Origin of the sequence: Streptomyces sp. NRRL S-455 (assembly GCF_000717875.1) — a bacterium.
Classification (GTDB): domain Bacteria; phylum Actinomycetota; class Actinomycetes; order Streptomycetales; family Streptomycetaceae; genus Streptomyces.
This window is the reverse complement of the sequence record NZ_JOCT01000007.1, coordinates 56,691-112,244: the sequence shown is the minus strand read 5'-3', so window position 1 is coordinate 112,244 and position 55,554 is coordinate 56,691. Positions and strand designations below refer to the sequence as shown.

The 55,554-nt window shown below is 71.7% G+C and carries 54 protein-coding genes (2 of these 54 running past the window's edge); 23 read left to right on the top strand and 31 right to left on the bottom strand.

From position 1 onward, the window contains the following. Window positions 1–867: the 5' portion of an LLM class flavin-dependent oxidoreductase gene (locus IE97_RS0112060; protein WP_078603187.1), read on the bottom strand. It extends 252 nt beyond the left edge of the window; only the first 867 of its 1,119 coding nucleotides appear in the window; it begins with the start codon at window positions 865–867; its stop codon lies beyond the left edge, outside the window. Between the two features lie 96 nt (window positions 868–963). Then, window positions 964–1,734, bottom strand: coding sequence for an SDR family NAD(P)-dependent oxidoreductase (locus IE97_RS0112055; protein ID WP_030236545.1), 771 nt, complete (start codon window positions 1,732–1,734; stop codon window positions 964–966). Window positions 1,735–1,900: 166 nt separating this feature from the next. On the opposite strand from IE97_RS0112055, the gene IE97_RS0112050 reads away from it, so the two are divergent. Next, complete coding sequence (locus IE97_RS0112050) at window positions 1,901–2,644, top strand: hypothetical protein (protein WP_030236544.1); 744 nt, start codon at window positions 1,901–1,903, stop codon at window positions 2,642–2,644. A gap of 49 nt (window positions 2,645–2,693) precedes the next feature. Next, complete coding sequence (locus tag IE97_RS0112045) at window positions 2,694–3,485, top strand: hypothetical protein (protein ID WP_030236543.1); 792 nt, start codon at window positions 2,694–2,696, stop codon at window positions 3,483–3,485. A 19-nt stretch (window positions 3,486–3,504) separates the two neighbouring features. On the opposite strand, the gene IE97_RS0112040 is transcribed toward IE97_RS0112045, so the two are convergent. From IE97_RS0112040 to IE97_RS0112010, 7 genes are all read right to left on the bottom strand, one after another. Then, a complete protein-coding gene (locus IE97_RS0112040) occupies window positions 3,505–4,143 on the bottom strand; it encodes a response regulator transcription factor (protein ID WP_030236542.1) in 639 nt (212 codons plus the stop codon). A gap of 102 nt (window positions 4,144–4,245) precedes the next feature. Further along, window positions 4,246–5,151 (bottom strand): LLM class F420-dependent oxidoreductase, encoded by a 906-nt coding sequence (locus tag IE97_RS0112035; protein ID WP_030898739.1) that lies wholly within the window; start codon window positions 5,149–5,151, stop codon window positions 4,246–4,248. Window positions 5,152–5,165: 14 nt separating this feature from the next. After that, a complete protein-coding gene (locus IE97_RS0112030) occupies window positions 5,166–6,407 on the bottom strand; it encodes an amidohydrolase family protein (protein ID WP_030236537.1) in 1,242 nt (413 codons plus the stop codon). A gap of 195 nt (window positions 6,408–6,602) precedes the next feature. Next, window positions 6,603–6,779, bottom strand: coding sequence for a hypothetical protein (locus IE97_RS42470; protein WP_199807082.1), 177 nt, complete (start codon window positions 6,777–6,779; stop codon window positions 6,603–6,605). A gap of 216 nt (window positions 6,780–6,995) precedes the next feature. Then, on the bottom strand, window positions 6,996–10,034 hold the full coding sequence (locus tag IE97_RS0112020; protein ID WP_030236535.1) for an AfsR/SARP family transcriptional regulator: 3,039 nt from the start codon (window positions 10,032–10,034) through the stop codon (window positions 6,996–6,998). A gap of 161 nt (window positions 10,035–10,195) precedes the next feature. Beyond that, the gene (locus tag IE97_RS0112015) at window positions 10,196–10,591 is read right to left on the bottom strand and encodes a hypothetical protein (RefSeq protein WP_030236533.1); all 396 of its coding nucleotides are present in this window, start codon (window positions 10,589–10,591) and stop codon (window positions 10,196–10,198) included. Next, complete coding sequence (locus tag IE97_RS0112010; protein ID WP_037834573.1) at window positions 10,591–10,869, bottom strand: hypothetical protein; 279 nt, start codon at window positions 10,867–10,869, stop codon at window positions 10,591–10,593. The genes IE97_RS0112015 and IE97_RS0112010 overlap by 1 nt, the downstream gene beginning before the upstream one ends. 127 nt (window positions 10,870–10,996) lie before the next feature. Between IE97_RS0112010 and IE97_RS0112005 the strand changes: the two genes are divergently transcribed. Then, window positions 10,997–11,920, top strand: coding sequence for an SMP-30/gluconolactonase/LRE family protein (locus tag IE97_RS0112005; RefSeq protein ID WP_030236521.1), 924 nt, complete (start codon window positions 10,997–10,999; stop codon window positions 11,918–11,920). Here the strand turns inward: IE97_RS0112005 and IE97_RS0112000 are convergent. Further along, a complete protein-coding gene (locus IE97_RS0112000; RefSeq protein WP_030236518.1) occupies window positions 11,910–13,520 on the bottom strand; it encodes a FadD3 family acyl-CoA ligase in 1,611 nt (536 codons plus the stop codon). The two genes, IE97_RS0112005 and IE97_RS0112000, sit on opposite strands and share 11 nt — an antisense overlap. A 107-nt stretch (window positions 13,521–13,627) precedes the next feature. Between IE97_RS0112000 and IE97_RS0111995 the strand changes: the two genes are divergently transcribed. From IE97_RS0111995 to IE97_RS0111980, 4 genes are read left to right on the top strand one after another with little or no spacing between them, the layout of a single operon-like run. After that, window positions 13,628–14,797, top strand: a complete 1,170-nt coding sequence (locus IE97_RS0111995) for a lipid-transfer protein (protein WP_030236515.1) — start codon at window positions 13,628–13,630, stop codon at window positions 14,795–14,797. 10 nt (window positions 14,798–14,807) lie between these two features. Next, window positions 14,808–15,221, top strand: a complete 414-nt coding sequence (locus tag IE97_RS0111990; protein ID WP_030236512.1) for a Zn-ribbon domain-containing OB-fold protein — start codon at window positions 14,808–14,810, stop codon at window positions 15,219–15,221. Then, window positions 15,218–16,003 (top strand): enoyl-CoA hydratase/isomerase family protein, encoded by a 786-nt coding sequence (locus IE97_RS0111985; RefSeq protein WP_030236509.1) that lies wholly within the window; start codon window positions 15,218–15,220, stop codon window positions 16,001–16,003. The genes IE97_RS0111990 and IE97_RS0111985 overlap by 4 nt, the downstream gene beginning before the upstream one ends. A 49-nt stretch (window positions 16,004–16,052) precedes the next feature. Further along, window positions 16,053–17,003 (top strand): alpha/beta fold hydrolase, encoded by a 951-nt coding sequence (locus IE97_RS0111980; RefSeq protein WP_030236505.1) that lies wholly within the window; start codon window positions 16,053–16,055, stop codon window positions 17,001–17,003. Window positions 17,004–17,236: 233 nt separating this feature from the next. On the opposite strand, the gene IE97_RS0111975 is transcribed toward IE97_RS0111980, so the two are convergent. Together IE97_RS0111975 and IE97_RS0111970 are read right to left on the bottom strand one after the other, a co-directional pair. Beyond that, window positions 17,237–19,672 carry a PQQ-binding-like beta-propeller repeat protein gene (locus IE97_RS0111975; RefSeq protein ID WP_030236501.1) on the bottom strand — a complete coding sequence of 812 codons (2,436 nt, stop codon included), beginning with the start codon at window positions 19,670–19,672 and terminating at the stop codon, window positions 17,237–17,239. 215 nt (window positions 19,673–19,887) lie between these two features. Continuing rightward, window positions 19,888–20,610 (bottom strand): VOC family protein, encoded by a 723-nt coding sequence (locus IE97_RS0111970; protein WP_030236497.1) that lies wholly within the window; start codon window positions 20,608–20,610, stop codon window positions 19,888–19,890. A gap of 122 nt (window positions 20,611–20,732) precedes the next feature. Between IE97_RS0111970 and IE97_RS0111965 the strand changes: the two genes are divergently transcribed. Next, on the top strand, window positions 20,733–21,380 hold the full coding sequence (locus tag IE97_RS0111965; RefSeq protein ID WP_234310735.1) for a TetR family transcriptional regulator: 648 nt from the start codon (window positions 20,733–20,735) through the stop codon (window positions 21,378–21,380). Between the two features lie 80 nt (window positions 21,381–21,460). Here the strand turns inward: IE97_RS0111965 and IE97_RS0111960 are convergent, their stop codons facing one another. Both IE97_RS0111960 and IE97_RS0111955 read right to left on the bottom strand, forming a co-directional pair. Further along, window positions 21,461–21,931 (bottom strand): nitroreductase family deazaflavin-dependent oxidoreductase, encoded by a 471-nt coding sequence (locus IE97_RS0111960; protein WP_030236490.1) that lies wholly within the window; start codon window positions 21,929–21,931, stop codon window positions 21,461–21,463. Further along, window positions 21,928–23,118, bottom strand: coding sequence for an acyl-CoA dehydrogenase family protein (locus IE97_RS0111955; protein ID WP_030236485.1), 1,191 nt, complete (start codon window positions 23,116–23,118; stop codon window positions 21,928–21,930). The genes IE97_RS0111960 and IE97_RS0111955 overlap by 4 nt, the downstream gene beginning before the upstream one ends. 113 nt (window positions 23,119–23,231) lie before the next feature. Between IE97_RS0111955 and IE97_RS0111950 the strand changes: the two genes are divergently transcribed. The 3 genes from IE97_RS0111950 to IE97_RS0111940 all read left to right on the top strand — a co-directional run bounded on the left by IE97_RS0111950 (window position 23,232) and on the right by IE97_RS0111940 (window position 25,616). Then, complete coding sequence (locus IE97_RS0111950) at window positions 23,232–24,404, top strand: thiolase C-terminal domain-containing protein (RefSeq protein WP_030236482.1); 1,173 nt, start codon at window positions 23,232–23,234, stop codon at window positions 24,402–24,404. A gap of 96 nt (window positions 24,405–24,500) precedes the next feature. Then, window positions 24,501–24,926 carry a pyridoxamine 5'-phosphate oxidase family protein gene (locus IE97_RS0111945; protein ID WP_030236477.1) on the top strand — a complete coding sequence of 142 codons (426 nt, stop codon included), beginning with the start codon at window positions 24,501–24,503 and terminating at the stop codon, window positions 24,924–24,926. A gap of 24 nt (window positions 24,927–24,950) precedes the next feature. Further along, entirely contained in the window at window positions 24,951–25,616 is a 666-nt protein-coding gene (locus IE97_RS0111940; protein WP_030236474.1) for a pyridoxine/pyridoxamine 5'-phosphate oxidase, read from the top strand. Window positions 25,617–25,635: 19 nt separating this feature from the next. Here IE97_RS0111940 and IE97_RS0111935 read toward each other — a convergent pair whose 3' ends face one another. Next, entirely contained in the window at window positions 25,636–26,316 is a 681-nt protein-coding gene (locus IE97_RS0111935; RefSeq protein ID WP_030236471.1) for a hypothetical protein, read from the bottom strand. Between the two features lie 33 nt (window positions 26,317–26,349). On the opposite strand from IE97_RS0111935, the gene IE97_RS0111930 reads away from it, so the two are divergent. Then, window positions 26,350–27,510, top strand: a complete 1,161-nt coding sequence (locus IE97_RS0111930; RefSeq protein WP_030236468.1) for a hypothetical protein — start codon at window positions 26,350–26,352, stop codon at window positions 27,508–27,510. A 12-nt stretch (window positions 27,511–27,522) separates the two neighbouring features. On the opposite strand, the gene IE97_RS0111925 is transcribed toward IE97_RS0111930, so the two are convergent. From IE97_RS0111925 to IE97_RS0111910, 4 genes are read right to left on the bottom strand one after another with little or no spacing between them, the layout of a single operon-like run. Further along, entirely contained in the window at window positions 27,523–28,380 is an 858-nt protein-coding gene (locus IE97_RS0111925) for a GNAT family N-acetyltransferase (protein WP_030236464.1), read from the bottom strand. A 40-nt stretch (window positions 28,381–28,420) separates the two neighbouring features. After that, window positions 28,421–29,041: a GNAT family N-acetyltransferase gene (locus tag IE97_RS0111920; RefSeq protein WP_030236460.1), complete on the bottom strand. Its 621-nt coding sequence runs from the start codon at window positions 29,039–29,041 to the stop codon at window positions 28,421–28,423. Between the two features lie 46 nt (window positions 29,042–29,087). Next, window positions 29,088–29,489 (bottom strand): Zn-ribbon domain-containing OB-fold protein, encoded by a 402-nt coding sequence (locus IE97_RS0111915; protein ID WP_030236456.1) that lies wholly within the window; start codon window positions 29,487–29,489, stop codon window positions 29,088–29,090. After that, on the bottom strand, window positions 29,489–29,938 hold the full coding sequence (locus IE97_RS0111910) for a hypothetical protein (protein WP_030236453.1): 450 nt from the start codon (window positions 29,936–29,938) through the stop codon (window positions 29,489–29,491). The genes IE97_RS0111915 and IE97_RS0111910 overlap by 1 nt, the downstream gene beginning before the upstream one ends. A gap of 156 nt (window positions 29,939–30,094) precedes the next feature. Between IE97_RS0111910 and IE97_RS0111905 the strand changes: the two genes are divergently transcribed. The 6 genes from IE97_RS0111905 (at window position 30,095) to IE97_RS0111880 (ending at window position 37,134) form a co-directional block, all read left to right on the top strand. Continuing rightward, entirely contained in the window at window positions 30,095–31,321 is a 1,227-nt protein-coding gene (locus IE97_RS0111905; protein WP_030236448.1) for a flavin-containing monooxygenase, read from the top strand. 87 nt (window positions 31,322–31,408) lie between these two features. Continuing rightward, window positions 31,409–32,704, top strand: a complete 1,296-nt coding sequence (locus IE97_RS0111900; RefSeq protein WP_030236445.1) for a KAP family P-loop NTPase fold protein — start codon at window positions 31,409–31,411, stop codon at window positions 32,702–32,704. A gap of 207 nt (window positions 32,705–32,911) precedes the next feature. Continuing rightward, window positions 32,912–35,137 carry an acetate--CoA ligase family protein gene (locus IE97_RS0111895; protein ID WP_030236442.1) on the top strand — a complete coding sequence of 742 codons (2,226 nt, stop codon included), beginning with the start codon at window positions 32,912–32,914 and terminating at the stop codon, window positions 35,135–35,137. Further along, window positions 35,137–35,928, top strand: coding sequence for an enoyl-CoA hydratase/isomerase family protein (locus IE97_RS0111890; RefSeq protein WP_030236437.1), 792 nt, complete (start codon window positions 35,137–35,139; stop codon window positions 35,926–35,928). The genes IE97_RS0111895 and IE97_RS0111890 overlap by 1 nt, the downstream gene beginning before the upstream one ends. A gap of 42 nt (window positions 35,929–35,970) precedes the next feature. Further along, window positions 35,971–36,588: a flavin reductase family protein gene (locus IE97_RS0111885; RefSeq protein WP_078603191.1), complete on the top strand. Its 618-nt coding sequence runs from the start codon at window positions 35,971–35,973 to the stop codon at window positions 36,586–36,588. A gap of 111 nt (window positions 36,589–36,699) precedes the next feature. Further along, window positions 36,700–37,134, top strand: a complete 435-nt coding sequence (locus tag IE97_RS0111880) for a hypothetical protein (RefSeq protein ID WP_030236431.1) — start codon at window positions 36,700–36,702, stop codon at window positions 37,132–37,134. Here IE97_RS0111880 and IE97_RS0111875 read toward each other — a convergent pair. Continuing rightward, window positions 37,070–38,395, bottom strand: coding sequence for an MFS transporter (locus tag IE97_RS0111875; protein WP_030236417.1), 1,326 nt, complete (start codon window positions 38,393–38,395; stop codon window positions 37,070–37,072). The genes IE97_RS0111880 and IE97_RS0111875 overlap by 65 nt on opposite strands. Before the next feature lie 71 nt (window positions 38,396–38,466). On the opposite strand from IE97_RS0111875, the gene IE97_RS0111870 reads away from it, so the two are divergent. Beyond that, complete coding sequence (locus tag IE97_RS0111870) at window positions 38,467–39,492, top strand: GlxA family transcriptional regulator (protein ID WP_030236413.1); 1,026 nt, start codon at window positions 38,467–38,469, stop codon at window positions 39,490–39,492. Between the two features lie 60 nt (window positions 39,493–39,552). Here the strand turns inward: IE97_RS0111870 and IE97_RS0111865 are convergent, their stop codons facing one another. The 3 genes from IE97_RS0111865 to IE97_RS0111855 all read right to left on the bottom strand — a co-directional run bounded on the left by IE97_RS0111865 (window position 39,553) and on the right by IE97_RS0111855 (window position 42,775). Beyond that, entirely contained in the window at window positions 39,553–40,602 is a 1,050-nt protein-coding gene (locus tag IE97_RS0111865) for a Zn-dependent alcohol dehydrogenase (protein WP_030236409.1), read from the bottom strand. Continuing rightward, window positions 40,602–41,750 (bottom strand): acyl-CoA dehydrogenase family protein, encoded by a 1,149-nt coding sequence (locus tag IE97_RS0111860; protein ID WP_037844238.1) that lies wholly within the window; start codon window positions 41,748–41,750, stop codon window positions 40,602–40,604. Before IE97_RS0111860 ends, IE97_RS0111865 begins: the two co-directional genes overlap by 1 nt. Before the next feature lie 110 nt (window positions 41,751–41,860). After that, window positions 41,861–42,775 carry an SDR family NAD(P)-dependent oxidoreductase gene (locus tag IE97_RS0111855; protein WP_030236402.1) on the bottom strand — a complete coding sequence of 305 codons (915 nt, stop codon included), beginning with the start codon at window positions 42,773–42,775 and terminating at the stop codon, window positions 41,861–41,863. Window positions 42,776–42,881: 106 nt separating this feature from the next. Between IE97_RS0111855 and IE97_RS0111850 the strand changes: the two genes are divergently transcribed. Then, window positions 42,882–43,808 carry a cyclase family protein gene (locus IE97_RS0111850; protein WP_030236398.1) on the top strand — a complete coding sequence of 309 codons (927 nt, stop codon included), beginning with the start codon at window positions 42,882–42,884 and terminating at the stop codon, window positions 43,806–43,808. A 1,247-nt stretch (window positions 43,809–45,055) separates the two neighbouring features. On the opposite strand, the gene IE97_RS0111845 is transcribed toward IE97_RS0111850, so the two are convergent. The 4 genes from IE97_RS0111845 to IE97_RS0111830 all read right to left on the bottom strand — a co-directional run bounded on the left by IE97_RS0111845 (window position 45,056) and on the right by IE97_RS0111830 (window position 49,220). Then, window positions 45,056–45,535, bottom strand: coding sequence for an ATP-binding protein (locus IE97_RS0111845; RefSeq protein ID WP_030236391.1), 480 nt, complete (start codon window positions 45,533–45,535; stop codon window positions 45,056–45,058). 443 nt (window positions 45,536–45,978) lie between these two features. Further along, window positions 45,979–46,884: an acyl-CoA dehydrogenase family protein gene (locus IE97_RS0111840; RefSeq protein ID WP_030236386.1), complete on the bottom strand. Its 906-nt coding sequence runs from the start codon at window positions 46,882–46,884 to the stop codon at window positions 45,979–45,981. Window positions 46,885–46,890: 6 nt separating this feature from the next. Continuing rightward, the gene (locus IE97_RS0111835) at window positions 46,891–48,024 is read right to left on the bottom strand and encodes an acyl-CoA dehydrogenase family protein (protein ID WP_030236382.1); all 1,134 of its coding nucleotides are present in this window, start codon (window positions 48,022–48,024) and stop codon (window positions 46,891–46,893) included. After that, window positions 48,024–49,220 (bottom strand): amidohydrolase family protein, encoded by a 1,197-nt coding sequence (locus IE97_RS0111830; RefSeq protein WP_030236378.1) that lies wholly within the window; start codon window positions 49,218–49,220, stop codon window positions 48,024–48,026. The genes IE97_RS0111835 and IE97_RS0111830 overlap by 1 nt, the downstream gene beginning before the upstream one ends. Before the next feature lie 89 nt (window positions 49,221–49,309). Between IE97_RS0111830 and IE97_RS0111825 the strand changes: the two genes are divergently transcribed. Beyond that, window positions 49,310–50,812 (top strand): class I adenylate-forming enzyme family protein, encoded by a 1,503-nt coding sequence (locus IE97_RS0111825; protein WP_030236375.1) that lies wholly within the window; start codon window positions 49,310–49,312, stop codon window positions 50,810–50,812. Between the two features lie 2 nt (window positions 50,813–50,814). On the opposite strand, the gene IE97_RS0111820 is transcribed toward IE97_RS0111825, so the two are convergent. After that, window positions 50,815–51,327 (bottom strand): EF-hand domain-containing protein, encoded by a 513-nt coding sequence (locus IE97_RS0111820; protein ID WP_030236371.1) that lies wholly within the window; start codon window positions 51,325–51,327, stop codon window positions 50,815–50,817. Between the two features lie 167 nt (window positions 51,328–51,494). After that, window positions 51,495–51,869: an STAS domain-containing protein gene (locus tag IE97_RS0111815; RefSeq protein WP_030236368.1), complete on the bottom strand. Its 375-nt coding sequence runs from the start codon at window positions 51,867–51,869 to the stop codon at window positions 51,495–51,497. A gap of 334 nt (window positions 51,870–52,203) precedes the next feature. On the opposite strand from IE97_RS0111815, the gene IE97_RS0111810 reads away from it, so the two are divergent. Together IE97_RS0111810 and IE97_RS0111805 are read left to right on the top strand one after the other, a co-directional pair. Beyond that, complete coding sequence (locus IE97_RS0111810; RefSeq protein WP_030236365.1) at window positions 52,204–52,785, top strand: sigma-70 family RNA polymerase sigma factor; 582 nt, start codon at window positions 52,204–52,206, stop codon at window positions 52,783–52,785. A gap of 287 nt (window positions 52,786–53,072) precedes the next feature. Beyond that, entirely contained in the window at window positions 53,073–54,368 is a 1,296-nt protein-coding gene (locus tag IE97_RS0111805) for a maleylpyruvate isomerase N-terminal domain-containing protein (protein ID WP_030236360.1), read from the top strand. Window positions 54,369–54,464: 96 nt separating this feature from the next. Here IE97_RS0111805 and purU read toward each other — a convergent pair whose 3' ends face one another. Together purU and IE97_RS0111795 are read right to left on the bottom strand one after the other, a co-directional pair. Beyond that, window positions 54,465–55,346 (bottom strand): formyltetrahydrofolate deformylase, encoded by an 882-nt coding sequence (gene purU / locus IE97_RS0111800; protein ID WP_030236355.1) that lies wholly within the window; start codon window positions 55,344–55,346, stop codon window positions 54,465–54,467. 46 nt (window positions 55,347–55,392) lie between these two features. After that, window positions 55,393–55,554 carry the 3' end of an SCO4402 family protein gene (locus IE97_RS0111795; RefSeq protein WP_030236352.1) on the bottom strand. 339 nt of this gene lie beyond the right edge of the window, so the window shows 162 of its 501 coding nt (coding positions 340–501); its start codon lies beyond the right edge, outside the window; it ends in the stop codon at window positions 55,393–55,395.

The window sequence follows — 55,554 nt, the reverse complement described above, 5'->3', positions numbered from 1 at the left end:
CAGCGTCTCCGGCCACACCGGGAACCCGTCGGGCCGGGGGAACGTGTCGTGGTAGCGGAACACCAGCGACGGCAGGTAGTGCAACTGGCCGTTCGCCGCGATCCGCACCGCCTCCTCGTGCGTGGGCGCGCAGATCGCCGTGGTCGTCACCATCACGTTGTCGTTCACGAAGTCCCCGACGGGCTCCGCGTCGACGATCGCCGTCTTGTACTGCTCCAGCACCCACTCCATGTCGGAGACCTTCTGCACGCTGAAGCCGAGGACGCCGAGCCCCTTCCTCGCGGCCATGGCGTACGACGGTGGTGACCCGGCCGCGTACCACATCGCCGGGTGCGACCCGCCGTACGGCTTCGGCAGGACCTTCCTCGGCGGCAGCGACCAGTGCTTGCCCTGGAAGCCGGCGTACTCGTCCTGGAGCCACATCTTGGGGAACTCGGCGATGGTCTCTTCCCAGAGCTCCTTGGTGTGGTTCATGTCGGTGATGCCCGGCAGGAACCCGAGGATCTCGTGGGACCCCGCCCCCCGGCCGCTGCCGAACTCGAACCGTCCCTCGCTGAGGTGGTCGAGCATGGCGACCTTCTCGGCGACCTTCACCGGGTGGTTGACCGGTGCGAGCGGGTTGAAGATGCCGGAGCCCAGGTGGATCCGCTCGGTGGCGTGTGCCAGGTATCCGAGGAAGACGTCGTTGGCGGAGAGGTGCGAGTACTCCTCCAGAAAGTGGTGCTCGGAGGCCCAGGCGTACTTGAAGCCCGACTTGTCGGCCTGGACGACGTACTCGGTCTCCTCCATCAGCGCCTTGTGCTCGGCGAGCGGGTCGGTCTCGGCCCGTTTGCCCACGTATCCCTGTACGAAGACCCCGAATTCCAAGGAGGTTCACCGCCCCGAGATTATTTCTGACGGTTCGTCAGATGCCTGGTCCGACTGTTCCACCGGCCCCCATGACCGTCAATAGCTGATAGAGCGTCAGATGACGCTGACCCCCGCCAGCCACCCTCCGTCGATCACGAACGGCTGCCCCGTGATGTACGACGACTCCTCCGAGGTCAGGAACAGGGCGAGCCGGGCCACCTCCTCCGGCTGCCCGGCCCGCCCCAGCGGCACGAGCTTGCGGTAGAGCCGGTCGAGCCCTCTCGCCGCCTCCTCCTGGTCGGCGCCCGGATCCAGCCGCGCCGGGTTGGACATCGCGGTGTCGATGGCGCCCGGGCAGACGGCGTTGACGCGGATCCCCCGCCCGGCCAGCTCCAGGGCGGCGACCCGGGTCAGGCCGACCACGGCGTGTTTGGTCGCCGCGTACGCACCCACCGCCGCCATCCCGGTCAGGCCCGTGTACGAGGCCGTGTTGACGATCGTGCCGCCGTCGGACATCCCCGGGGCGACGGCCCTGATGCCGAGGAAGCATCCCACCTGGTTGACCCGCACGACCTGCATGAACTCGTCGAGGGGTGTGTCGAGGAGGGTGTTGAAGCGCAGGATGCCGGCGTTGTTGACGAGCCCGTCGACACGGCCGTACACGTCCTCGGCCGTGGCGACGGCGGCCCGCCAGTCGTCCTCCCGGCCGACGTCGAGATGGACGTACTTCGCGCCGATCTCCTTCGCCAGGGCCTCGCCCTGGTCGTCGAGGACGTCCGCGACGACCACCCGGGCACCCTCGGCCGCGAACAGCCGCGCCTCCTGCTCACCCTGGCCGCGCGCGGCGCCGGTGACGATGACGACCCGTCCGTCGAGCTTGCCCATAACGGCCCCCTTCACGGGTGGACTCGGTGGGCTCCGCATCGTAGCGAGATAACTGACGATACGTCAGATGCAAGCTTCGGGCGTTGCTGAGGCGAATCTCACGTGACCGGCAAGTAGGGATGTTTGACCCTGTCGGGGCCGGTCAGGACCGTCCAGGATCTGGCGCATGGCCAAGAGAAAACTCAAGAACAGGAAGATCAGGATCATCGCGGTCGGATCGGCTCTCGTGACCGGCGGAGCCGTGGCCACGGTACTGCTGCCGTCGGCGAACGCCGCCGACGAGAAGACGCCCGAGCAGATCATGACGATGTGCCAGCGGGCGAAGGTACTCAACGGCAAGCAGCAGTCCATCTTCGACTTCGGCGGCCACCCGGTCGCCGGACCGAGTTTCGAGTCGGACCACTGCGAGTTCGTCGAGACGGGCTTCGAGACCTTCGACGGACCGGCCGAGAAGGCCTCCATCGACTTCCCCAACTGTGAGCCCAACGCCACCGAACCGGCCAAGGTGTCGATCACCTGGTCGGCGACGACGGCGCAGGGCCAGGGCAAGTACACCGTCACCCAGCAGGGCGGCGGCGGAGGACTCTTCGGGGCCCTGAGCGGCTCCTGGCTCAAGCACAAGGGCACCCTCGACCTCACCCTGAAGTCGGCGACCGCCGGTGACACGGAACAGCGGGACGTACCGGTCGGCAAGGTGCTCCACATGGAGTTCACGCCGAAGATGCAGCGCATGACGGGCGAATGGCGGGTGCGGATCGACGCCCGCGAGGCGACGACCACCACCAACGCCACACCGGAGCAGAACTTCACGGCACCGGAGGTCGTCGAGGGGCCGGTCGTGCTGCCGGGCGCGGCAGGCGCTCCCGGTGTCGTGGACGGCACCTCCAAGGCCGTACTGACCGACTGCTGAAACCCACACACCCCTCTTCCCCCACCCCCTTCCCCCACAGGAGAACCCCATGACACGCGCCGGCCGCAAGAGAAGCCACCGGAGCAGGAAGAAGCGCATCACCCTCGCCCTGGCCCCGGTGGCGGCCGTCGCGGTGGCCGTACCGCTGATGAACCCGGCGGGTGCCGCCACCCCCTCCGAAGTGAGCGCCGACTGTTCGGCGGACTCCGACAAGCTGGAGAACTGCGAGTTCGTCGACGTCCAGTTCAAACGGGACAGCCTCGGGCCGAACCAGCGGGTCTCCGCGGTGTCCGACAACTGCGGATCGACGAGCACCGCCTCGAAGACCTTCGAGGTGAGCACGTCCGTCACCAGGGTCGTCCAGCTGGAGGACGGCTTCACGGCCGCCGCCGACACGAAACTCGGCAACTCCTTCTTCGAGATCGGCCTGAAGTTCAACACCTCGGAAATCAACATCACACGTGACGACAAGACGACCGCCCTGGCGTTCAGCAGGACCGACACCGTGCAGGCGGACAGCATCGCCTTCTTCATGTGGTCCGCGAAGCGCACCGACGTGAGCGGGTTCCTGCGGGCCACGTACAAGGAGCCGCAGGACGGCCAGAAGGTGTTCTTCTCGCCGAGTGAGGGCGGCAGGGGTGTGCACGTCTTCTATCCGCAGATCCTCAAGAACGGCACCCCCGACGGGCGCCTGTGGCTGCGCAACGTGAAGTGCGGGACGCCGGAGGCCGCGGGGCTGCTGAACTCCACGCGCGCCCTCAGGTCCGAACCGGGCTTCGGTGAGGGCGGCGAGAACGTCACCGACGTCGACATCCCCCTCTCGGAGATACCGGCGCCGTAGCCGGTCGCACCGGAGGTTCTCAGACGCGAAGCACGGGCGCGGCTCCCAGCCACCTCAGGACCGCGTCCGTGCTGCCGCGTGCGTCCAGCTTGGCGTAGATGTTGCTGAGGTTGTTGCGCACGGTCTTCTCGCTCAGCCGTAACCGCAGCCCGATCTCCTGCGCGCCCAGCCCGGTCGACAGCAGTTCCATGATCTGCCGCTCACGCGGCGAGAGCAGGCCCCGCAGCCTCTCCGTCGCGGCGTCCGGAACGGCCGCCCGCAGCGCCCCCTCGCGCAGGGCCGCGCAGGCCGCCGGGGAGAGGTAGGTGTGCCCGACGGTGGAACCGACGACGGCCGAGGAGAGCATGCAGGTGCAGTAGTCGCCCTCGACCAGATACCCGGCACCCCCTCGGAACACCTCCACGACGGTCTCGGCGTCCCGGTACGGTGCGACCACGATCACCGGGACACCACCCGCCCTCAACTCCCGCAACTCCTCGAGCGGTTCCCCGCAGCGCAGGATCACGACGTCCACTCCCTCCGGCACCCGGAAGGGCGGTGGTGGGGGCAGGCTCACCACCCGCTCGACGTACGGGTCGTCCGGGGCGGGCCAGTCGGGATGCGGCCAGCGGCCTTCCGGGCAGGCGAGAGCGACGGTGAGTTTCCGGGAAGTGCGCACGTCATTGTGTCCTTCCGCCGAAGCCGTACGTATCCGTACGTGTCCGTACGTCCGTACGTACGGGGCCCGACGGGCATATGTTCAAGCTTTCAAGGAATACGCTTACGGCAGCAGCGGCGCGACCTCCGCCCCGAACTCCCCTATCTGCTCGACCAGTTCACCCCGACTGCGGCTGCGGAACCGCACCTGCACCTGATCCACCCCCATCGCACGGTACGCCCGCAGCGACTCGGCGATCACCTCGGGCGGCCCGCTGACCGTCCGACGCCCCACGTCCCAGCGCGGCGCCCCGACGTACAGGGGCTCGGCGATGGCGCCGAGGACGAACGGCCCCTCGATCCCGGCCTCTTCCCGCACCCGCCGTATCCGCTCGATCTGTCCCGGCAGCCGGTCCCTCGGATCCCCCTGCGGCAGCCACCCGTCGCCCTTGATCGCGGCCCGTCGTACGGCGGCGGGCGAGGACCCCCCGACCCACACCGGGACGCGCTCCTGCGCCGGGCGGGGCCGCTGCCCGAGCCCCTCGAAGTCGTACAGCTTGCCGTGGTGCTCCGGGAACTCCTCCGCCCCGAGGGCGGCACGCAGGGCGTCGACCGACTCGTCCAGCACGGCCCCGCGCCGCTCGAAGTCCACCCCCAGCACCTCGAACTCCTCCCGGACGTGTCCGGCCCCGACGCCGAGGACCAGCCGGCCGCCGCTGAGGTGATCGAGGGTGGCGTACTGCTTGGCGGTGAGCAGCGGGTGCCGGAGCCCGACCACGGCGACGTGGCTGAGCAGCCGGACGCGTTCGGTGGCCGCCGCGAGGAAGGAGAGGGTGGCGACGGGGTCGTACCAGACCGTGCTCATCGCGGACGCGAGCCGGCGGGGAATCCCCACGTGATCGCAACCGGCGACATAGTCGAACCCGGCCCGGTCGGCGGCGCGGGCGACGGCGAGGAGGTCCTCCGCTCCCGCCGCGGCCTCCCACGGTTCGGCGTAGAGGGTGCTCTGCGACTGGACGGGAAGCTGCATCCCGTACAGCAGGCTCACCGCGCGCCCCCGCCCGGCCACAACCCCTCGTCGGTCAGCCCCAGCAGCTCGATCGCGTTCCGCCGCACGATCCGCTCCACCACGTCCGCCTCCAGGTGCCCCATCTGCGCCTCGCCGACCTCGCGGGACTTGGGCCAGGTGGAGTCGGAGTGGGGGTAGTCGGTCTCGTAGAGGACGTTGTCCAGGCCGATCGCGTCGAGGTTGCGCAGCCCGAAGGCGTCGTCGAAGAAGCAGCCGTAGACGTGCTCGGCGAAGAGCTCGGACGGCGGCCGGTGCACCTTGTCGGCGACACCGCCCCAGGCCCGGTTCTCCTCCCACACCACGTCGGCCCGCTCCTTGATGTAGGGGATCCAGCCGATCTGCCCCTCCGCGTACATCACCTTGAGGTTCGGGAACTGCTCGAACTTGCCGCTCATCAGCCAGTCGACCATCGAGAAGCAGCAGTTGGCGAAGGTGATCGTTGAGCCGACGGCGGGCGGGGCGTCGGCGGAGGTGGACGGCATACGGCTGCTGCTGCCGATGTGCATGGCGATGACCGTCCCCGTCTCGTCGCACGCCCGGAGGAACGGATCCCAGCCGTCACCGTGGATGGAGGGCAGCCCCAGGTACGGCGGTATCTCGGAGAAGGCGACGGCCCGCACCCCCCGCGCCGCGTTCCGCCGCACCTCCTCGGCCGCCAGCTCGGCGTCCCAGAGGGGGATGAGGGTCAGGGGTATGAGCCGCCCCCGCGCGCTGGGCCCGCACCACTCCTCCACCATCCAGTCGTTGTAGGCCCGCACGCACAGCAGGCCCAGCTCGTGGTCCTTGGCCTCGGTGAAGGTCTGGCCGCAGAAACGCGGGAAGGTCGGGAAGCAGACGGCCGACTGGACGTGGTTGACGTCCATGTCGGCGAGCCGCGCCGGAACGTCGTACGACCCCGGCCGCATCTGCTCGTACGTGATGACCTCGAGCTTGATCTCGTCCCTGCTGTACCCCACGGCCGTGTCGAGCCGGGTCAGCGGCCGCCGCAGCTCCTCGTAGACCCACCAGTCACCGACGGGCCCGTCGTCCCCGGGCTCCCCCATCACGGGCCGGAAACGCCCTCCGAGGAACGTCATCTCCTTGACGGGCGCCCGGACGATACGCGGCCCGGCCTCCCGGTACTTCCCCGGAAGCCGGTCCTGCCAGACGTCCGCGGGCTCCACGGTGTGGTCGTCCACGGAGATGATCAGCGGAAACGTGCTCTCGTGGGTGTCCATACGGTTCACGGTAGCGCTGATCTGACGGGGCGTCAGCTATTGTCGCGTGAGGTGCGAACCGGCATGGGAGAAGCCGGCGCAGGAGAACCGGTGTCCGGGTGCGGACGCACATCGGCCGCGACGGCTCCCCCTCCGCGCCGTCGCGGCCGAACCCCGTGTGTAGTGGCTTGCTTCACCGGGCTTGCTTCACCGGAATCACCTGGTCGGCTTGAACGGCTCCGACGTGGCGTGCAGGTCCTTCGTCTCCAGCGGCTCGTCCGTGGCGTGCAGGTCCTGCTTCTTGACGGCGCCCTCGTCCGTGGCGTGCAGGTCCTCGGTCCCCAGCGGCTCGTCGGTCGCGTGCAGGTCCTGCGGCTTGAGCTCGTCGCCCATGGTCGTCAACTCCCCGTGTAGATCAAGCAGTGTTGGTTCGACGGGCCCGCCCGGTCACTCCCCCGAGTCCGACCGGACGGGCCCACTTGGGCCGCTCACCTGAGCTTCAGGTGCGGGGCCCCGTGCGGCGACCCGTCTGCCCCCCGACGCGACGGATCGACTACGTCAAGCATGGCGTGGGGCGATAAACGAATGATGAACGCCCGCGACAGGAGGTCAGGCCGCACGCACCGGGGAGAGCAGCGCGCGTACGTCGGCGGCCTCGGGGGAGCCCAGTTCCTCGTAGATGCCGGCCGCTTCCTGCCAGCAGACCTGGGCCCGGCCGGTCTGGCCGATGCCGCTGAGCGCGCGGCCGAGGACGGTGAGGACGTTGCCCCGTCGCCACTCGCCGCCGATGCCGCGCAGCACGGTCAGTGCCATCTCGGCGTTGGCGGCGGCCTGTGCGGGGCGCCGGGCGGCGAGGTCCACCTCGGCCAGCCGGAACAGGGTCATGCCCTCCCAGAGGCGCTGCCTGCTGTCCCGGAACACCTCCAGGGCCTCCTGGAGCCGGTCGGCCGCGTTGCCCAGCTCGCCGCTCTGGGTGAGGGCGAGCCCCAGGGCGTAACGGGCGTTCGCCCCGCGCATGGTGTTGCCCATGGCGTCGTAGATGCCGATGCCCTCCTGGGCCAGCGCGACCGCGCTCTGGGTCCGCCCGGTCGCGAGGTGGATCCGGGACAGGTTGCACAGCGCGGCGGCCTCGCCGGGGCGGTTGCCCAGGGCCCGGAAGTGCTCGATGGCCCGGGAGAGGTGCTCCTCGCCGTCCTCGTGCCGGTTCTGGTACAGGGCGATGATGCCGCGGGCGTTGCCGGCCCAGCAGACGGTGAAGAGGTCGTCGGCCTCCTGCGCGAGGAGTATGGCCCGCTCGGCCTCCTGGTCGGCCCGCTCGAAGCGGCCGCCCACGTGGTGGACGTTGACGAGGGTCGTCAGCGCCCGGGCCTCCGCGCGGGCCAGGCCGAGCTGCCGGGCGGAGTCGAGGAGTGTCTCGGCCGTCGTCTCGTACTCCCTGGAGTTGGCGCCGGACTCGGAGAGGTCGTGCGCGGCCCACAGCAGGTCGATCGCCCGGGGAAGTGTGTCCTGCTGCCCGGCGGACTGCCGTACGCAGGCGAGGAGGCAGATGGCCTCCGCGTAGAGCCAGTCCTGCGCGGCGTGCCGGTTGTCGAAGCGCAGCCCCGGATAGGCGGTCGGTTCGAGATGGTCCACCAGCCGGTCGCCCGGCCGTTCGATCGCGTACACGCCCGCCGCCGACGCCAGGTAGAAGTCCAGGAGACGGGACAGGGCCGCGCCCCGTTCGCTCGGCGGCATCTCGTCGCGTTCCGCGCACGCACGCGCGTAGAGCCGTACGAGGTCGTGGAAGCGGTACCGGCCGGGGGCGGCGGATTCGAGGAGTGAGGTGTCGACGAGGGACTCCAGCAGGTCCTCGGTGTCCTCCACGGGCAGGTCCAGGACCGCCGCGGCGGCCGGGAGGGAGATGTCGGGGCCGTCGGCGAGGCCGAGGAGGCGGAAGGCGCGGGCCTGGGCGGGCTCCAGCTGGCCGTAGCCCAGCTCGAAGGTGGCCTTCACCGCCAGGTCGCCGGCCTGGAGTTCGTCCAGGCGGCGGCGTTCGTCGGCGAGCTTCGCCGCGAGGACCGACACCGTCCAGGTGCGGCGCGCCGCCAGCCGGGACGCCGCGATGCGGATCGCGAGCGGCAGGAAGCCGCAGGCGCCGACGACGTCCAGGGCGGCCTTCCGTTCGGACGCCACCCGCTCCTCGCCCACGATCCTCGTGAACAGCGCCAGCGCCTCGTCCGGCGACATCACGTCCAGGTCGATCAGGTGGGCGCCCGCCAGGTCCACCATCCGTACCCGCGAGGTGACGAGCGCCGCGCAGCCGTCCGTGCCGGGCAGCAGGGGGCGGACCTGGGCGGCGTCGCGGGCGTTGTCCAGCAGCACCAGGACGCGGCGGCCTGCCAGGACCGAGCGGTACAGCGCCGCCCGCTCCTCCAGGGAGTCGGGAACCGCGGTGTCGGCGGTGCCGAGCGCGCGCAGGAAGGAACCGAGGACCGTCTCCGGGTCCGCCGCCCGCGCCCCCGCGCCCTGCAGGTCGACATACAGCTGCCCGTCCGGGAACGCCGCGCGGGCCTGGTGGGCCACGTGCACGGCGAGGGTCGTCTTGCCCACGCCGCCGATCCCGGCCAGCGCCGAGACCGCCATCACCCCGCCGTCGGCCGAGGCCAGGATGTCGCCGAGCTCCCGTACGAAGCCGGCACGACCGGTGAAGTCCGGCACGGTCGCGGGCAGTTGCGCCGGGCGGACGGGGACGGAGGCCGGCTCGGGGGCCGGAGAGGAGGGTTCCGCCAGGCCCGGGTCGGCCTGGAGGATCCGCTGCTGCAGCTCGCTGAGGCCGGGGCGGGGGTCCACGCCCAGTTCGTCGGCGAGCAGGCGCCGCGTGTCGGCGTACACCGCGAGGGCCTCGGCCTGACGGCCGCTGCGGTACAGCGCCAGCATCAGCAGCTCGCGGAGCCGCTCACGGAGCGGGTGGGCGGCGGTGAGCGCGGTGAGCTCCGAGACGGCCTCCGCGTGGCAGCCCTGCTCCAGGTCCATGTCCAGCCGGGATTCCAGGAGTTGGAGCCGCCACTCCTCCAGACGGACGCGCTGTGCCTCCGCGTACGGGCCGGGTACGCCGGCCAGGGTCTCCCCGTCCCAGAGGGCGAGGGCCCGCCGCAGCACGTCCCGGGCGTGGCAGAGGTCGCCGGCCGAGCGGGCCTTCTCCGCCTCGGTGGCCAGGTCCTGAGCGGCGGTCAGGTCCAGGGCGCCCTCGGCCAGGTCGCGGACCGCGTATCCACCGGACTCGCTGACCAGGACCCCCGGGTCCAGCACCTTGCGCAGCCGGGAGGCGTACGTCCGGAGCGCCGCCAGCGCCTGGGAGGGCGGTTCCTCGCCCCAGAGCGCGTCGATCAGCTCCGCTGCCGTGGCCGTACGGCCCTCGCGCAGCAACAGGGCGGCGAGAAGGGCTCGTTGCTGGGGGGAACCGGTGGTGATCGGCTCGTCGCCGCGCCAGGCGCGCACCGGTCCGAGCACACCGAAGCGCAGCGCCGTCGACGCCACCGGGTCCGCCCCTTCCGCCGATCCCGCCGGCTTCGCCGATTGGCCCGACTTCAACGATTCCGCCGACTTCGCCGAAGAGCCGGGATGCCGCTGCTCCGGTACGCGCGGCACACCGTCCGGTACACCGTCCATGCAGTCCCCCTAGCCATCCTGAGCAACCACGCCAGTTTGCCTTGTGCGCGGCGGATACGTCAGCTGTGGGGGACACCGATCACAGCGCTACGCACGGGAGTCCACAAGGTCCGCACATTCTGTTCGCACGCGGCAGCACGCGGGCGGGTGGAGAAGTCCGGCTACAACGGCACGAGCCGCACGCCCGGCCCGCACAGCTTTCCCATGTCGTCCTCGTCGGAGGTGAAGAGCACGACGCCTCCTGGCTGCCGCCCCGCGATCACTGCGAGGGCCGCGTCGATCGCGTACTTGTGTCCGTGCAAGCCGGTGTCCTGGAGGAGGGTGACGGCGGCATCGGCTACGTCCCGCGTCACGGGCTCCACCACGACCCGCGACATCGCCCAGGTCCAGGCGGCGCGCTTCACCCGGGAGTGATACGCCTCGATCAGGGTCATGGAACTGGTCACGACGCGGATGCCCGAGCGGTGGGCGTCCTTGAGCCGCGCGAGCATCACCCGCTCGCCCAGGACGGCCCGCGACAACGCCTCGCAGTCCAGCACGTAGCAGGACGGCACCATCAGCTCGCCCTCCTCCGCTGGTTCCCGGAGGCCGCGCCCTGCTGAGCGAAGTGGCGCTCGAGCTCCCTGCGCTCAGCCTCCGCCGCGGCGAGTTCGTCATCGGTGACGGGGCCGTGCTCCTCCTCCAGCCACGCCACGAGTTCCCCGAGCCGGTCCTGCTCCCGCTGATGCTCTATGGCCCGCGTGACATAGGCGCTGAAGCCGCCCGACCCGACCTCCTGCCGGATCTCCTCGGCGAGCTCCTCCGGCAGCGTCACGGTGTACTTCTTCGTTGCCATACCACTTACCATACCGGACCTGAGCGTCCCCGGCCCGGCGGAATGCGCCGCTGGTCCGGGCGCGCGATAGTGGTTCCGGCGGATCATCGGCCGACTCGAAAGTCCACTCCAGCGGGAAGGCGGCGACATGCCCGGCGAGCAACCGCAGACCTACGAGACCCTCGACGAGCGGTTCCGGACGGGACGCTGCCAGGCCGGGGACTCCCAGCTGGAGACGCTCTTCGAGGGGTGCCGGTGGGCCGAGGGGCCGGTGTACGTGCCCGCGGGGCGGTATCTCGTCTGGAGCGACATCCCGAACGACCGGCTGCTGCGCTGGGACGAGACCACCGGGTCCGTCGGGGTGTTCCGGTCGCCCGCCGGGTTTCCGAACGGCAACACCCTGGACGGGCAGGGGCGTCTCATCACCTGTGAGCAGGGCAACCGGCGGGTGACCCGGACCGAGCACGACGGGTCGGTCACCGTGATCGCCGAGCGGTTCCGGGGGAAGCGGCTCAACAGCCCGAACGACGCCGTCGTGAGGTCGGACGGGTCGGTCTGGTTCTCCGACCCCGAGTTCGGGATCGCCACCGACTACGAGGGGCATCGGGCGGAGAGTGAGATCGGGGCCCGGAACGTGTACCGGGTGGACCCGGGCAGTGGGGAGGTGCGGCTGGTCGCCGACGGGTTCCAGGGGCCCAACGGCCTGGTGTTCTCGCCCGACGAGAGGCGGCTGTTCGTGTCCGACAGCCTCGCCAACCACATCCGCGTCTTCGACGTCCGTGAGGACGGGACCCTCGGCGGCGGAGACGTCTTCGCCGAGTGCGCGAACGGCATCTTCGACAACATCCGGTTCGACGACCAGGGGCGGCTGTGGGCCGCCGCCCTGCACGGCGGTGTGCACTGCTACGACCCCGACGGCACGCTCCTCGGCCGTGTCCTGGTGCCCGGCACCGTCGCCAACATCCGGTTCGGCGGCGCCCGGCTGAACCGGATGTTCATCGCCGCCGACACCGTGCTCTACTCGCTCGTCATGTCGGTCACCGGGACCTCTCCGCTCCCCCTCAGCCGGTGACCGCCTTCCGCAGCGCCCCCTTCACGACCTTGCCGCTCGCGTTGCGGGGCAGCTCGGCCACGAACTCAACCGATCTCGGGACCTTGTAGTTCGCCATCTCCCGGCGGGACCAGGCGATCAGGTCGTCGCCGGTGAGCAGTGCTCCCGGCCGCCGGACGACGTAGGCCCTGCCGACCTCGCCCAGCCGGGCGTCGGGGACGCCGATCACGGCCACGTCCGCCACGTCCGGGTGGAGGCCCAGGAGCTGCTCTATTTCGGCGGGGTAGGCGTTGAAGCCGCCGACGATGAACATGTCCTTGAGACGGTCGGTGATGCGCAGGTTGCCCTCGGGGTCCAGGACGCCGATGTCGCCCGTGCGCAGCCAGCCGTCCTGCCGCAGCACCTCGGCGGTGGCCCGCTCGTCCTCGTGGTAGCCCTTCATGACGTTGAAGCCGCGGACCTGGACCTCGCCCGGCGCGCCCGGCGGCAGGGGCCGGCCCTCGGGGTCCGCGACCCGTACCTCCGTGCCGGGGATGGCCCGGCCCGACGTCGAGGCGATGACCGCCGGGTCGTCGCCGCGGCGGCACATCGTGACGACGCCGCCGGCTTCGGAGAGGCCGTAGGCCGTCAGGACCGTGCCGACGCCGAGTTCGGTGCGCAGCCGCTCGACGAGCCGCAGCGGTACCACCGCCGCTCCCGTCACCACCAGGCGGAGTGCCGACAGGTCGTGCGCGTCCCGGGCCGGGTGGTCCAGGAGGGACTGGAGGAGGGTCGGGGGGCCGGGGAGCACCGAGACCCGTTCCGCGGCGATGTTGGCCAGGACCGTGTTCACACTGAACACCGGCTGGGGGATCATCGTCGCGCCCCGCATCAGGCAGGCCAGCACCCCGGCCTTGTAGCCGAAGGTGTGGAAGAAGGGGTTCACGATGAGGTAGCGGTCGCCCTCGGTCAGGCCGGCCAGATCGCTCCAGATGCCGTACGCCCGCAGCGACTGGGTGTGGGTGATGACCGCGCCCTTCGGGCGGCCCGTGGTACCCGAGGTGAAGATGATGTCGGAGGTCCAGGGGCCGTCGACCGCGTCCGCCCGTGCGCGCACGTCGCCCGAGCCCACTCCCTCCCCGCTCGCCAGGAAGTCCTTCCAGGTGAGGAAGTCGGCGGGGGCGTCCTCCGACAGCACCACCACGCGCTCCAGTTGAGGCAGTCCGGGCAGCGGGCCGGGGCCGCCCGGGCCCTCTCCGGCGGCCCTGCGCAGGGACGCCACGTAGGACGTGCCGAGGAACGTGCCGGTGACGAAGAGCAGCCGGGTGCCGCTGCGGCGGAGCACGTCCGCCGCCTCGGCGCCCTTGAAGCGGGTGTTGAGCGGCACGAGCACCGCGCCCGCGGAGACGGCGCCCAGGGCGCTGACGATCCAGTCGAGGGTGTTCGGCGCCCACACGCCGACCCGGTCGCCCGGTCCGACCCCGTTCGCCAGGCAGGCCGCCGCGGCGCGCTCCACGCGGGCGCCCAGTTCCGCGTAGGTGATCCGGGTACGGCCCTCGACGACCGCCTCGACATCCGCGTACCGCTCGGCCGCCGCCCTCACCAGACGCGGGATGGTTTCCCGTTCCGTCTCCGCTCGCACAGCAAGCCTCCCGGGAGCAGAAGAACCGACGAAGAGCTGACTGACCGTCAGATTAGCTGTAATCTGACGACCTGTCAGCGAACCGTTCGGGCCGGAGGTGCGCGCACATGGCAGCAGGAGCAGCAGGACCGGCCGGCCTCAAGGACGCCACCGCCATCGTCGGCATCGGCCAGACGCCCTTCGCCAAGCGGCTCCCCGAGGACGAGCGCACCCTCGCCTGCCGTGCCGTCCTGGCGGCCCTCGACGACGCCGGGATCGCGCCCGGCGAGGTCGACGCGCTCGCCTCCTACACCATGGAGGAGACGGACGAGGTGGAGCTGGCGAAGGCCTGCGGCTTCGGTGACCTCACCTTCTTCAGCAAGGTCGGGTTCGGGGGCGGCGGTTCGTGTGCCACCGTCGCCCATCTCGCCGCCGCCGTCGCCACCGGGCAGGCGAGCGTCGGGGTGGCCTGGCGGTCGCGCAAGCGGGGCAGCGGGCCCCGTCCCTGGACCAACACCACCGTCCAGCTCCCCACCCCGGCCCAGTGGACCCGGCCGTACGGTCTGCTCAGGCCGGTGGACGAGATCGCCATGCTCGCGCGTCGCTACCTGCACGAGTACGGGGCCACCCGGGACCACCTGTTCAACGTCGCCCTGGCCTGCCGCAACCGGGCCAACCAGAACCCCGCCGCGATCATGTACGACCGGCCCCTCACCCGCGAGATGTACATGACGTCCCGCTGGATCAGCGAGCCGCTCTGCCTCTTCGACAACTGCCTGGAGACGGACGGGGCGCTGGCCTGCGTCGTGGTCTCCGCCGAGCGGGCCCGGGACTGCCGTCGGAAACCCGTCTACGTCCACTCCGCCGCCCAGTCGCTGCCCGCCCAGCACCACGGCATGGTCAACTACTGGAACGACGACCCCCTCACCGGCCCGGCCTGGAGCGCCGCACGGCATCTGTGGAAGCACTCCGACCTGACCCCTCAGGACGTGGACGTCGCCCAGATCTACGACGCCTTCACCCCCCTGGTCCTGCTCTCCCTGGAGGGGTACGGCTTCTGCGGGCGCGGGGAGGGCGGGGCGTTCACCGAGGGCGGGGCGCTGGAGATCGGCGGGCTGCTGCCCGTCAACACCGGCGGGGGCGGGCTGTCCGAGGCCTACGTGCACGGCTTCAACCTCATCAACGAAGGGGTGAAGCAGCTGCGCGGGACCAGTACCGCGCAGGTGCCGGGCGCCTCGTCCTGTCTGGTCACGGCCGGTGAGGGTGTGCCGACCTCCGCCCTGCTGCTGAGGAGTTGAGGAGCTACCGATGCTGCGTCCCGTCACCGACGCCGACGGCGCCCCCTTCTGGGAGTACGCCGCCCGGGGCGAACTCCGTGTCCAGGCCTGCGCCGGATGCGGCGAACTCCGCTTCCCGCCCCGGCCCTGCTGCCCGCACTGCCAGTCGTTCGAGGCCGAGTGGCGGCTGGTGTCGGGGGCCGGTCGTGTGTGGTCGTACGTCGTCCCGCATCCGCCCCTGCTGCCGGACTACGCGGAGCTGGCGCCGTACAACGTGGTCGTCGTCGAGCTCGACGAGGCGCCCCGGATCCGGCTCGTCGGCAACCTCGTCGCCGGGCCCGGTGAGCCGCTCGGCTCCCTCCCGGCGGAACGCCTGCGCATCGGCGCCCGGGTGCGGGTCGCCTTCGACGACGGCCTGCCCCGGTGGGTTCCGGAGCGGTCATGAGCGGTGTGGTCGTCGTCCGCACGGACCCGGACAGCGGGGTCGCCGTCGTCACGCTGAACCGGCCCGACCGGCTCAACGCCATCGACCTCGCCATGGCCGGCGAACTCGTCTCCGTGTGGCGGGCGTTGCGGTTCGACGACTCGGTGCGGGCCGTCGTCCTCACCGGAGCCGGTGAGCGCGCCTTCTGCACCGGGATCGACCGGAACGCCGTCGTACCGCAGCCGAACTCGCCGTTCGCGCAGGACGATCCGCTGCTCGGCGTGGGGCCCAAGGCCAACGACCTGTGGAAGCCGGTCGTCGCCGCCGTGCGCGGGATGGCCTGCGGGGGTGCCTTCTACCTGCTGGGCGAGGCGGAGTTCGTGGTCGCCGACACCACCGCGACCTTCTTCGACCCACACACCACCTACGGCATGGTCAGCGCCTACGAGTCCGTCCTCATGGCGCAGCGCATGCCCTACGGGGAGGTCGCGCGGATGGCGCTCATGGGGACGGCCGAACGGATCTCGGCCCGGCGGGCGTACGAGACCGGGCTGGTGTCCGAACTCGCGCCGGAGGGCGAGGCGCTGGAGGCGGCGATCGCCTGTGCCGCCGTCATCGCCGGGTATCCGACGCAGGCCGTGCAGGGGACGGTGCGGGCGCTGTGGGCCGCGAGCGAGGCCGGGCGGTCCCGGGGCGTCGCGCAGGCACCGCATCTCATCGCACTCGGGAACGCGCCGGGTGAGCGACAGGCCCGGCTGTTCGCGGAGCGGGGGCGGGGACGGGAGTACCGGCTGCGCGAGTGAAAACCGTTGGCACCTACACGCGTATGCTCGACGGGTGGTTGAGCATCGGATGATCGACGTGAACGGTATACGGCTGCACATCGCGGAGCAGGGCGAGGGCCCGCTCGTGGTGCTGCTGCACGGCTTCCCGGAGTCCTGGCACTCCTGGCGGCACCAGTTCGGGCCGCTGGCCGAGGCCGGTTTCCGGGTGGTCGCTCCCGACCAGCGCGGGTACGGAGGCAGCGACCACCCCGAGGACGTGGCCGCGTACAGCATCCTCCACCTGGTGGGGGACGTGGTCGGGCTGGTCCACGCGCTGGGCGAGGAACGGGCGTTCGTCGTCGGGCACGACTGGGGAGCCCCGGTGGCCTGGCACACCGCGCTGCTGCGGCCGGACGTGGTGCGCGGGGTGGCGGGGCTGAGCGTGCCGCCGCCGTTCCGGGGCGGTCACCCGCCGCTGAGGACCATGCGGGAGCGCTTCGAGGGACGCTTCTACTGGAACTACTTCGAGCGGCCGGGCGTCGCCGAGGCCGAGTTCACCGCGGACACCCGCACCACCCTGCGCAAGCTGCTGTACTCCGCCTCCGGTGACGCGCCGGGCGCCGGGCGCCCCGAGCAGGCCCTGGTCGACCCGGAGCGCGGCTGGCTCGCGGACGCGCCGGACCCCGAGGTGCTGCCCGAGTGGCTCACCGAGGAGGACCTCGACCTGCTCACCGAGAGCTTCACGCCGGGCTTCACCGGCGCGCTCAACTGGTACCGCAACCTGGACCGCAACTGGGAGCTGACCGCCCCCTGGCAGCAAGCGGTGGTGTCCTCGCCCGCCCTGTACGTGTACGGCGACCGGGACCTGGTCCCGGCCTTCCCGGGCACGCCCGAACTGATCGAGAAGCTGCCCGAGTTGATGCCCGGCCTGCGCCGCAAGCCGCTTGTGCTGCCGGGCTGCGGCCACTGGACGCAGCAGGAGCGGCCCGCCGAGGTGAACGAGGCGCTGCTGGAGTTCCTGACGGAGCTGCGGGACTGACGCCGCCGGAGCGGGAGGACGACTCGGCCGCGATCATTCGTCACGGCCGCCTCACCGCGTGCGACCGGCACGCACCCGGCGTAGCGTCATCGGTGGAGGCGGTGAACGGGCCGCCCCCCGATGAACGACGGCCGCCGTCCGAACCCTTCCGTGTGCCGGTACGACGGCCGTCCCCGGTGTTCAGGGGCCCTCGCGCCATGAGCGCCCCGGGCGGGCACGGTGAAAGGAGCCGCTCAGGCGGTGCGCGCCGTGCCCGTGCCCTTCTCCGCGTCCAGCGCGTACACGCAGCGGTCCTTGCTGCACGCGTACACCACCCCGTCCTGGACGACCGGGGAGCCGGTGATCTCGCCGCCGGTGGCGAGTTTCCAGCGCAGCCGGCCGTCGTCGGCCTTCAGGGTGTAGAGCAGGTGGTCGGTGGAGCCGAAGTGGATCCGGCCCTCGGCCACCGAGGGGGCGCCGACGATGTCGCCGCCCGCCTGGAAGCGCCACTTGGGTGTGCCGGTGACCGCGTCGAGGGTGTAGAGGCCCTTGCCGCTGCCCACGTGGACGTGGCCGGCGGCGACCAGGACCGGGTCCACGGAGGCGCGGGACTCGGTGGCGATGCGCCAGCGGTCACGGCCGTCGGTGGCGTCGAGGGCGTAGACCGTGCCGAGGTAGTCGGCCAGGTAGATGCCGCCGCCGGTGACGGCCGGGCCGGGCACGAAGGTGGGCGGGGAGAGGAAGACGGCCGGCGCCTCGAAATGCCACTTCACGTGCCCGGCGGCCACGTCCAGGGCGAGGACGCGGGTGCCGGCGCAGACGTAGACGTAGCCGTCGGGCGCCTGGGTGACGCGGACCGGGACGCCGCCGCAGGAGGCCGCGTCGCCGATCGGGTACGACCAGCGCTCGTCGCCGGTGCGGGCGTCCAGGGCGCGCAGCCGGGCGTCCTGCCACACGTAGACCGTGCCGTCGTGCAGGGCGGGTCCGGCCTCCGGGGACTCGAAGTCGGTCTGGCAGCCGGTGATCTCCCAGAGCTTCTGCCCGTTCGAGGCCTCCCAGCCCTGGACTCCGCCGCCGCGGGTGCCGGTGACGACGGTGCCGTGGCCGGCCTTGAGGGAGTAGACCCAGGCGTCCGTCTGGAAGCGCCACAGGTCGCCCCCCTCGCGGGCGTCCAGGGCGAACAGGGTGGGGCCGTCGGAGGCGTGGATACGGCCGTCCGCGACCGCCATGGACCAGGCGACGTCCCGGGTCTTGAAGCGGCGGCGGCCGGTGGCGACGTCCAGGGCGTGCACCTCGAAGGACGTGACGTAGACCAGGTCGTCGGCGACGGCGGGGGTGCCCCAGACGTCGTTGGACATGCGGAAGCGCCAGGGCCGCCAGCCGCCGGGCTGCTCGGGCGGCGCGGCCGGGGCCGGGGGCGCGGCGACGGCAGGGCCGACGGCGGGGTCGGTGCCGTTGACGCCGGGGCGGTGCTTGGCCCAGGAGGCGGCGAGGGCGGCCTCCGGAGGGGGTGCTTTGACGGCGGCGGCACGGATGTCGGCGACGCGCGGGCCCGGACCGATGGGTACCTGGGCGCCGGCCAGCCGCACGGGGCCGGTGTCGGGGCCCGTGGGGGCACCTCCCTGCTCGGGCGAAGCCGAGAGCTTGGGGGAAGGGGCGGCCACGGACGCGGCGGCGGGCACGGGCGCCGGAACGACGGGGTCGTGCGAGGGCGGGGGCGGGATGGGCGCGGGGCCGGGGGCCGGGCGTCCGCCGCCGCTGCGGCCGGCGCCGGGGGCGGGCTTGCCGGCCGGGCGGCCGTTGCGGCGGGGGTCGATCAGGCCGACGGCCCGTTCCGGAAGCCACGCGGAGGCCGTGCCGCTGTCGTCGGAGCCGGAGCCGAAGAGGTGGGGGGCGAGCTGGGCCTGGAGGTCGGCCGGGTTGGGGCGGGCCGTGGGGTCCATCTGCATACAGGACTCGATGAGCGGACGCAGCTCGTCCGGGAGGCCCTCCAGGTCCGGGCCCTCGCGCAGCAGCATGAAGACCGTCTCCACCGGGTTGGCGCCGTGGAAGGGCGGGTGTCCGGTGGCGGCGAAGACCAGCATGGAGCCGAGGGAGAAGACGTCGCTCGCGCCCGTGACGCTGCGGGAGTCCTTGGCCTGCTCGGGGGACATGTAGGCGGGCGTGCCGACGGCGACGTTCGTCATCGTCAAACGCGTGTTCGAAACACCCGACGCGATCCCGAAGTCGATCACCCGGGGGCCGTCCTCGACGACGAGGACGTTCGACGGCTTGAGGTCACGGTGGACGAGCCCGGCGCCGTGGATGGACTGGAGCGCCTCGGCCACGCCGGCGGCCAGCCAGCGCACCGCCTGGGCCGGGAGCGGCCCGCACTCGTTCACTATCTCCTCGAGGGAGGGGGCGGGGACGTAGGCGGTGGCCAGCCACGGCACGGCGGCCCGCGGGTCGGCGTCCACGACCGCGGCCGTGTAGAAGCCGGAGACGGCGCGGGCGGCCTCCACCTCACGTGTGAAGCGGACCCGGAACAGCTGGTCCTCCGCCAGCTCCGTCCGGACGGTCTTGATCGCCACACGCCGGCCGGACGCCGAACGCGCGAGATAGACCAGCCCCATGCCGCCGGCACCCAGCCGTCCCAGCACCTCGAACGGCCCGATCCGCCGCGGATCGTGCTGCGTCAGCTGATCCACCACTCTGCCTGCCACCTCCCCGTACGAGCCGCGCCAAGCCACATGTTCCACGCGACCCCGTGCAGCGTCTCACCACCGCACCGCCATGGCGGCACGCACCCCGATTCTTCCTGGCCGGAGCCGTGGTTGCGAACCCGGTGGCAATTGGGATGTCTCGGGGCATAAGCAATTAAACAATGACCAAACAGTGATCATCGCAGAGACCATCCGGTGCCCGCTCAGCGGTGCAGCAGCGCGAAGGACGCCCCCTGATTGTCCGTGACGACGGCGACCGTGCCGTACGAGGCCCCGAAAGGCGGGGCCTGGACGCGGCCGCCGAGCCGGGTCACGTCCTCCAGCGCGGCCGGTACGTCCTCGACGGCGAAGTGGACGAGGAAGTGGGGCGGCATCTCGGCCGGGAACACGTCGGAGACCGGTGCCCGGCCGAAGTCGGGCTCGGCGTCCGGCCCGAACAGGGCCTCCTGGAAGAGGTCGCCGTAGAAGGCGTTGGCCGCCTCGGTGTCCCGTGCGTAGAGCTCGGCCCAGGCGAAGGTGCCCGGCTCGTGCCGCCTGCCGAAACCGGGGTGCTCGCCGGGCTGCCACAGCGCGAAGACGGCACCCTCGGGGTCGGTGACCAGGGCGGTCACACCCAGCTCACCGGCCGGCACCGGCGACGAGATGACCTGACCGCCGGCGTCCCGGACGCGCCGGGCCAGGGCCGGGGCGTCCGGGGTCGCGAAGTACACCGTCCATACGGTGGGCAGCCGGCCGTCCATCTTGCGGACCAGCGCGGCCACGGGTTCGCCGTCCTTCAGAGCCCGCGTGAAGGGGCCGAACCAGTCCTCGAAGGCCCATCCGAAAAGTTCACCGTAGAACCGCTTGCCCGCCTCGACGTCGGGAAGCTGCGCGTCCACCCAGCAGGGGACGCCCTCTGCGTACACCGATGCCCTGTTTTCGGCCATGCCGCCAACGTAACCGTGACGGCCGCAGCCCGCAGACCAGGCACACCAGGCTCCGTACTTCCTTACACCCCATTTGCAGTCGGCCGAATCGCGCCCAGATCACGCCTCGGTAAGCTGACGTCATGACAGGACAAGTGCGTACCGTCGACGGCCGCGTGGCCGGTCGGCGTGGGCAGGCGACCCGGCAGAAGCTGCTCGACTGCCTCAGCGAGATGCTCAGCTCCTCCCCCTACCGGGATGTCAAGGTCATCGATGTCGCCCGGAAGGCGGGGACTTCGCCCGCGACCTTCTACCAGTACTTCCCGGACGTCGAGGGCGCCGTCCTGGAGATCGCCGAGCAAATGGCGACCGAGGGCGCCGCGTTGACCGAGCTCCTGGAAGGCCGCTCGTGGGCCGGCAAGGCGGGCTGGCAGACGGCGCAGGAACTGGTCGACGGGTTCCTCGAGTTCTGGCGCCGGAACGACGCGATCCTCCGGGTCGTCGATCTGGGCGCCGCCGAGGGCGACAAGCGCTTCTACAAGCTCCGTATGAAGATCCTCAACTCGGTGAACAACTCCCTCGCGGACGCCGTCGCCGAGCTCCAGGCCAAGGGCAGGGTCGACAAGGACGTGAACCCGGCGGCCGTCGCCGGCTCGCTGGTCGCGATGCTCGCGGCCGTCGCCTCCCACCAGAAGGGCTTCTCCTCCTGGGGCGTGAAGCAGGCCGAACTGAAGCCGAACCTCGCGATGTTGGTGCACCTGGGCGTCACGGGCAGGAAGCCGACGAAGTAGCCCCGGCCCGGCCTCTTTCACATACCCAAGTCCTGTCTGGCAGGCGGCGGTCCACCCGAGTGGGCCGCCGCCTGTGCTTTTCACCGCCGCACGAGCCTGAACACCCGGATCTCCCGGTCCACCCGCGCCTGGTACGCCGCGTACGGCGGCCAGAACGCCAGCACCGCCTGCCATGCCGCCGCCCGCTCCTGCCCCTGGAGCAGCCGGGCCGTGACGGGGATGTCCCGGCCCTTCCAGCTGATCTCGGCGTCCGGGTGGGCGAGCAGGTTGTGGCTCCAGGCGGGGTGCCCGGGCCGTCCGAAGTTGGACCCGACCAGGATCCAGCTGCGCCCGCCGTCCTCCGGCATGCAGGCCAGCGGCGTACGGCGCGGCTGTCCGCTCCGCGCCCCGGTCGACGTCAGCACGACCCCCGGCAGGAGCTGCGCGCTGAGCAGCATCTTTCCCCGGCTGAGCCGGTGCACGGCCCGGTCCAGGGCCGGGAAGACGTACGGTGCCACCCGGGCGAACCCGCGGGTGGACGACACCTTCTGCACGAACCGCACGCCCTTCACCGGCCGGCCTCCTCGAAGACGTGCGCCGCGTCGGCGGCGTGCGCCCGCAGCCGGTGCACCGGCCCGAACAGCAGCTCGTCGCCCGCGGCACGCTTGAAGTACAGGTGAACCTCGTGCTCCCAGGTGAAACCGATGCCGCCGTGCAGCTGGATCCCCTCGGCGGCGGCCGAGCGCAGCGCCTGGAGGGCCTGGGCGAGGGCGAGCCCGCCGGCCGGCTCCCCGCGGGCTTCCCGGGCGGCGGCCCAGGCCGCGTGGTACGCCGCCGAGCGGGCCGCCCGCACCCGCACGTACACATCGGCCAGCCGGTGCTTGACCGCCTGGAAGGACCCGACCGGCCGCCCGAACTGCTCGCGCTGCCCCACGTACTCCACGGTCCGCTCCAGCACCCGGTCGGCGGCCCCCACGGCCTCGGCGGCCAGACAGGCGGCCGCGGTGCCGCCGAGCCGGGCGAGGGCCGGAAGGATGTCGCCACCGTCCTCACCGAGCAACTCGGCTTCCGCGTAGCGCAGTTGGACCCGACCCTGTGGACGGGTCGCGTCCAGCGTGGTCTGCCGTACGCGGGTGAGGCCGGTCGCGTCGCCGCGTACGAGGAAGAGCAGGACGCGGGAGCGGGTGAACCCCCCGGCGTGCGCGGCGACCAGCAGCAGATCCGCGCTGTGCCCGTCGAGGACCTGCTCGACCTGCCCGTACAGCCGCCAGCCCCCGTCCACCCGCCGGGCCTGCACACCTCCCGCCCGCCCGCCGCCCGCCCACTCCCCGTTCCGGTCGTGGCCGGTGAGCGCGAGGGCGGTGGTGAGGGCTGGGCCCGGTACGGCGAGGGCGGCGGTGAGCCCGCCGGAGGCGATGCGCGGGAGGAGGCCGGACCGCTGGGTGTCGGTGCCGAGGGCGAGCAGCAGGGGTGCCGTGAGCACCGCCGTGGCGAGCAAGGGCGAGGGGGCGAGCGCCCGGCCCGTCTCCTCGCAGGCCAGGGCAAGCTCGGTGACCGAGCAGCCGACACCGCCGTAGGCCTCCGGGAGGGCCAGTCCGGGCAGGCCGAGCTGTTCGGCGAGGGCGGTCCACAGGGCCACGTCGTGCCCGGCCGGGGTGTCGACGGCGGCCCGCAGCTCCTGAGGGCCGCACCGTTTGTGGAGCAGTTCGCGCAGGGTGCGGCGGATCTCGTCCTGTTCGGCGGTGAAGCGGGCGTCCATGGGGGTACCACCTCCGCATCTGACGGTTCGTCATATTAGGGCGGAGGGGCGGGGAAGCCCAGACTCCTGCTGCCGTGCTTGCGCCCGGCTATATCTGATGTACCGTCAGATTCATGGTGGCCCGGAGGAAAGTGGCCGTCGTCGGCGCGGCCCTCGCGGACTGCGGCCGGGTGGACGACGCGACCCCGTACACCCTGCACGCCCAGGCGGCCCGCCGCGCCCTGGCCGACGCGGGCCTGGACCGGTCACTGGTCGACGGCTTCGCCTCCGCCGGGCTGGGCACCCTGGCCCCCGTCGAGGTCGCCGAGTACCTGGGCCTGCGCCCCACCTGGGTCGACTCCACCTCCGTCGGCGGCTCCACCTGGGAGGTCATGGCGGCCCACGCGGCGGACGCGATCGCGGCCGGGCACGCGCGGGTGGTGCTGCTCGCCTACGGCTCGACGGCCCGCGCCGACGTGAAGGCGGGCCGCCGCACCGGAACACTGTCCTTCGGCACCCGCGGCCCCATGCAGTTCGAGGTCCCGTACGGTCACACCCTGATCGCCAAGTACGCCATGGCGGCCCGCCGCCACATGATCGAGTACGGCACGACGATCGAGCAGCTGGCGGAGGTGGCGGTCCAGGCGCGGGCCAACGCGGCGCTGAACCCGGAGGCGATGTTCCGCACCCCGGTCACGGTGGACGAGGTCCTGGCCGGCCCCATGATCGCGGACCCCTTCACCAAGCTGCACTGCTGCGTCCGCTCCGACGGCGGGGCGGCGGTGCTGCTGGCGGCGGAGGAGTACGTACGGGACTGCCGTACGACACCGGTGTGGGTGCTGGGCAGCGGGGAGTACGTCTCGCACGCCGCCATGTCGGAGTGGCCGGACTTCACGGTCTCCCCGGCGGCGGTGAGCGGCCGGCTGGCCTTCGAGCGGGCCGGTGTACGGCCGGACGAGATGGACCTCGCGGAGATCTACGACGCGTTCACCTACATGACGCTGGTGACGCTGGAGGACCTCGGCTTCTGCGGGAAGGGCGAGGGCGGCGCGTTCGTGGAGAAGGGGCGGCTGCGGGTCGGGGGCGGGGGCCTGCCGGTGAACACCGACGGGGGCGGTCTTTCGGCTCAGCACCCGGGGATGCGGGGGTTGTTCCTGCTGGTGGAGGCGGTGCGGCAGTTGCGGGGGGAGGCCGGGGAGGACCGGCAGGTGCGGCGGGGCGACGGGACGCTGCCACGGCTGGCGGTCGCGTCCGGCACCGGCGGGTGGTTCTGTTCGTCGGGGACGGTGGTGCTGGCGGCGGGATGACCCCGGTTGTGCGCAGGACGACTCGGGGGAACACCGGACGCCCGCGGGGGCGTTGGGATGTTCCGAACGCCGACCGCCCTGTCGAAGGAGACCGGAATGGCCCTGACCCGTGAAGAGCGTGAGCAGTTCCTGGCAGAACCCCACATCGCCGCACTGGCCGTCGACGCGGGACCGGGCCGGGCCCCGCTGACCGTGCCGATCTGGTACCAGTACGAGCCGGGCGGCGACATCTGGATCATGACCGGTCTCGACTCCCGCAAGAACGAGCTGATCAGCGCGGCGGGGCGGTTCTCGCTGATGGTGGACCGGCTGGAGCCGACCATCAGGTACGTGTCGGTCGAAGGCCCGGTGGTCGACACCTCCCCCGCCACCCTGGAGCAGCTCCGGGAGATCTCGGCGCGTTACCTGCCCGCCGAGAAGGTCGAGGGCTATGTGGACTACTCCTGGAAGAACCACGGCGAGATGGTGGTGCTCCGCATGCGGCCCGAGCGGTGGGTGTCGGCGGACCTCGGGCAGGTATGACGAGCCCCGGGTGACAATCGGGGGATGGCAACCGATCTTCACGAGCTGCTGAGGTCACTGCGGGTCTGGGACCCGGAGGTCACCGAACTGCCGCCCTTCGACCCCGAGGCCGCCCCCGCCACCCCGCTGGAGCTCTTCACCGAGTGGTTCGCCGCGGCGGTGGCGGCCGGGCAGTCCGAGCCGCACACCATGTCGCTGGCGACCTCGGACGGGTCCGGCCTGCCCGACGTGCGGATCGTGATGCTGCACGGTGCGGACGGGACCGGCTGGTCCTTCGCGTCCCACGCCGGCAGCCGCAAGGGCCGCCACCTCGCCGCCCGCCCGTACGCCGCGCTCGGCTTCTACTGGCCGGTGCTGGGCCGGCAGGTGCGGGTGCGCGGCCCCGTGTCGGCCGCCCCGTCGGCCGACGCCCAGGGCGACCTCCACGCCCGCTCGACGGGCGCGCTGGCGGCGGCGCTGACCGGGCGGCAGAGTGAGGTCCTCGGCTCGGTGGAGGAGCTGGCACGGGCCTCCGAGGCGGCCTGGGAGCGGGCCGCGCGGGAGCCGGCGACACCGGTGCCCTCGTGGACGCTGTACCGGCTGCGGGCCGAGGAGGTGGAGTTCTTCCAGGGCGACGAGGCGCGGCGCCACGTGCGGCTCCGCTACCGGCGCGCGGAGCAGGGGTGGACGCGGGAACTGCTGTGGCCCTGAGGGACGGCCGGGCTCGCCGTCAAACCGTGCTCAGGGCGGAGAACAGGAAGTAGACGGAGAACGCCATGGCCGCCACGAACAGCGTGACGCCCGACCAGATGTACCGGTCCAGGAGACGCAGCCGACGGTCACGGAACTCGCGGAAGCCGCTCTCGTCGGTCACGGTGGCCAGGGTGGGCACCAGCGCCAGGATGAACGTCACGGCGGCGAGCAGGAAGAAGACCATGGGCAGCACGCTCAGCTGACCGCTGAAGGAACCCGAAATCCCTTCGTGACCCACATAGTTGAGCACTGCCACATAGATGGGGATGGCGCCACTGCTGGTGGTCAGCATGACCCGGCAGAAGTCGAGTGCCGTCGCGCGTGACGCCTTCTGCCACTCGGCACGTTCGCCGCCGCTCTCCTGGGCCGCCACGGTCCCCGCCGCCGGCCCGGGCTCGGGGAGCGCGGCGCTCATAGCGGCGCCCGACAAGGGATCGACGGGGCCCAGGTAGGACTCGTTCTCGCGGAGTTCCAGCTCGACGGCGATCGGCCCACCCGTCGTCGGGCAGGTCAGGCCGGCGCTGGACGCGGCACCTCCGAAGGTGAGAACGGCACGTCGGCCGAAGCCCAGCGTGAACCGGTGCCGCTCGGCGCAGTGTGGGCACCGCTCGACGACGTACTGCTGAATGCGGGCAATGGGAATCGACGGATCTGCCACACTTTCATGTTATCTGGCGGATAACGTATTTCGATGGAAGAAATCCTGTTCTCCGGTGCCGGCCCGCTGCAACGAGAGCCGGGCCGGGCGGAGTTGACCCAGCAGGGCACGGAGGCGGCGGAGGCGGCAGATCCATCGGATCCCCGCGCAACGGCCCGCGCCGTGCCACGGTCACTGGGTGTCGAGATCCTGGAAGCGGCGTTCGCGAAGTTCTCCAGCAGCCCGGAGGCGCAGGGGCTCTACGGCGACCCGCAACGGGGCGCCACGCTGGAACAGAGCTGGCGCACCGCTGGTCTGCTGTCCGGTATGCATCCCGTGTGCCTCCTCGCAGCCGGGCGCCCCGAGGTGCCGACCGCCGCGATCGAGCGCGTGATCGTCTTTTCCCCGGCAGACCTGGTCGACCTCCTGGCACGGGCCCTCATCGCACGGCACGCCAGGGGGATAGCCGTCCACGTCTACGACGGCCGCTCCGGACACTGCATCAACCTGGTGGCCGCCGACGACGAGTCGATCCTCTTCCACGACCCCTGGCCGGGCCGCTCCCTGCTGTGCCGCGAGAACAACGCGGCAGGCGTGGACGTGGCGGAGCAGGGGAACCGCTGGGTCATCTCCAGGGCTGATCTCGCCAAGGTCGTTTTCTCGGCCTTCCTGTGGCCGTCGGAGTGGGGCGACCTCGCCGGGGAGCCCACCCGCGTGCCGTACGCGGATCTGCGAGGCGGCGACTTCTTCGATTTTTTCCACGTGCGGGAGACGGCAGACGGCCGTACGACCGAGGCGGGCAGAACGGAGGTGCGCCTCAAGACCGGCGGCTTCCAGGAACACGTGGACCTCACGCTCGACCTGGACGCGCGTGAGCGGGTGACCCGAGCGGAACTGTGGCTGCGCCGGGAGTGGATGGCGAACCTCAACCCGTTCGCGAGAGACATCGCCAAGAGCTTCGTGGGCGGTTTCGTCACCGAGCGCGGTGGCGAGCGGGCCTCCCCGATCGTCGAGCTGCTCTGGAATCTGGGCAGACTCGACGAGGCCACCGGCCACCGCGTGCTCACGGACGACGCTCCGGAGTGCGCAATCGTACGAGCTTATCTCGGCGTCCAGGAGCGGGCCTTCGCCGCGCTGGCGACCGAGACGCTGAACGCCGAGAACACCGAACGCGAGGGCTCCGCCTGGTTCAAGCTGACCCTGACCTTCTGGTGAGACACCTTGGTGCTATCCGAAGTCGTACACCGCGAAGTCCGCCACCGGCCGGTATCCGATCCGCTGGTAGAGGCCGTTGCTGGTCGGGTTCGCCAGGTCGGTGAAGAGGACCACCTCCTGTGCTCCGGCGGCCAGGGCGGCGCGGCTGACCTCGGCCGTGGCGGCGCCCGCGTAGCCGCGGCCGCGGTGGTGGGGCGGGGTGTAGACGGCGGAGACGCGGATCTGGCCGGCGACCCGGGGGGTCGTGCCGGCCATGGCGACGGGGGTGCCGTCGGGTGTCTCCCAGAAGGTGATGCCGCCCTGGTTGATGCGGGCGTCCGCCCACTCGTCGGCGTCCCGGACGGTGCCCGCGCCGACGGCCTCCGCGAACTCCTCGTGCCAGCGGACGAGTCGCTCGCGGTCCGACTCGACGGCGATCCGGGGCCCGCCGGGCGGCACCGGCCGGGGCACGGTCAGGGTGCCGAGCCGGTAGAGCCGCTGGCGCCGGCGGAGTACGGCCGTGGCTCCCGTGTGCCGCTGCCAGGCCTCGACGAAGGCACCGGCCGTGTCCCGGTCGGCGCTCACACCGGGCAGGGGCCGCCCGAGTGCGGCCAGCCGCGCGGCCAGGGTGTCGGCCTCCTCGACGGTCAGCGAGGTGAGGTTCAGCCAGTGCGGGGGCGTGCGGAAGAACGCCGCCCGGACCGCCCCGTCCCGCTCCAGGACGCCGAACTCCGGTACCCCCTCGCCGTACACGTGCGGTCCACGGGTGCGCAGCGTCTCCGTGACGGTCAACGGGACGGTGTGCAGCGCCGGCTGGGAGCGGAGGAAGCCGCCGGCGCGGGTCAGGAAGTCGTCGAGGCCGTGGGTGAGGTGCCAGGTGTCGGACGGCATGCCCCATGGTGCCGCGCCGCGCCCCGGGGGCGCCTGCGTATTACGCTCCGGGCTCCGCATACGCGTCCGGTTCGGGGTCCGTCGCCAGTCGTGCGTGCAGGTGGGCGTCGCGGAAGGCGTCGTGCCGGTCCTCCTGGAAGACCGCCCCTCGCAAGGTGCCCTCGTAGGCGAATCCGCACCGATCGGCGATCCGGCACGAGGCGTCGTGGCCGACGGCGTGGTCCAACTCCAGTCGGTGCAGGCCGAGTTCTGTCAGCGCCCAGCGGGTGGCGAGCAGCAGGGCCCGGGTGGCGACGCCCTGGCCACGGGCCTCGGGCAGCACCCAGTAGCCGACGCGGGCGACCTTCAGGTGGTACTTGATCTCGTTGACGCCGATGTGCCCCAGGGCCGTACCGCTGCGCGCGTCGGCGACCCGGAACGACATCGACGTGCCCTCCGCGGCGCTCTGGGCCCGCGCGAGCAGCGACTCCCTGGCGCTCCTGCGGTCCGTGACCGGCCTGAGCGGGGTGTTCCAGCGCCGGAACTCCGGATCCCGCAGGCCGCGCAGCCACGTCTCGACGTCGGAGCCGGACGCCGCGTCCCAGGGGCGGAGGTGGAGGCCGAGGCCGTGCAGTTCCGTGGCTGGGGGGCCGGTCCGGGACCGGTCGCGTATCGGGGGCATGAGGACATTCAAGCGGGTGGGCCCGCGCTGTTCACCCGAGTACGGCTCACCCCGTGGCGGCCCCCGGCGCGACCCGGAACACCGGGACGCCCGCCCGGAACACCACCTCGAGTTCCACCCCGGCCGACAGCTCCTCCGCCCCCACGACCTCCGTCATCATCCGCGGCCCCTCGGCCAGGTCCACCACGGCGGCGACGTAAGGTGTGCGCTCCGCGAAGGGCGGCAGGTCGTTGCGGTGCACGACGGACCAGGTGTAGAGGGTGGCGCGGCCGCTCGCGGGTTCCCAGATGACGTCCTCGCTCCAGCAGTGGGGGCAGAACTCGCGCGGGTAGTGGTGGGCCCGGCCACAGGCCCGGCAGCGGCGGATCAGCAGCCGGCCCTCGGCGGCGGCCTCCCAGTACGCCCGGGTGAAGGTGTCGGGCTCGGGCAGGTCGAAGCGTCGCTCCATCAGAAGAGCCCCAGCGCGCTGTCCAGCGACCAGGTCTGCCAGGACATCCCGAACAGCCCGACCACCGACATCAGCGCCATCATCGAGTTCTGTCCCTGCTCGGCCACATCGTGGATCATGAGGGTGAAGTAGAGGGCGTTGAGGAGGAACCCGCCGGCCAGGGCGATCGGGGTGAGCAGACCGGTGATCAGGCCGAGGCCGAGGGCGAGTTCCGCGTAGACGACGACGTACGCCATCACACGCGGGTGCGGTGCGACGGCCGCCTCGAAGCCCGAACGGACCGCGCTCCAGCGGTGCCCTGCCGCTATCCCCGCCGCCCACGTGATGCCGGTGCCACGCTCGAACCAGGCCTTGCGGTCCTTGTGCCGCCAGCTCTCCAGCCACCACAGCCCGAGCCCGATCCGCAGCACGGCCAGCCACTGCGGGCCGGTGAGCCAGATCGTGTCCATGAGATCTGACGGTACGTCAGATCTGCCGATGCGCAAGACCCGCGACCACCCGGCCCCACCCCGCCCCCCTCCCGCCTCCGAAGCCGTAATCAATCCGAAACCAATTCCGGTCTTGACCGAGACCCATCAAGCGGACCTCTGGCTACGCTCGCGCTCATGGCCGAGTCCACAACGCCCCCACACTCCTCCCCGCATCCCACACCGGACCGCCCCGTCTACGTCATCGGCGGCGGCCCCGGCGGCCTCTCCGTCGCCCACGCGCTGCGCGCCCGGGGCGTTCGGGCAGTCGTCCTGGAGAAGTCCGACCAGGTCGGAGCGTCCTGGCGCGGCCACTACGACCGGCTGCGTCTGCACACCACCCGCCGCCTGTCGTCCCTGCCCGGCCTGCCGATGCCGCGCCGGTTCGGGCGATGGGTATCACGGGACAACGTGGTGCGGTACCTGGAGAAGTACGCCGAGCACCACCGGCTGGAGGTCGTCACCGGCGTCGAGGTGTCCCGCGTCGAGCGGGCGCCCGACGGCACGGGCTGGCTGCTGCACGCCACCGGCGGCCGGGAGCTGACCGGCGCGGCGGTCGTCGTCGCCACCGGCTACAACCACACGCCCCGCGTGCCCGACTGGCCCGGCCGTGACTCCTACACCGGCGAGTTCCTGCACGCCCGCGAGTACCGCAACGGCAAGCCCTACGCGGGCCGGGACGTCCTCGTCGTCGGAGTCGGCAACACCGGCGCCGAGATCGCCGTGGACCTCGTGGAGAGCGGCGCGTCCCGGGTCCGGCTCGCGGTGCGCACCGTTCCGCACATCGTGCGCCGCACGACCGCCGGCTGGGCCGCCCAGTACAGCGCCGTCCTCGTACGACGGCTGCCGGTCGGCCTCGTCGACCGGCTCAGCCGGGTGCAGGCCAAGGTGGCCGTGCCCGACCTGTCGGCACACGGTCTGCCACGTCCCGGCACCGGGCTGTACACCCGGGTGAAGCAGGGGGCGATCCCGGTGCAGGACGTCGGCCTGATCGACGCGGTGCGCAAGGGCAGGGTGGAGATCGTGGCCGCCGTGGAGCGCTTCGAGGACGGCGGCAAGATCGCGCTGACCGACGGCACCCGGATCTCCCCGGACACCGTGATCGCCGCCACCGGATACGTCCGCGCCCTGGAGGGCCTCGTCGGCCACCTCGGCGTCCTCGACGCTCGCGGCACCCCCGTCGTCCACGGCGCCCGCACCCCGGAGACCGCACCGGGCCTGTACTTCACCGGCTTCACGAACCCGATCAGCGGCAACCTCCGCGAGATGGCGCTCGACGCGGTGAGGATCGCCAAGGCGGTGGAGGCGCGGACCCCTGGCGCCAGAACGCTGGATCGCGACACTGGCACCAACTTCTCTAAATAGTGGCTAATTGACCTTCCATTGGGAAAACTGGGGATCCGACGAGTCTGTCTTGAGAGTCCAGAACTCTCCCCTCCCAGGAGGTCGGCGATGAGGCCACTGACCGACAACCCGGTCGGCGAACCGGACGACGACGCGTTCGGCTTCATGCCCTATGTCCGGGTCCTGCACGAGGCCGTGGCGGAAGCCGACCCCCTGCCGCTGACCGTCGGGGTGTTCGGGGCGTGGGGGACGGGCAAGTCGAGCTTCCTGAGCCTGTGGCAGGGCATCTTCGACGAGGGGAAGGACCGGACCATCTGGTTCAACCCCTGGAAGTACGACCGCAAGGTCGAGGTCTGGGCGGCCCTGCTGCACACCATCCTGGCCGAGATGGAGCAGGAGGAGCAGCTGAGGGAGAAGGTCGGCCGGCTGGCCCGCGCGGCCACCTGGCTGTCCATGCGGGCAGGGCTCGGCACCGCCGCGTCCCTCGCCACCGGCGGTGTGATCAACGGCACGCACGTCAACGAGATCCTGGACACCTTCTCCCAAGCGGATTCCGCGGAGTACCGCCAGGTCAACGCCTTCGAGCATGACTTCGCCGACGCCGTGAACGAGTTCGTGGGCCCCGACGGCCGACTGGTCGTCTTCGTCGACGACCTCGACCGGTGCACCCCGGACGCGGCGGTGACCGTGCTGGAGTCCCTGAAGCTGTTCCTCGGGGAGTCCCGGTGTGTGTTCGTCCTCGCGTTGGATCTGGATGTGGTGGCGGCGGTGGCCACGAAGAAGTTCGGCGAGGCCCTGGCGGGCGCGCCCGGTTACGCGGCCGCCGGCATGGAGTACCTGGACAAGATCGTCCAATTGCCCTTCTTCCTGCCCGACGTGGAGTTCCAGACGCTGCGGGCATCGCTCTCGCGGTATGTCGGACAGGAACTCGCGGACTCCGGGGCGTTCTGGGAACTGATCCAGGTGGGGCTGGGCACCAATCCGCGCCGCGTGAAGCGCTTCTTGAACGTCCTCAACCTGTCCGCGCTCGCCTACGCCCCGGCGAACGGCGGCCCTCTGGACCGGCGCACGCTCCTCCAACTCGCGGAGCTGCTCATCATCCGGACCCGGCACCGTGCGTTCTTCCACCTGCTCACCGAGCAGCCGGGGGCCTGGCGGGCGCTGGAGGGCTACGCCACGTCGGCCATCGTGAACCCCCGGCAGGAAGCCACGTTCAGACAGCGGCTGGACCCGCGCCTGGTGGGCTTCACGAGCGACGACAAGCTGATGCGTCTGCTGCAGACGGGACCGGGCGTCTACAACGACCATCCCGCCGCACCCGACGGCGACCAGGTCACCAGCATGATCAGCACCCTGCGGCGCACCGCGGGCCCGGACGACACGGCCGGGACCGACCCCGTATGACCCAGCAGGGGACCGGTGGCGCGGACCACCCGCGCCACTCGGTCTCTGACCGGTCGGGGGGCGAATCGGTCGACGGGAAGCGGTGTGGACCGATGTCCGTCACGCATCCTCCCGTGCACCCAGTTCCTGACGTACCGTCAGTTCTGTAATCTGATACTGCGTCACCTCACTGACCGGTGCAGTCAGACACAGGAGCGGGGCGGATCGATGCTCGGATCAACCCACGGCGCCCTCACCACCGACTCCAGCCGGGCACGCGTCCTTGCGTGCGGGGAGCAGCCCAGACTCATGGCCCACGGCCGCCCCGACGAGCCGGCGGCCCTCGACGTCAGCGGACGCCCGCTGCACGCCGACGTACCCGACCTGGACCGCTTCTTCCGCCCCCGGTCCGTCGCCGTGATCGGCGCCTCGGACGCCGAGGGGCGCCCGAACACCGGCATCACCCGGCAACTGGCCGACTGGGCCGAGCGGGTCGGCGCCCGGCTGTATCCGGTGCATCCGAACCGGCCGTCGGTCTTCGGCATCCCCTGCTCCCCTTCCGTCAGCGACCTGCCCGAGCAGGTCGACCTGGCCGTGGTGCTGGTCGGTGACCCGCTCCCCGTGGTCGAGGAACTGGCGGAGGCCAAGGCGCGGTTCGCGGTCGTCTTCGCCTCCGGTTTCGCGGAGACCGGCGAGGCCGGCGCGGCCGCCCAGCGGCGGCTGGCCGGCGTCGTCGAGCGGTCCGGGTTACGGCTGCTGGGGCCCAACACCAACCTCAACGCCTTCGAGCGGTTCCGCGACGACCTCGACGGCCCGGCGATCGCGCTCATCACCCAGTCCGGTCACCAGGGCCGCCCCGTCTTCGCCCTCCAGGAACTCGGCATCCGGCTCTCCCACTGGGCCCCGACCGGCAACGAGGCCGACCTGGAGACCGCCGACTTCCTCTCCTACTTCGCCGAGCAGCCCGAGGTCGGCGCCATCGCCTGCTACGTGGAAGGGCTGAAGGACGGCCGCTCCTTCCTGCTCGCCGCCGACCGGGCCGCCCGGCGCGGCGTGCCGGTCGTCGCGGTCAAGGTGGGCCGTACCGAGACCGGCGCCCGCACGGCCGCCTCCCACACCGGCAAGCTGACCGGCGCGGACGACGTGATCGACGCGGCGATGCGCCAGTACGGCGTGATCCGGGTGGACGGCCTCGACGAACTGCAGGACACCGCAGCCCTGTTGGCCCGCGCCCGGCCTCCCCGTGCGGAGGGCGTCGTCGTCTACTCGATCTCGGGCGGCACGGGCGCCCATGTCGCCGACCTGGCGGCCGAGGCGGGCCTGGGGCTGCCGGTCCTGTCCGAGGCCAAGCAGGCCGAGCTGCACCAGTGGATACCCGAGTACCTGAACGTCGCCAACCCCGTCGACAACGGCGGGCACCCGGTCGGCGACCACCGCGGCCGGAAGATCATCGACGCGATCCTCGCCGACCCCGAGGTGGGTGTGCTGATCTGCCCGGTCACCGGGCCGTTCCCCCCGCTCAGCGACCGGCTCGTGCGCGACCTGGTGGACGCCGCCGAGGAGACGGACAAACTGGTGTGCGTGGTGTGGGGGTCGCCGGTCGGCACCGAGCCGGCGTACCGCGAGGTGCTGCTCGGCTCGTCCCGCGTGGCCACCTTCCGCACCGTCGGCAACTGCCTCACCGCCGTCCGCGCCTACCTCGCCCACCACCGCTTCACGACCGCCTACCGCTCCCCCTTCGACGATGCCCCGCGGACCCCGTCGCCGTCCTACCGCAAGGCACAGGCCCTGATGCGGCCCGGTGAGCAGCTGAGCGAGCACGCCGGGAAGCAACTGCTGCGGGCGTACGGCATCCGGGTGCCGCGCGAGCAGTTGGTGACCAGCGCGGCGGCGGCCGTACGAGCCGCCGGGCTCGTGGGCTACCCGGTGGTCATGAAGGCTTCGGGCGCCCGCATCGCGCACAAGACCGAACTGGGCCTGGTGAAGGTCGGCCTGACCTCGGCCAGCCAGGTCCGCGACGCCTATCGCGAGCTGACCGACATCGCACGCTACGAGGGCGTCTCCCTGGACGGCGTACTGGTCTGCCAGATGGTCGAGCAGGGCGTCGAGATGGTCGTCGGCGTCACCCACGACGACCTGTTCGGACCGACGGTGACGGTCGGCCTGGGCGGCGTACTCGTCGAGGTTCTGCGCGACACCGCCGTCGGAGTACCGCCCTTCGGCGAGGAGCAGGCACGGGAGATGCTCGCCGGGCTGCGCGGGCGGGCCCTGCTCGACGGGGTCCGGGGCCGCCCGCCGGCCGACCTGGACGCCCTGGTCGAGGTCGTGCTGCGCGTGCAGCGCATGGCGCTGGAACTCGGGGACCGGCTCGCGGAGCTCGACATCAATCCGCTGATGGTGCTGCCCCGGGGGCAGGGCGCGGTGGCCCTGGACGCGCTGGCGGTGTGCCGCTGATGACGGAGAACGGAGTGCTGCACACGACCGGCGGCCACGTCCTGTTCCTCACCCTCAACCGGCCCGAGAGCCTCAACGCCCTCACCCCCGGCCTGCGGGACGAGATCATCCGGCTGCTGTCTCAGGCGTCCGCGTCGGCGGAGGTACGGGCTGTCGTGATCACGGGGACGGGCCGGGGTTTCTGCGCCGGTGCCGATCTGCGCGGCACCGGCACGCCCGGCGCACGTGTCGCCGGGGACGTGGCACGCACCCTCCGCACCGGCGCCCAGCGCCTGATCGCCGCCGTCCTCGACTGCGAGAAGCCGGTGATCGCGGCGGTGAACGGCACGGCGGCCGGCCTCGGCGCGCATCTCGCGCTCGCCTGTGACCTCGTACTGGCGGCCGAATCGGCCCGCTTCATCGAGGTGTTCGTACGGCGCGGTCTGGTGCCGGACGGCGGCGGTGCCTACCTGCTGCCCCGCCTCATCGGCCCGCAGCGGGCCAAGGAGCTGATGTTCTTCGGCGACGCGCTCACGGCGACGGACGCCGAGCGCCTCGGCCTGGTCAACCGGGTCGTCCCCGACGGCGACCTGGACAAGACGGCCCGCGCGTGGGCCGAACGCCTCGGCGCCGGCCCGACCCGCGCCCTCGCCCTGACCAAGCAGCTCGTCAACACCTCCCTCGACGCCGACCGCGCCACCGCCTTCGCGGCGGAGGCCGCCGCGCAGGAGATCAACATGACGACGGCGGACGCGCGGGAGGGCGTACGGAGCTTCGTGGAGCGGCGGGACGCGGAGTTCAGAGGCCGTTGACCCTTCCTATTTGACGATCCGTCAGTTTCAATCGTGGGCGTGATGGGACAAGCAGGGATGGCGGAGGCCGCCGTCCGCTACCTCCGGTCGGTCCGCGCACCGGCGCCCGTCGAGGCGCTGCCACGGCCCGACTTGCGGTGCGTCACCGAGGACGAGCGCGCACCGGTCGACCCGCGCGAGTTCCGCCGCGTCCTGGGGCACTTCCCGACGGGCGTTGCCGTCATCACGGCACCTCCCGCCACCGCCACCGACTCCCCCGCCGGTTTCGCCTGCCAGTCCTTCACGTCCCTCTCCCTGGACCCGCCCCTCGTCGCCTTCATGGTCGGCCGTACGTCGACGACATGGCCACGCATCGCCCGCGCGGGCATGTTCTGCGTGAACGTCCTCGGAGCCGGCCAGGACGAGCTGTGCCGGGCCTTCGCGGTCAGCGGCGCGGACAAGTTCGCGGGCGTGCCCTACGACCCGGCACCGGTCTCCGGCTCACCCCGCCTGTCCGGCGCGGTCGCCTGGATCGACTGCGCGATCCAGGCCGTCCACCCCGGCGGCGACCACCTCATCGTGGTGGGCCGGGTGAACGCCCTCGGCACGGCCGCCGACGACGACCCGGACGGCCCGCTGCTCTTCCACCGAGGCCGCTTCACCAGGCTGAGGCACCCGTAGCGGAGCATGCCGCTGAACCCGGAACTGAAGCCCCTGGACGCCCAACCGGGGCCGATCCCCGCCACCCCAGACCCTTGACCTCAACCTTGCTTGAGGTCGGACACTCGTCGCATGGAGATCACAGAGAGCGGCACCATCCTCTTCCGCAACACCATGCGCGTGACCGACGGCCACCTCGACGACTTCCGGCAGGCGATCACGCGGGCGGTCGACTTCGCTCGAGCGCACGGACCCCAGCTCATGGTGGAGGTCTTCATCGACGAGGAACGGATGCTGGCCCACAGCTTCCAGCTCTACCGCGACTCCGACGCCATCCGCACCCACTGGAAGCTCTCGGACCCGTACATCCGCGAGGTGATGAAGCACTGCACCGTTCAGCACTTCGAGGTGTTCGGTGAGCCGGACGACGACATCGTGGCGGCCCTCAAGACGCCCGACAGTGAGTCCTTCCCCTTCGCCGTCTCACCCCGACTCACCGGATTCAACCGTCTGCTGACGACCGACCCGGGAGAACCGCCTGCCCGGCCACCGGCCGCCGCCGGATGACCAGCGCCATCAACGCCGCCGCAGCGCACAGCGCCCCCGAGGCGTACCACATCACGTCGTAGGAGCCGAACGCGTCGCGGGCGACGCCGCCGAGGAAGGCGACGAGGGCGGCGCCCACCTGGTGGGAGGCGAGGACCCAGCCGAAGACGATCGCGCTGTCCTCGCCGTACTGCTCGCGGCACAGGGCGAGGGTGGGCGGGACGGTGGCGACCCAGTCGAGGCCGTAGAAGACGATGAAGAAGATCATCGGGGGGTGGACGGCGGGGGCCAGCAGGAAGGGGAGGAACAGCAGCGACACGCCCCGCAGCGCGTAGTACACCGCGAGCAGCCGGCGCGCGTCGAAGCGGTCGGTGAACCAGCCTGAGGCGATCGTGCCGACGACGTCGAAGACGCCGATGACCGCGAGGAGCGAGGCGGCTGCCGTGATGGGCATGTCGTGGTCGTGGGCGGCGGGCACGAAGTGGGTCTGGATCAGGCCGTTGGTGGAGGCACCGCAGATCGCGAACGTGCCGGCGAGCAGCCAGAACGGGCCGGTGCGGGCGGCCGAGAACAGGACGGACAGGGTCCTGCGGGCGGCTCCGGGGACGGGCGCGGGCTTGGGCACGAAGTCCTTCGCGCCGTACGGCTTCTGGCCGACGTCGGCCGGGTGGTCGCGCAGCAGCAGCCAGACGAACGGCACGACCGCGAGGGCCGCGAGCGCGACCGTCACGGCCGCCGGGCGCCAGTCGTACCGGTCGACGATCCAGGACAGCAACGGCAGGAAGATCAGCTGGCCGGAGGCCGACGCGGCAGTCAGGATGCCGCTGACCAGACCGCGCCGCTCGGTGAACCAGCGGTTGGTGACGGTCGCCGCGAAGGCCAGCGCCATGGAGCCGGAGCCGAGGCCGACCAGCAGCCCCCAGCACAGCATCAGCTGCCAGGCAGCCGTCATCCACACGGTCAGACCCGAACCGAGGGCGATCACCGTGAGCGCGACCGCGACCACCCGGCGGATGCCGAAGCGGTCCATCAGGGCCGCCGCGAAGGGAGCCGTCAGACCGTACAGCGCGAGGTTGACGGAGACGGCGGCGCCGATCGTGCCGCGCGACCAGTCGAACTCGTCATGGAGGGGGTCGATGAGCAGCCCGGGCACGGAACGGAAGGCGGCGGCACCGATGATCGTGACGAAGGTGACGGCGGCGACGAACCACGCCCGGTGCACGCGCCTGCGGCCCGGCTTCGACGGCTGCTGTACGACGGCGGCTTCGCTTGTCTGGGTCACGACATAGAGCTTCGGGCCACCGGCCGGCTTCATCGAGTGGCCCGGAGGACAGCATTCGTTATGATCGGGCCATGGCAGCAGCGTCCCCGCCATCGGCGGGCTTCCGTCCCCACCGCGTCGTGGTCCTCGCCCTCGACGGGCTGCTCCCCTTCGAACTGGGCATCCCGCACCGCATCTTCGGCCGCCCGAAGGACGCCCGGGGACGGCATCTGTACGAGGTCGTGACCTGCTCGGTCCGCCCGCCCGGGCCGGTCGAGACGGACGCCGACTTCACCATCCACGTCGCGCACGGCCCACAGGCCCTGGCCACCGCCGACACGGTGATCGTCCCGGCGTCGTACGAGCTCGGCCAGGTCTACGAGGAGGGTGTGCTGACCGACGAGCTGGCCGCCGCCCTCACCCACCTCCGCCCCGGCACCCGGCTCGCCTCCATCTGCACCGGCGTCTACGTCCTCGCCGCCGCCGGCCTCCTCGACGGCCGCCCGGCCACCACCCACTGGGCCGACGCCGAGCGCCTCCAGCGGCTCTTCCCGCGGATCGAGGTCGATCCCGACGTGCTGTTCATCGACGACGGTGACGTGCTGACGTCCGCCGGTGTCGCGGCCGGTATCGACCTGTGCCTGCACATCGTGCGCCGCGACCACGGCGCCGCCGTCGCCAACGAGGTGGCCCGCCGTACGGTCGTACCACCGCACCGCGACGGCGGGCAGGCGCAGTACATCGCACGGCCGGTGCCCGATCCGCAGCAGGCGTCCACGACCGCCGCCCGCGCCTGGGCCCTGGGCCGCCTCCACGAGCCGATCCAGCTGCGCGACATGGCCGCCCAGGAGGCCATGTCGGTCCGCACCTTCACCCGCCGCTTCCGCGAGGAGACCGGCGTCAGCCCCGGCCAGTGGCTCACCCAGCAGCGGGTCGAACGGGCCCGGCACCTGCTGGAGACCACCGACCGCTCCGTCGACCAGGTGGCCTGCGACGCCGGCTTCGGCACGGCCCAGTCGATGCGCCAGCACCTCCAGGCCGCGCTCGGCGTCACTCCTACCGCCTACCGGCGTACCTTCCGGACCGGACGGGACCGGGCAGCGGCTCTCGGCACATGAGCCCCAACCCTCAGAACGTGAACACCCCTCAGAGCGCCGGTACCCCTGAGCCGGTACCCCTCAGAACGTCAGCACGCCGCGCGCCACCCGCCCCGCCTCCGCGTCCCGCACCGCCTTCTCGAAGTCCTCGACCGGATAGGTCCTGGTGACCAGTTCGTCGAGCAGCAGGCGGCCCCCGCGGTACAGGTCGGCGTACAGGGCGATGTCACGCTGAGGGCGGGAGGAGCCGTAGCGGCAGCCCAGGATGGACTTGTCCAGGTACATCGACGAGACGCGGAACGACGCCTCGGCCGTGGCCGGGGGCACGCCGAGGAGGATCGCCTGGCCGTGCCGGTCCAGGGCGTCGATCGCCAGGCGGATCAGCTCCACCCGGCCGACGCACTCGAAGGCGTGGTCCGCGCCCGTGGGGAGGATGTCCCGCACGCCCTCGGCCGAGGTGAGGAAGTCGGTCGCGCCGAACCGGCGTGCCACCTCCTCCTTCGCCGGGTTGGCGTCGACGGCCACGATCCGCAGGGCTCCCGCGAGCCGGGCCCCCTGCAGCACGTTCAGCCCGATGCCGCCCGTCCCGATCACCAGGACGCTGTCGCCCCGGTCCACCCGCGCCCGGTTCAGTACGGCACCCACTCCCGTCAACACGCCACACCCGATGAGCGCGGCGGACGGCAGCGGAACGTCGTCGGGGATCCGGACCGCCTGGACGGCCTTCACGACCGTCTGTTCCGCGAAGGCGGAGGTGGCGGCGAACTGGTGGACCGGCTGCCCGTCGAGACGGAACGGCCGGCCCGGGCGGCCGATCGCCTGCCGGCACATCGTCGGCCGCCCCCGGTCGCACTCCGGGCACGCACCGCAGTTCGCGAGGGTGGACAGCGCGACATGGTCACCGGGCGCCACATGGGTGACGCCACCACCCACCGCCTCCACGACCCCCGCCCCCTCATGGCCCAGCACCACGGGAACGGGGAAAGGTATGGTCCCGTCCACCACCGACAGATCGCTGTGGCACAGCCCGGCCGCCCGGATCGCGACCCGCACCTCACCCGGCCCCGGCTCCCGCACCCGCAGATCCGTGACGACCCGGACCTGCTTCCCGTCGAAGATCACGCCTCGCATCACACGGCTCCCTTGGGCTCCCTGGGCAGACCGAGCACCCGCTCGGCGATGATCGTGCGCTGGATCTGGTCCGAACCGCCGTAGATGGTGTCGGCCCGGGAGAAGAGGAACAGGTGCTGTGCCTCGTCCAGTTCGTACGGCGACGAGGCCGACCAGTCCGCCGGGCCGGCGCTCGCCGCCGCGCCCCGCACCAGCACCGCCAGCTCCCCGAGCCGCTGGTGCCAGTCGGCCCAGAGCAGCTTCGCGACACTCGGGGCGCCCGGGTCGCCCGAACCTCCCAGCGTCCGCAGGGCGTTCCAGCGCATCGTGCGCAGTTCGGCCCACTGCCGCACGAGTCGCTCCCGTACCACGGGATCATGTACCGCCCCCGTCTCCACGGCTGTGCGCACCACCGTCTCGAGCTCCCGCGCGAAGCCGATCTGCTGGGCCAGCGTGGACACGCCCCGCTCGAAGCCGAGCAGACTCATGGCGACGCGCCATCCGTCGCCCTCACCGCCGACGACGTGCTCGGCGCGGGCGCCGTCGAAGAAGACCTCGTTGAAGTCGCTGGTCCCGGTCATCTGCCGGATGGGGCGCACCTCGATCCGCCCGGGCTGGTCCATGGGGACGAGGAGGAAGGTCAGTCCGTGGTGCCGCACCGAGCCGGGTTCGGTTCTGGCCAGCACGAAGCACCAGTCCGCCTCGTGCGCGAGTGACGTCCAGACCTTCTGGCCGGTGACGCGGTACGCGCGACCGTCCGGTTCGCGGACGGCCGCGGTACGGACACCGGCCAGGTCCGATCCCGCGCCGGGTTCGCTGTAGCCCTGGCACCAGAGTTCCTCGCCGGCGGCGATCGGGGGGAGGAAGCGCGCCTTCTGTTCGTCGGTGCCGTGGGCGATGAGGGTGGGGGCGAGCAGGTTCTCGCCGATGTGGCCGGAGCGCGGCGGGGCGCCCGACCGGGCGTACTCCTCGGCCCAGGCGACCTGTTGGGTGAGGGTGGCGGTGCGGTTGCCGTACCCGGCCTCGGACCAGCCGAGGCCTATCCAGCCCGCTGCTCCGAGGGTGCGTTCCCAGGCGCGGCGGTCCGTCGCGTCCTCGACGTGCGCGGCGAGCCAGTCCCGGGCTTCGTTCCGGAGGTCCTGATCTTCTTGCGTGCATCCGAAGTCCACGGTCGCCGCCTCGATTCAAAGTGACTGCTGCGGAGAAACCCAAGGGGCGCGGGGAACTGCGCGAGAAACCACACCCCGCCCACACCCGCCCGACGACACGTGCCCCCGAGCTACTGGGCGTTCGGCCGCTCCCCTCCGCGAGCGGCCCTCTCCATCTCCCGCAACCTCTCCAGCATGGGCATCGGATCCACCCCCACCGACCCGGGAAGAAACTCCGCGATCCTCTCCACGGTCCACCCGCCGGAGGCGTACGCGGCACGCAGCTCCCTCGGCTGCGCCCACACCGCGATCTTCGCTCCGGCGACCGTGTACACCTGCCCGGTGATCCCCTGCTCCCGCGCCCCGTCGGACAGCAGGTACACCACCAGCGCGGCGACGTCCTCCGGCTCCCCGATCTCCGCCAGTTCCATCGGCACACCCGCCGACATCCGGGTCCGCGCGACCGGCGCCACCGCGTTCGCGGTCACCCCGTACTTGTGCAGCCCCAGCGCGGCGCTCCGCACGAGCGAGATGATCCCGCCCTTGGCCGCGCTGTAGTTGGCCTGCGACACCGACCCCTGGTGGTTGCCGCTGGTGAAACCGATCAGGGTGCCGGCCCGCTGCCGGCGCATCACCGCCGAGGCCGCCCGGAACACGGTGAACGTGCCCTTCAGATGGGTCGCGACGACCGGGTCCCACTCCTCCTCGGTCATGTTGAACAGCATGCGCTCGCGCAGGATCCCGGCCACGCAGACGACACCGTCGAGCCGGCCGTACGACGACAGCGCCACGTCGACGACCCGCTGCCCGCCCGCCATGGTGGAGATGTCGTCGGCGACCGCCACCGCGTCCCCGCCCGCCGCCTCGATCTCCTTGACGACCGCCTCGGCGACCGCGCTGGTCGGCGAGGCGCCGTCGACGGCGACACCGTAGTCGTTGACGACGACCTTCGCTCCCTCGGCCGCCGCCGCGAGTGCGACCGCCCGGCCGATGCCCCGGCCCGCGCCGGTGACGGCGACGACCTTGCCCGCCAAGAAGTTCCCCACGCCCGGCCCCTTCCCGTCCCACAGTTTCTGACGGACCGTTAGATTTCGCGGATGTCCAGATTCTACGACCCGTCAGATATGGGAAGACAACCCCCGGGGAGGACTCATGTCGCTGCCGGACGCGTTCCAGGACATCGCGGGGCGGGTGAACAACTGGGGCCGCTGGGGAGCCGACGACGAGCTCGGCACGCTGAACCTGATCACCGACGAGGTCGTGCGGGAAGCGGCGGCGGCCGTCCGCTCCGGGCGCCGGATCCCGCTCGCGCTGCCCCTGCGGCGCGACGGCGTGCAGACCGGGATGATCCCGGGGCGGATCGACCCGCTGCACGTCATGGTGCAGATCAACCAGGAGCTCTTCGGCCCGGGCACCGTCGCCTGCAGCGACGACGCCGTGACCATGGGGCTCCAGGCAGCCACCCACTGGGACGCGCTGCCGCACGTCTCGCACTCGGGCCGGATCTACAACGGCCGCCCAGCGGACACCATCACCCCGCACGGGGGCGCCGAGTTCAGCGGCATGGAGAAGGTCCGGCAGGTCGTCTCGCGCGGAGTGCTGCTCGACGTCGCCCGCGCCCGGGGCACGGACCGGCTCGACGGCGGGTACGCCGTGACTCCGGAGGACCTGGACGCCGCCGAGGAACTCGCCGGTACGCGGGTCGGGGCCGGCGACATCGTGCTCGTGCGGACCGGGCAGATCCGGCTCTGCCTGGCGGGGGACCGGCACACGTACGCCTATCCGTCGCCGGGGCTGTCGATCCGGACGCCCGAGTGGTTCCACGCGCGCGATGTCGCGGCCGTCGCCGACGACACCCTCACCTTCGAGGTGTTCCCGCCCGAGGTGGACGGACTGTGGCTGCCGGTGCACGCCCTGCACCTCGTGGAGATGGGGATGCCGCAGGGCCAGAACTGGAATCTCGAAGAGTTGTCCACAGCCTGTGGAGAAGCGGGCCGTTACGCCTTCCTGCTGGCGGCGACACCCGAGCCGTTCACGGGCGCCACGGGTGCCCCGGTGGCCCCCGTGGCCGTCCTGTGACCTTCGGCCTCCAGCCCTCGGCCTCGCCGCTTCGCCGGTGACAAAGGCGCCTGTCAGGACGACCGTACCGCCGTCACGGAGGACACCGCCGCCCTGCTCGCCCGCCGTGTCCCCGGTGACGAAGTCGTACCGCCCACCCGCCACCGAGAGCGCATATTCCGCTGGGCCATTCGCGTGACACGACCAGGAGCGCCTTGCCGGTCCCGTGAAGTAGTGGATTACTGAAGGAGATCCAACCGGTGGGCCGCCCATCCTCACCGGGGGATGCGGCAGTCAGAGCACCTGCGGCTTCTCCGGAGAAGCCGGGAGTGATCACGTTGGCATACCGCGATGGGCACCCCTGGTGGGGACTTGGATCCGGTCGGCCGGTGTCGTCTACGGCACCGGCCGACGCGGTCCCGCGGACCGGACGCACACCCCCTCGGCCACTACGCCATCCGGGTGATGTGAATTGACGCCCCCTTGTCACTCCGTTGGCCCTGTGGGTCACTGAGAGTACGAACCGGCGGGCTGCCCATCCCCGTACCGGGGAACGTCGAGGCAGCTCATGCCGGTTTTCTCCTTGCCCAGGGGACAAGATCAGGCCGTCAGCGGCGGCGCACGCCACAACGCGGCGGCGGTCGCCGGATGACTCTCGCCGGTTCCTCGCACGTCTCCATCAACCAGTGAGGAGTGCTCCATGCCCGGCAGCAAGTCGGCCACCAACGTCACCAACACCTCGTCGACCCTGGTCACCGCCGTGGCCCCGACACCCGGATCGCGGCCCCCGCCGTCTGGCCGGCGGCGGTGTCCGCACCGTCCCGGACCGGATTCCTCCGGCCCGGGACGGCTCTCGTCGCCCCTCAGCAAACCCCCCTGCGGAAGGACGGCCGACGGCGGCGCTGCACGCCCCGAGCCCGGCAGCGCGCGCCGCCACCCCGATCCGGTGCTCCACCCCCGAGTCCCCCCGGGCCCTGAGGTGATCGACACCGGATCACGACCCACACTCGCCGAGGACTTCCGCCGCTGAAGCCCTCGCCGTCCCCTCACGGCGAATCGCTACCACAAGCGTGATCAAACCATTACGAGGCGTCAACACCCGTTCGGGGGTTTATCGGTTTATGACCCCTTTTGTTCTGGGCGCGCACGGAAGCACACCCCGGCGCATCGCCTCGCAGCAGGACAGGAGCGGTCAGCCTCCGTGCATCCGTACACCCCAGCCACCACGTCAGACGACGGCGGCCCGGAGGGGTGCAGGCGCAACGGCCCTAAACCGCCTCGTAGGCGATTCCCTCGCGAGCCGTCGCGGACCCGCCGTACGGCACGGCGCCACTGCCGCACGCTGCGGCGTCGCGCGATGCCGCGTCGCAGTCCAGCTCGCACCAGATGCGTTTGCCGGCGCCCTCGGCGCTCCAGCCCCAGCGGTCGGCGAGACCGTCGACGAGAGCGAGCCCGCGGCCACCGGTCGCGTCGTCGTCCGCGCACCGGGGTACCGGGGCACGGAGGCTGCGGTCGGCGACCTCGAGACGGACGATGGCCTCCCCGGTCGCCGCACCCGGCAGGGACAGCCGCAGCACCGCCGGGCAGCCGGTGTGCACCACGGCGTTGGTGACGAGCTCGGAGACGAGCAGAATCAGCGTCTCGGCGAGCGACTCGTCGGCCCGTATGCCCGACCCGGCCAGGCGCGAGCGAGCCCACTGCCGGGCCCGCCCCACTTCTGCGGGGTCGGGCCGGATCTCCAGCTGCACTTGAAGCACCTGCACCGCTCACACCATCCGAACCGGCGGACACTTAGGCTCGCGCCTCACGAAGGCCACGATCGTAGCCATTTTCTGCATGGCCAGAACAACGGCCGGGGCAGAGATCACGGAACGTGAATCCCTTGTGGGACAGCATGGTTGACGTACAGTCACCCCAACAAGCGCTTCGGGCATATTCCAGCGCGAAGGAGTACCCGTACGGCATACTGTGCGACGCTCGCCATGGGCAGTCGAACAGGCGGCGCCACCGGGCCGCGCTGCACTCAGAGCCACTCGCATCTCACACAAGGTACCCGAGCGGACGGCCGACTCCGGGCGGTGACGAGCCACGCGCGGGACACGACCCGATATCAACTCTCCGTAGTTCCGGTATGCCACGATCCGCGACATGCCCGCGGGGCCGCGGAGCGCCGCCGCGCCAAGTCGGCCTGTCAGAGCGTTCCGGTCAGCAGATCTACCGCGAGCACCTCCTCACTCTCCGTGACTCCCCCGGTGCGTTGAGTTCGAACCCATGCGCGTTTCATATGCAGATGGACCTCGGATTCCCAGGTGAAGCCCATGCCGCCGTGCACCTGGAGACAGTCGCGGGCGCCGCGCACGGCGGCCTCGTCGGCGAGCAGCCGGGCCGCGGCGATGTCGACAGGGTCGGCGGTGACCGCGGCCGCGTACACCGCGGCACGGGCCGTCTCTGTCCGGACCAGCATCCCGGCGCACAGGTGCGCGACCGCCTGGAAGGCTCCGACAGGACGGCCGAACTGTTCGCGCGCCCGGGCGTGTTGCGCCGCGAGTTCGCAGACCCGGCCGGCCGTGCCGAGCTGCTCGGCGGCGGTGAGGAGGACGGCGACGGGATCCGGTGCCGCCGCCGCGCCGCCGGGCACGCGGTGCAGGGGGGTCAGCGGGTCGAGGGAGCGCAGCGGTACGGCTCCGGTGGTGTCACCGCGTACGACGTCGGCTTCCGCCAGCCACTCCACCAGCCCGCCGTCCACGGCCGTCACGACCGTCTCCCCGGTGGCGGCTCCCGGCACCACCCCGGCCGCGAGATGCGTGGCGACCAGCGGCCCGGGCAGCAGCGCCCGCCCCGCCTCCTCGAACACCAACACCGCCTCCGGCAGTCCGAGTCCGACCCCGCCGTCCGCCTCCGGCAACCGCAGCGCGAAGAACCCTGCGTCCCCGAGGGCCCGCCACATCACCCGGTCCGGACCGGCCGGACGGACGGCACGGCCCGCTCCGCCATCGCCCGCCGCCGCCCGCAGCGCCTCCCCGTCGAAGTGTCGCGCCAGCACCTGCCGCATCCCGTCCCGCAGGGCCCGCTGATCGTCCGTCAGCCGGAACCGCACCGCCCGTCACCGTCCCTTCGGCAGGCCGAGGAGCCGCTCGGCGATGATGTCGTGCTGGATCTGCGAGGTGCCCGCCGCGATCGTGTACGACAGCGAGGACAGCCGGTCGAGCGTCCACGGCCGGTCCAGGTCGAGGCTGTCGGCGCCCAGGACCTCGGCCGCGGTGTCGTACAGCTCCTGGCGGGCGTGCGAGTACCGGAGCTTGAAGACCGAGCCCCCGGCGCCGGGCACGCCGCCCGCCGCCTCCGCCGCGCTCACGTTCCACTGCGTCAGCCGCCACAGCGCCCGGAACTCGGCGTTGAGCCTGCCCAGCCGGCGCCGCAGCGCCGGGTCGTCCCAGCGGCCGTTCTCGCGGGCTTCGACGGCCAGTTCGCCGAGGACGCGCCGGCAGGCGACGACCTCGCCGGCGAAGGCCGTGCCGCGTTCGAAGGACAGCGTCACCATCGTGACGCGCCAGCCGTCGTTCTCGTCCCCGACGCGGTTGTCCACCGGTACCCGCACCTCGTCGAGGAAGACCTCCGCGAACTCGGCCGACCCGGCGAGCGTGCGCAGGGGCCGTACCGTGATGCCGGACGCGTCCATGGGCAGGGCGAGCCAGGTGATGCCCCGGTGCTTCGGGGCGTCCGGGTCGGTGCGGACCAGCAGCTCGCACCAGTCGGCGACCTCGGCGTGGGACGTCCAGATCTTGGAGCCGGTCACCACGTAGTCGTCGCCGTCGCGCCGGGCGCGGGTGCGCAGGGCCGCGAGGTCGGAGCCGGCGTCCGGTTCGCTGAAGCCCTGGCACCAGACCTCCTCGCCGCGCAGGATCGGCGGCAGCCAGCGGGCCCGCTGTGCGTCCGTGCCCTCGGCGGCGATGGTCGGGCCGGCGTGCAGGAGGCCCACGAAGTTGGCCCCCACGTAGGGCGCTCCGGCCTTCTCGGTCTCCTCCAGGAAGATCAGCCGGGTGGTCGGGGAGGCGCCCCAGTGAACGTCGGCGTACCCGGCGTCGTACAGCCTGCGTTGCCAGCCGAGGTCGTACGCCCGCCGCCCCGGCCAGTCGTCGGGGGACGGCCCGGGCGGGAGGCCGGGGAGTGTTTTCGCGAGCCACTCCCTGAGCCCGGCCCCGAACTCCTCCTCCTCGGGCGTGTACGACAGGTCCATCAGCGGTCGAGGTCCAGGTCGAGCATCCGGATGGCGTTGCCCCGCATCAGCTTGTAGACCGTCTCGTCGTCGAGGCCTCCGACGTGGTCGAGGGCGACCTCCTTGGTGTGCGGGAAGGTCGAGTCCACGTGCGGGTAGTCGGTCTCGAAGGTGGCGTTGTCGCGGCCGACCGCGTCGATCGACGCGACCCCGTGCTTGTCGCGGAAGAAGCAGCAGAAGATCTGCCGGTAGTAGTACGTCGAGGGGGGCTCGGGGACGGTGTCCCGGACGCCGCCCCAGGCGCGGTGTTCCTCCCAGACGTCGTCGGCGCGTTCCAGGGCGTACGGGACCCAGCCCATCTGGCCTTCGGAGTAGGCGAGTTTGAGGCGCGGGAACTTCACCAGGACTCCGCTGAACAGGAAGTCCATCATCGAGGCCATCGCGTTGTTGAAGCTGAGCGAGGCCTGGACGGCGGGCGGGGCGTCCGGGGAGGCGGCCGGCATCTGGGACGAGGACCCGATGTGCATGTTGACGACCGTGCCGGTCTCCTGGCAGACCGCGAAGAAGGGGTCCCAGTAGCCGGAGTGGATGGACGGCAGCCCGAGGTGGGTGGGGATCTCGGAGAAGGTCACGGCCTTCACCCCGCGCGCGGCGTTGCGGCGGATCTCCGCGACGGCCAGCCCGACGTCCCACAGCGGGATCAGGCAGAGCGGGATGAGCCGCCCGCCGCTGTCGCCGCACCACTCCTCGACCATCCAGTCGTTGTAGGCGCGCACGCAGGCCAGGGCGACCTCCTTGTCGTGCGCCTCGGCGAAGGTCTGGCCGCAGAAGCGGGGGAAGCTGGGGAAGCAGAGGCTCGCCTCGACGTGGTTGAGGTCCATGTCCTTGAGGCGTTCCTTGGGGTCCCAGCAGCCGGGTCGCATCTCCTCGCGGGTGATGCCCTCCAGGGTCATCTCGTCCCGGTCGAAGCCGACGGCGGCGATGTTGCGCTTGTACGGGAACTTCAGGTCCTCGTAGATCCACCAGTCGGTGGGCGGGCCGTCCGGGTCCATGGTGATCCGGTACTTGCCGCCGACGTAGGCGAGTTCACCGATCCCGGCGGTCAGTGGCCGGGGCCCGCGGTCGCGGTACTTGGCCGGCAGCCAGGTGTCGAAGAGGTGGGCGGGCTCGATCACGTGGTCGTCGACGCTGATGATGCGGGGCAGTTCGATCGCCATGGGTCCCCTCCGCCGGGCGGTACTTATCTGATGCAGCGTCAGATAGCATCCCACCTGACGACCCGTCAGCCAAGGAGCAGGGGGCAGCCGTGAACGAGACCCCGTACGCCCTGAGTTCGTCCCGCACACTGTGGGAGCTCGTCGCCCGCCGGGCCGCCCTCACCCCCGGCCACCCGCTCTTCCTCCAGGACGACCGCACGCTGACCTGCGACGGGCTGCGGGCGCGTGCCGAGCGGGTCGCGGCCGGGCTGTACGGCATGGGCGTGCGCCCCGGCACGGTGGTCGCCTGGCAGCTGCCCACCCGCATCGAGACGGTGCTGCTCTCCTTCGCGCTGGCCCGCCTGGGCGCCGTGCAGAGCCCGGTGATCCCCTTCTACCGGGACCGCGAGGTCGGCTTCGCGCTGCGCGAGTCAAGGGCGGAGTTCTTCGCGGTGCCGGGTGAGTGGCGCGGCTTCGACCACGCGGAGATGGCCCGGCGGCTCGGAGCGAAGGGTGTCTTCGAGGCGTACGACGACCTGCCCGACGGCGATCCGTCCGTACTGCCTCCCCCGCCCTCCGACGGCACGGCCGTCCGCTGGATCTACTGGACGTCGGGCACGACCTCCGACCCCAAGGGCGTGCTGCACACGGACCGTTCCCTGCTCGCGGGCGGTTCCTGTCTGGCGCACGCGCTGCGGCCCTCGGCGGACGACGTGGGGTCGATCGCCTTCCCGTACGCGCACATCGGCGGGCCCGACTACACGGTGATGCTGCTGCTGTACGGGTTCCCGGCGGTGCTGTTCGAGCAGTTCGCGCTGCCGGACGCGCTGGCGGCGTACCGCGGGCACGGGGTGACGATGGCGGGCGGGTCGACGGCGTTCTACTCGATGTTCCTGGCGGAGCAGCGCAAGAAACCCGGGACTCCGATCGTCCCCTCCCTGCGGCTGCTCGCGGGCGGCGGGGCGCCCAAGCCGCCGGAGCTGTACCACGCGGTGGTGCGCGAGATGGGCGTGCGGCTCACCCACGGGTACGGCATGACCGAGGTGCCGATGATCACCATGGGGGCGCCGGACGACGACCCGGAGCTGCTGGCGACGACTGAGGGGCGGCCGCCGGAGGGGATGGAGATACGGATCGTCGACGGCGAGGTGCGGCTGCGCGGGGAGGCCGTGTGCCGGGGCTACCTGGACCCGGGCCAGACGGCGGAGGCCTTCGACGAGGAGGGGTTCCTGCGCACCGGCGACCTCGGGCGCCTCAAGGAGACCGGGCACCTGGTCCTGACCGGCCGGCTGAAGGACGTGATCATCCGCAAGGGCGAGAACATCTCGGCCCAGGAGATCGAGGACCTGCTGCACCGGCATCCGGCGGTCGGGGACGTGGCGGTGATCGGGCTGCCGGACGCCGGGCGCGGGGAGCTGGTGTGCGCGGTGGTGGAACAGCCGCCCGGGGCCGAGGCGTTGACGCTCCCGGCCGTGACCGCGTTCCTGCGCGCCGAGGGGCTGTCCGTGCACAAGCTGCCGGAGCGGCTCGAGGTGGTGGACGCCCTTCCGCGGGGCGAGACCCTGCGGAAGGTGCTGAAGTACAAGCTGCGCGAGCGCTACTCGGGCGCGTGACCCTACTCGGGCACGGTGAAGTAGCGGGCGAAGGCGGGGACGACCTCGGCCTCGCCGACCTTGCCGTCGCCGTCCGCGTCGAGCGTGCCGGCAGCCGCGCGGGCGGCGTCCTCGGGGACGCCGAGGCACTTCAGGACGCGGGCGGCCTCCTCGACCGTCGCCGTGCCGTCACCGTCGGTGCCGGCGACGTCCAGGGCCGCGTGCAGGAAGGGGCGGGCGATCTCGGCGAACCGGTCGGGGTTGTCACGCAGGCGCTTGACCGCGCCGGTGACGAACTCCTCACGCGTGATGCGCTGGTCGCCGTCGCGGTCCGCGATCCCCGCCATGCCCTGCCAGAACGCCTCCGCGCCGCCGTACAGCGCCTGCCCCTTGTCGGACCGGGCCGCGACGGCGAACTCCGTGAGCAGCGCCTTGGCCGCCCCCATGAAGTCCTCGCGGTCGATGTAGCCGTTGCCGTCCTGGTCGAAGGTGGCGAACCGGGCGGCGATCTTGCGCTCGTACTCGCTGCTGACCATGTCTCTTTCAGGCCGCCTTACGTCGGGTGGGTGCGTCTCGCTCGGAGCGTACGACGGAGGGGGCCGCTCGGGCGCGGAAAAACGTCACTTGTGCCAAGACCGGGGGAATTCCAGGACAACAGCGTTTCAGAACAGCGACACTCGGCCCACCGTGCGTCACCGGACCGTCACGCGGACAGGGGTTCACCCTCGTCGCCCAGGGCCGCGTCCACATCGCCGTACACGTCGAAGAGCCTGCGTACGCCCAGCGCGCCGAGGACCCGGTTCACATGCGACCCGTCGGCCGCGCCCCGGGCGGGCAGCACCAGCCGCAGCCGGCCCTGGCAGGAACGGATCAGGCGACGGGCGGCGATGAGCACGCCGACGCCGCTGGAGTCGCAGAAGAACACGTCGGACAGGTCCAGGACAAGACAGTGGTGCCCTTCGGCCACTACGTCGTGCACACGCTGACGCAGCACCGGCGACGTCACCAGATCCAGCTCGCCCGACACCTGGAGCACGGCCCACTCGCCCTGCTCGCCGCCGGTCACTTTGAAGGTCACCACACGCCCTTCGCTCGCCAAAACGGAAGCAATGCCTACGCTTCCTTGCAGCGTGGCTGCCCAGCGGCCGTTCCCTGAAACACATCTCAGGAAACGGATACCTCTCAGATGAGGCTTGATTTAGTCGACTTCGATCCGATTCGATCCTAACCAGACACGTCTGATCGGAGAGCGGATGGGTAGGCGGCCCTCTACCACCTGCGGCCGACCAGGGGGCGCACATTGCCATAAAGGGGCGTGCACCACCGGACGTGCCGACTACATTCGGAGAGACATCGACCACAGGCTGGGCAGGGCACGGGCGCGGGACACGGGCAGGGGGCGAGGGAGCCGCATGGCGAAAAGGGACGTACCGCCCCGCTGGGACCGCAAGATGCAGCAGCGGCTGGTCCGCGGGGAGGCGGCCGCCCTCGGTGAGCTCTACGACCGGTTCGCCTCCCTCGTGCACGGCCTCGCCCACCGGGTACTCGGCGACGAACGCGCCGCCGACAGCATCACCCGCGAGGTCTTCGTCCACGTCTGGGAGCACGCGGACTCCTACGACCCCGGGCAGGGCCCCCTGCGCACCTGGGTCGCCACCCTGACCCAGCGCCTGGCCGTCCAGCGCCTGCGCGCCACCGAGACCGCCGCCCTCGCCCGCGAAGGCTCCGGCACCACGGAGGAACTGGAGCGGAGAGTGCGCCGCGCCTCGGTCGCCGCCCGGGCCGACTACATCGTCCAGTCCATGCCGGTCCCGCTGCGCTCGGCCCTGGAGGGCGCCTACTTCCAGCGCCGGGACTACCGTCAGACGGCCACCGACCTCGGCATCACCGAGGACGAGGCCCGCCGCCGCCTCCGCCTCGGCCTGCAACTGCTGTCCACCGCCCACGACTCCGAGGCTCCGGGCGCACCGCCCGGGTACGGGGGTGCGGCGTGAGCGGGCCGGACCGGTTCGAGGCGTACGACGCCCATGAGGGAGAGGGCGGCCAGGCGGAGTCCGGCGCTCCCGAGAAGCCCGGCGGCATCGAAGAGGTCGGCGCTCCCGTGGAGTCCGGAGGTCCCGAAGGGTCCAACGTTCCCGTGGAGTCCGGAGGTCCCGAGAGGCCCTGCGGTCCCGAAGAGCCCGGTGGCCTCGAAGAGCCCGGCGCTCCCGAAGAGTCCGGCGCTCCCGAGAAGCCCTGCGGCCCCGAAAGGTCCGGCGGCCCCGAAGAGTCCGGCGGTCCCGTGGAGCAGGACAACACCCGGAAAGAAACCGGCATTCGGGACGAGAAGGGTCAAGGCGGGCCAGGTGGGCCCGAGCGCGGCGGTGAGCAGGGAACCGGGCACCGGAAGCCGCCGCGGATCCCCATGCCCCGGGTCTCCGTCGAGGACGGCTCGTCGCCACTGCCCGCGGCCCCACCACCGGCAGGGCCCGTGCTCGAACACCCCGTGCTGAAGTCCCTGCTCGGTGCCTGGGCGCTGGCCGCGTGCTCGGCCGAGGAGGCCGCAGCCGTCGAGCTGCACCTCGGCGAGTGCGGCGCGTGTGCCGACGAGGCGCGGCGGCTGCGCGAGGCGGTCGGGCTGCTGCAGCGCCCCGAGAGCCTCGACCTGGACCCGGGCCTGCGCACCCGCGTCCTGGAGTCCTGCCTGGAGCGGCGCCCGCCGCGCATCCCGGTGCCGGACTGGGCTGCCGCGTACGACGCCGAGACCGCGCGTCTGGACGCCCTGCTCCAGGACTTCGGTGACGCCGAGTGGCACGCGCCGGTCCGCCTGCGCTGGTTCCGCGGCGACGAGCCGACCAGCCGCCGCACCACCGTCGCCGGGGTCATCGCCCATCTCCTCAGCGTCGACGGGCTGGTGGCGGTCGCGCTCGGCCTGGACGACCCCCTGGGCGACGTCACGCCCCCGCGGCCGACCCCGGCGGCCCGTACCGAGGCGTACTGGCGCGCCTCCCACTTCCCGCCCACCCGCGCGGTACGGGCGCCCTGGCGCGACCAGAGCCACAGCCTCGTCCGCGCGGTGTCCTTCACGGGCGGCGGCGTGGACGGGACGCGCGTGCCGTACGGCGGCTTCGAGCTGCCCCTGCACGACGCGATGCTGGACCGGGCCTTCGAGTGCTGGGTGCACGCGGAGGACATCGCCGACGCCGTGGACTACCCCTTCGAGCCGCCGTCCCCGCGTCACCTGCACCGCATGATCGACCTGGCGGCCCGGATGCTCCCGGCCGTCCTCGCCCACCGTCGCGGCAACGGCCTGGCCGCCCCCGCCCAGCACCGCCTGGTGGCGGCCGGCGAACCCGGCCGCAGCCTGCGCCTGGAGATCGAGGGCTCGGGCGGCGGCGAATGGCTGATCCCGCTGGACTCCCCCGCGGCCAAGGGCTCCGCCGAACACGAGGTGGCCCACGTCGCCCTGGACGGAGTCGAGTTCTGCCACCTGGCAGCGGGACACGTGCCCCCGCGGGAGGCGGCGGCGGGCCAGGTGGGAGACAAGGAGGCGATCAGAGACGTCCTCTACGCCGCCGCTTCACTCAGCCGGATGTAGAACCCGACGTGAGGGGCACGTCCGCAGGGGCGCGGGGAACTGCGCGAACAACCCCCACCCACCGTCACTCGCGTACGAAACGGGACCCCCGAGCTCCTAGGCGAAAATCACGGTCCGCCGCCCATTGGGCAGAATCCGCCGCTCGGCATGCCACTTCACCGCCCGGGCCAGCGCCTGGCACTCCACGTCCCGCCCGATGGCGACCAGCCCCTCCGGCGTCACGTCGTGCCCCACCCGCTCGACCTCCTGCTCGATGATCGGCCCCTCATCGAGATCAGCCGTCACATAGTGAGCGGTGGCCCCGATCAGCTTCACACCCCGGGCGTGAGCCTGGTGATACGGCTTCGCCCCCTTGAAGCTCGGCAGGAACGAGTGGTGGATGTTGATGATCCGCCCGGAGAGCGCCTTGCACAGGTCGTCCGACAGCACCTGCATGTACCGCGCCAGAACGACGAGCTCGACGCCCTCCTCACGCACGATGTCGAGCAGCCGCGCCTCCGCCTCCGGCTTGGTGTCCTTCGTCACCGGAACGTGGTGGAAGGGGATGTCGTAAGACTTCACCAGCTCCGCGAAGTCCGTGTGGTTGGACACCACCCCGGCGATCTCCACCGGCAGCGCCCCGGTCCGCGCCCGGAACAGCAGGTCGTTCAGGCAGTGCCCGAACTTGCTGACCATCAGCAGGACGCGCATCTTCTCGTCGGCCCGGTTGATCTGCCACTCCATCTGGAAGGAGTCACCGATCGCCGCGAAGCTGGCCCGCAGCTTCTCCAGGCTCACCGGCGCGTCCGCCGAGAAGTGGACGCGCATGAAGAACAGTCCCGTGTCGTGGTCGCCGAACTGCTGGCTGTCCTCGATGTTGCAGCCTGTCATGAACAGGTAGCTCGACACGGCGTGCACGATGCCCTTGCGGTCCGGGCAGGAGAGGGTGAGGACGTACTGGTCGGCCGGGACCGCGGCGCTGGTGGACTGCTCGTTCATGCAGGACAGGGTCCCACAAGGACCGACGGCACCGGCAATCGTCCCGCTACGCGGACCTCGTCATGATCCGCAGCACCTCCAGGCTGCGCGGCGGCGCGTCCGGCTCCTCGCCGTCGCTCGTGGCGAGCCGCACATGCGCGTCCCGGGCCGCTCCGACCGCCTCCGGCCACGCCTGGTGCTCGAGGTACGCGGCGACCGGCGCGTCCGG

Coding starts and splice junctions, on each gene's coding strand:
- IE97_RS0111985 (WP_030236509.1), top strand. CDS start 15,218: ATGAGCGGTGTGGTCGTCGTCCGCACGGACCCGGACAGCGGGGTCGCC.
- IE97_RS0111900 (WP_030236445.1), top strand. CDS start 31,409: ATGAGGCCACTGACCGACAACCCGGTCGGCGAACCGGACGACGACGCG.
- IE97_RS0111895 (WP_030236442.1), top strand. CDS start 32,912: ATGCTCGGATCAACCCACGGCGCCCTCACCACCGACTCCAGCCGGGCA.
- IE97_RS0112010 (WP_037834573.1), bottom strand. CDS start 10,869: ATGGCAACGAAGAAGTACACCGTGACGCTGCCGGAGGAGCTCGCCGAG.
- IE97_RS0111970 (WP_030236497.1), bottom strand. CDS start 20,610: ATGGCCGAAAACAGGGCATCGGTGTACGCAGAGGGCGTCCCCTGCTGG.
- IE97_RS0111990 (WP_030236512.1), top strand. CDS start 14,808: ATGCTGCGTCCCGTCACCGACGCCGACGGCGCCCCCTTCTGGGAGTAC.
- IE97_RS0111905 (WP_030236448.1), top strand. CDS start 30,095: ATGGCCGAGTCCACAACGCCCCCACACTCCTCCCCGCATCCCACACCG.
- IE97_RS0112050 (WP_030236544.1), top strand. CDS start 1,901: ATGGCCAAGAGAAAACTCAAGAACAGGAAGATCAGGATCATCGCGGTC.
- IE97_RS0111880 (WP_030236431.1), top strand. CDS start 36,700: ATGGAGATCACAGAGAGCGGCACCATCCTCTTCCGCAACACCATGCGC.
- IE97_RS0112005 (WP_030236521.1), top strand. CDS start 10,997: ATGCCCGGCGAGCAACCGCAGACCTACGAGACCCTCGACGAGCGGTTC.
- IE97_RS0111870 (WP_030236413.1), top strand. CDS start 38,467: ATGGCAGCAGCGTCCCCGCCATCGGCGGGCTTCCGTCCCCACCGCGTC.
- IE97_RS0111965 (WP_234310735.1), top strand. CDS start 20,733: ATGACAGGACAAGTGCGTACCGTCGACGGCCGCGTGGCCGGTCGGCGT.
- IE97_RS0112035 (WP_030898739.1), bottom strand. CDS start 5,151: ATGCAGCTTCCCGTCCAGTCGCAGAGCACCCTCTACGCCGAACCGTGG.
- IE97_RS0111995 (WP_030236515.1), top strand. CDS start 13,628: ATGGCAGCAGGAGCAGCAGGACCGGCCGGCCTCAAGGACGCCACCGCC.
- IE97_RS0111865 (WP_030236409.1), bottom strand. CDS start 40,602: ATGCGAGGCGTGATCTTCGACGGGAAGCAGGTCCGGGTCGTCACGGAT.
- IE97_RS0111850 (WP_030236398.1), top strand. CDS start 42,882: ATGTCGCTGCCGGACGCGTTCCAGGACATCGCGGGGCGGGTGAACAAC.
- IE97_RS0111925 (WP_030236464.1), bottom strand. CDS start 28,380: ATGCCGTCCGACACCTGGCACCTCACCCACGGCCTCGACGACTTCCTG.
- IE97_RS0112015 (WP_030236533.1), bottom strand. CDS start 10,591: ATGGTGCCGTCCTGCTACGTGCTGGACTGCGAGGCGTTGTCGCGGGCC.
- IE97_RS0111920 (WP_030236460.1), bottom strand. CDS start 29,041: ATGCCCCCGATACGCGACCGGTCCCGGACCGGCCCCCCAGCCACGGAA.
- IE97_RS0111945 (WP_030236477.1), top strand. CDS start 24,501: ATGGCCCTGACCCGTGAAGAGCGTGAGCAGTTCCTGGCAGAACCCCAC.
- IE97_RS0111835 (WP_030236382.1), bottom strand. CDS start 48,024: ATGGACCTGTCGTACACGCCCGAGGAGGAGGAGTTCGGGGCCGGGCTC.
- IE97_RS0112020 (WP_030236535.1), bottom strand. CDS start 10,034: ATGGACGGTGTACCGGACGGTGTGCCGCGCGTACCGGAGCAGCGGCAT.
- IE97_RS0111950 (WP_030236482.1), top strand. CDS start 23,232: ATGGTGGCCCGGAGGAAAGTGGCCGTCGTCGGCGCGGCCCTCGCGGAC.
- IE97_RS0111930 (WP_030236468.1), top strand. CDS start 26,350: ATGGAAGAAATCCTGTTCTCCGGTGCCGGCCCGCTGCAACGAGAGCCG.
- IE97_RS0111885 (WP_078603191.1), top strand. CDS start 35,971: ATGGGACAAGCAGGGATGGCGGAGGCCGCCGTCCGCTACCTCCGGTCG.
- IE97_RS0111890 (WP_030236437.1), top strand. CDS start 35,137: ATGACGGAGAACGGAGTGCTGCACACGACCGGCGGCCACGTCCTGTTC.
- IE97_RS0112055 (WP_030236545.1), bottom strand. CDS start 1,734: ATGGGCAAGCTCGACGGACGGGTCGTCATCGTCACCGGCGCCGCGCGC.
- IE97_RS0111940 (WP_030236474.1), top strand. CDS start 24,951: ATGGCAACCGATCTTCACGAGCTGCTGAGGTCACTGCGGGTCTGGGAC.
- IE97_RS0111980 (WP_030236505.1), top strand. CDS start 16,053: ATGATCGACGTGAACGGTATACGGCTGCACATCGCGGAGCAGGGCGAG.
- IE97_RS0112045 (WP_030236543.1), top strand. CDS start 2,694: ATGACACGCGCCGGCCGCAAGAGAAGCCACCGGAGCAGGAAGAAGCGC.
- IE97_RS0111820 (WP_030236371.1), bottom strand. CDS start 51,327: ATGGTCAGCAGCGAGTACGAGCGCAAGATCGCCGCCCGGTTCGCCACC.
- IE97_RS0111955 (WP_030236485.1), bottom strand. CDS start 23,118: ATGGACGCCCGCTTCACCGCCGAACAGGACGAGATCCGCCGCACCCTG.
- IE97_RS0111910 (WP_030236453.1), bottom strand. CDS start 29,938: ATGGACACGATCTGGCTCACCGGCCCGCAGTGGCTGGCCGTGCTGCGG.
- purU (WP_030236355.1), bottom strand. CDS start 55,346: ATGAACGAGCAGTCCACCAGCGCCGCGGTCCCGGCCGACCAGTACGTC.
- IE97_RS0112030 (WP_030236537.1), bottom strand. CDS start 6,407: ATGGACACCCACGAGAGCACGTTTCCGCTGATCATCTCCGTGGACGAC.
- IE97_RS42470 (WP_199807082.1), bottom strand. CDS start 6,779: ATGGGCGACGAGCTCAAGCCGCAGGACCTGCACGCGACCGACGAGCCG.
- IE97_RS0111810 (WP_030236365.1), top strand. CDS start 52,204: ATGGCGAAAAGGGACGTACCGCCCCGCTGGGACCGCAAGATGCAGCAG.
- IE97_RS0111915 (WP_030236456.1), bottom strand. CDS start 29,489: ATGGAGCGACGCTTCGACCTGCCCGAGCCCGACACCTTCACCCGGGCG.
- IE97_RS0111830 (WP_030236378.1), bottom strand. CDS start 49,220: ATGGCGATCGAACTGCCCCGCATCATCAGCGTCGACGACCACGTGATC.